This window comes from Pseudomonas sp. LB3P25 (assembly GCF_054897985.1).
The window spans coordinates 1,439,878-1,497,548 of sequence record NZ_CM142711.1; the positions used below are offsets into that span (position 1 = coordinate 1,439,878).

Genomic DNA, 57,671 nt, shown 5'->3' on the forward strand with positions numbered 1-57,671 from the left:
AACGTCACCGCGCCCATCAGCGCCAGAATCAGCCAGCCCACGATCAGTTAACCGAGATGGCGCAGTCGAAGGTTTCCACCGCCGGTACTTCCGGTGCCCAAGGTTGTGAGTAGGTCAGGCGCAAACGGCCCGTGCCCGTGGCGAAGGACTGGAAGCGCCAGGTGGAGATGCCGGCGCTGCCGACGATCCCCGCATCTTCCGGGTTGCTGTAAACCTCGGGGCTGAGCGCGCGCAATACGCCACCGGCGGAATCCTGGATGGCCCAGCGGTAACCCGTGGTCGGGTTGCTTGGCAGGGTCAGGATCAGGTTTTGCCCGCTGTGCAGTTTTACCGGGCATTTGCTTTGTTTTTCCACGGTCACGTTCTGTTTCGGTTGCGTGGCGCACGCGGCCAGCAGGGAGAGGGCGAGGGGGACAAACAGGCGAGTGGGGGACATAGGGTCAGTGGCTCCGGCGTTCACGACGAACGGCGAGCATAACTGAAGATGAGACAAAGTGTGACAGTGCTGTCCATGGAGGAGCGTTTTGAAGGCGCAAGTTGGCTACAGCTAGCCAACTTGCCCCGTGATGAATGAAGCGAAGAGACGTTACTGTGCTTTTCTTGTACTACTTTGAGTGAGGTCGAAACTCCCCAAGATATCGATTTCGCGATCATCGACTTTGTTTTTTAGGATGGCGTGGAACGACATTGCGAAGTGCTGTTTCTGGTGGTCAAAGTTAACCGTGCACTCGCCTTTAGTAATAGTCGCGTCAATGCGCGTATCGTCCTTATAGTCGAAGAATAGCACTTCGTGAATACCGGCGGGGTAGACATGATTTCCGTTGGCTACATCCGGTTTCATGACGAAATAAATAATTCGAGAGTTATCAGGCTCTTCGTGGTTTTCAGTTCCTGAAAAATGATAGTAGCCGTGGAGATCTTTAAAGATCTGGAGAAAGCCTGGCTTATAAAAATCAGCTTCGAGACTGATTTTCGCAGTAATGTCGCCTGTCACGCTCGTAATAACAGTCATTTTAAGTCCTTTTAGATTTAGTCTTTGCATCGCTAGAATTAGTTGATGCTCAGAGCGAATAATAATTGAAGGAGTTTAAAATAAAACCTGTCAGAGTTGACAGGTTGTTATGCTGATTGGCGATTGGTTTTTGTATTTTTAATTCTATATAAGCGGAGTCTGCCAAGCGAATTGCCCGGCAGTTCCTTTGTTTCGTTAAAACAATATCTTCGCCACATCCGCAAAGCGCTTGGCAAAGTGCACGGTAATCCCTTCCTTCAGATAATCCGGCAGTTCTTCAAAGCTACCGCGGTTAGGCTCCGGCAGGATCAACTCGAAAATCTTCTGCCGCCGTGCCGCAATCACTTTCTCGCGCACGCCGCCAATCGGCAGTACATGCCCGGTCAACGTCAGTTCGCCGGTCATGGCCACGCCTTTTTTCGGCGGCTGGTTGCGCGCAAGCGAGAGCAGGGCGCTGGCCATGGTCACGCCGGCGCTCGGGCCGTCTTTCGGGGTGGCGCCTTCCGGTACGTGCAAGTGTACGAAAGCTTCGTCGAAGAACTTCGGATCACCACCGAACGACTTCAGGTTGGAGCTGACGTAGCTGTAGGCAATTTCCGCCGACTCTTTCATCACATCGCCCAATTGCCCGGTGAGTTTGAAGCCACGATTCAGGGTGTGAATGCGCGTGGCTTCGATCGGCAAAGTCGCGCCGCCCATGCTGGTCCAGGCCAGCCCGGTGATGACGCCGGTACCGGACAGCACTTGCTCGTTGCGGAAGACTGGATGGCCGAGTGAGGATTCGAGGTCTTTCGGGCCGAGCTTGATCACCGCTTTCGGCTCATCGATCAGCTTCACAACGGCTTTGCGCACCAGTTTGCCCAGTTGTTTTTCCAATTGCCGCACGCCGGCTTCACGGGCGTATCCGTCGATCAACGCTTTGAGGGCGCTGTCGCTGATACTCAGGCTGCCTTTGGACACGCCGGCCTTTTCCAGCTGCTTCGGCCACAGGTGACGTTTGGCGATGGCGATTTTTTCTTCGGTGATGTAACCCGACAGGCGAATAATTTCCATCCGGTCCAGCAACGGGCCGGGGATCGAATCCAGGGTGTTGGCGGTGCAGATGAACAGCACTTTCGACAGGTCCAGACGCAAGTCCAGGTAGTGGTCGAGGAATTCGACGTTCTGTTCCGGGTCGAGGGTTTCCAGCAGTGCCGAGGCCGGGTCGCCCTGGTAGCTCTGACCCATCTTGTCGATCTCGTCGAGCATGATCACCGGGTTCATCACTTCGACGTCTTTCAACGCATGCACGAGTTTGCCCGGCTGCGCGCCGATGTAGGTGCGGCGGTGGCCCTTGATCTCGGCTTCGTCGCGCATGCCACCGAGGCTGAAGCGGTAGAACGGCCGGCCGAGGGATTCGGCGATGGATTTGCCGACGCTGGTTTTACCTACGCCCGGCGGGCCGACTAGCAGCACAATGGAGCCGCTGATTTCGCCTTTGTAGGCACCGACCGCGAGGAACTCGAGGATGCGGTCCTTGATGTCGTCGAGGCCGGCATGGTGTTTGTCCAACACCTTGCGCGCGTGCTTGAGGTCGAGTTTGTCCTCGCCGTACACGCCCCACGGCACCGAGGTCGCCCAGTCGAGGTAGTTGCGGGTGACCGCGTACTCTGGCGAACCAGTCTCGAGGATCGACAGCTTGTTCATTTCCTCTTCGACGCGTTTTTGCGCCTGAGCGGGCAGAACCTTGCCTTCCAGGCGTTGTTCGAACTGTTCGATGTCAGCGCTGCGGTCGTCCTTGGTCAAGCCCAGCTCTTGCTGGATGACCTTGAGTTGTTCCTTGAGGAAGAACTCGCGCTGATGCTCGCCGATCTTGCGGTTAACTTCGGCGGAAATCTCTTTTTGAAGACGCGCGACTTCGACTTCCTTGCGCAGCATCGGCAGGACTTTTTCCATGCGTTTGAGCATCGGTACGCAGTCGAGCACTTCTTGCAGCTCGCTGCCGGTGGCCGAGGTCAGTGCGGCGGCGAAGTCGGTCAGCGGCGACGGATCGTTGGGGCTGAAGCGGTTGAGGTAGTTCTTCAGCTCTTCGCTGTACAGCGGGTTGAGCGGCAGCAGTTCCTTGATCGCGTTGATCAGCGCCATGCCGTAGGCCTTGACCTCGTCGGTCGGCTCGGTGGGCTGGTGCGGGTATTCGACTTCCACGAGGTACGGCGGGCGATGGTGTTTGAGCCAGGTGCGGATGCGCACGCGAGTCAGGCCTTGGGCGACGAATTGCAGTTTGCCGTTTTCGCGACTGGCGTGATGCACTTTGACCAGGGTGCCGTAGAGCGGCAGGGCCGAGGTGTCGAAATGACGCGGGTCTTCCTGGGGCGTGTCCATGTAGAACAGGGCCAGGGAGTGGTGATCGGATTTGCTCACCAGGTCGAGGGTTTCAGCCCAGGGTTCTTCATTGACGATGACCGGCAGCACTTGGGCCGGGAAGAACGGGCGGTTGTGGATCGGGATGATGTAGACCTTGTCCGGCAGGTTCTGGCCGGGCAGGGCGAGGCCTTTGCCGGTGGAGTGGTGTTCGGCGTTCTCTGGGTCGGCGTATTCGCTCGGGTCTTCGGGGAATTCTTGCTGGTCGCTCATGGGGCACCTGCGCAATGGGGTATGGGTCTTAGATGGGGCAGGTGGGGGGTGGTTTCAATGGCTCGGGATATTTCTGGGTGAGTGTTCAGGGTTTGGACAGGTGCTTTTGACTTGGCGGCCTTTGGGCCGACCATGTTGGTGGTTGACTGGGTACATATCCGTTTCTGCGGTAACGGCCACTTAGGGTTTCGCCCTTACGGCGACTCACTTTTTTTGACAAACGCCTCAAAAAAAGTAAGCAAAAAAAACGCTCGCCCCGAGCGTCCGGCCCCTCGCTTAGGCTCGGCGTTCCTTCGTTCCGGCATTCATCTGGGGGCATCGCCTCCGGTTGGCTTCGCTTCAACCTCCTCTCGATGTGTGCGGCTTCGCCGCACGGCGCTGCGCGCCTACCCCCCAGATGAACGCCTCCACTCAGCCTCCCGAAGGGGCGGGTGGATCAAGATCACAAGCTGCAGGCGAGCTAACGCTCGGCCTGATGAGTGGTGAGAAGCGGAAGGTGTACGCCGATTCATTGTAGGAGCGAGCGATGCGGCGACCCGACTTGCCCGCGATGGCGGCCTGACAGCCGACCAATCTCTTGCAGATGTACACCAAACCCCTGTGGGAGCTGGCTTGCCTGCGATGGCGGCCTGAAAGCCGACCAGTATTTTGCTGATGTACACGATCTACTGTGGGAGTGAGCCTGCTCGCGATGGCGATTGTTCATTCAACATTGATGTCGACAGACACACCGCTATCGCGAGCAAGCTCAGCTCCTACAGGGGATTAGCGGTGTGGCGCAGGTTTTGGTGTGTTGATGTTATCCAGCATCCGGTTCACCGCCAGTTCGGCCAGCATGACGATCTGCTGGATCGCCATCACCGTGTTCCGATGCGGGCCTTCCAGAAACCCCGCAAAATCACTGGCCATCACACTGGCCTGGGCCAACGATTCACAGGTATGGGCCAGCAGGTCTTCATCCGCGATATCCGGCGCCACCATATACATCGTGCTCGGCTTGCGGGTAGCGGGGGATTTGAGGGCGCAGGGATTGAGGTAGTGATTCAACGCACGTTCGGCGGCGTCGTTGAGTTTTTTGGAATCGAGGGATTCGTAGGGGGAAACGTCGTCGGTTTCCGGAGGATTCGGGGTTTCTTTGATCATGGTGAAGCTCCATTCGAAGAAAGGGAGTTCGCCACGACTGCGACCAAGCAGTTGGGTGGCAAACCGTACGCAGGTTGGTCGACCAGGGAATGGAACCCGGCAGGGCCGAAGCCCTCCCACGCACAGCTCGCCATGAAGCAAGCACGAAAAGTGCGCCATTCTAAACCTGGGCGACCAAACCCGGTCGCTGAATTTGCAGCGACGGGCAAAGCCTATCTCCCGACCTTCTGACGCGACAACCTATAGAACCTGTCGGAATCCTCCTCCAGAACAGCGACGGCTGTAGGACGTTGGCAAAAAAATTCAGACCTGACGCGAACCAATGTGGGAGCGAGCCGGCTCCGGGCGGCGTTCCGACGAATGCTGTTTAACATTCAACATTGATGGTGACTGACACACCGCTATCGCGAGCAAGCTCAGCTCCTACAGGGGATCAGTGGTGTGTCGGGCATTGCATTCAAAAATCATCACCCCAAAAAAAGGCGACCCCCTCACAGGAGTCGCCTTTCCTTTAACCGCCGCTAAAACTTACTCGGACAGTTTGTACGCAATCACGTAGTCACCTTGCTTGGTGCCCAGCGAACCATGACCGCCCGCAACGACCAGCACGTATTGCTTGCCGTCTTTACCGGTGTAGGTCATCGGCGTGGTTTGCGCGCCTGCTGGCAGGCGGCCTTCCCACAGTTGCTTGCCGTTTTTCACGTCATAGGCGCGCAGGTACTGGTCAAGGGTGCCACTCAGGAAGGCGACGCCACCGGCGGTGGTGAATGTGCCGCCCAGGCTTGGAACACCCATGCTCAACGGGATCGGAACCGGCGAGCTGTCGCGCACGGTGCCGTTTTTGTGTTTCCAGATGATTTTGCTGGTGGTCAGGTCGACCGCTGTCACGTAACCCCAGGCCGGTGCCTGGCACGGCAGGCCCAGTGGCGAGAGCAAGGGTTCGAGGATGACGCCGTATGGCGCGCCTTTGTTCGGCTGCACGCCTTCGGTTTCGCTTTTACGCGGGCCTTGGGCGGCGATTTCGGCGGCCGGGATCATTTTCGACTTGAACGCCATGTAGTCCGGGTTCATGAAAGCAATCTGACGCACCGGGTCAACCGAGATGCCGCCCCAGTCGAACACGCCGAAGTTGCCTGGATAAACGATCGAACCTTGCAGCGATGGCGGCGTGAACGGGCCGTCGTAGCGCATGGATTTGAAGTCGATCCGGCAGATCAGTTGGTCGAACGGGGTGACGCCCCACATGTCGCGTTCTTTCAGCGGCGGCGGCATCAGGTTCAGGTCGGATTTCGGCTGGGTTGGCGAAGTGTGATCACCTTCGACAGCGCCTTGTGGCACCGGCACTTCGTTGATCGGCACGATCGCCTGGCCAGTGCTGCGGTCCAGCACGTAGATGCTGCCTTGTTTGGTGGACGCGAGTACCGCTGGCTTCACGCCGTCTGCGGTTTTCAGGTCCATCAGGGTTGGCTGGCCGCCGACGTCCATGTCCCACAGGTCATGGTGGGTGAACTGGAAGTGCCAGCGCACTTTACCGGTGGCGATGTCGAGGGCGGTCAGGCCGGCGGCGTGCAATTCCGATTCAGGGGTGCGTGCACCACCGAACTGGTCCGGGGTCTGGTTGCCCATCGGCAGGTAAAGCATGCCGAGTTTTTCGTCGACCGCGAACATGGACCACATGTTCGGCGAGTTGCGGGTGTAGACCTTGCCTTCGGCAAGCGGTGTGGTGTCGTCCGGGTTGCCGCTGTCCCAGTTCCACACCAGTTTGCCGGTGTGCACGTCGAACGCGCGGATCACGCCGCTTGGCTCGTCGGTGGAAACGTTGTCGGTGACGTGGCCGCCAATCACGACCAGGTCTTTAGTGACCGCAGGAGGCGAGGTGGAGTAGTAACCGCCGGCGTTGAAGCCGCCGATGTTGGCGGTCAGATCGATCTGGCCACCGTTACCGAAGTCTTCGCACATTTTGCCGGTGTCGGCATTCAGGGCGATCAGACGGGTGTCGGCCGTCGGCAGGAGGATTCGGCGTGGGCAAGCGCTGGTGACAGGCGCGCTGGCGGTGCCCGTCGGGCTTTGCTCGGACGCGTAAGCGGCGTCATCGTGATACGACACGCCACGGCAGGTCATGTGCGCCCAACCCTTGAAGTTCGCCGCGTTTTGCGTGGAGAGCTTCGGATCGAAACGCCAGAGTTCCTTGCCAGTGTCCGGGTCCAGCGCGATCACCTGGCTGTGCGGCGTGCAGACGTAGAGCATGCCGTTGACTTTCAGCGGTGTGTTTTCGGCGGTGGTTTCACCCGGGTCGTTCGGCCCTGGCAGGTCGCCAGTGCGATAGGTCCAGGCCGGCACCAGTTTGTTTGCGTTTTGCGGGGTGATCTGCGCCAGTGGCGAGTAACGATCGCCATGGGCGCTGCGGCCGTAGGAGTTCCAGTCACCGTCCGGCATGGCTGGGGCAGTGTTGGTCATGCCCGGCACGCTGTCGCGGTCCAGTTGGCCTTTGATTTCACCGGGGTTGGTGAACAGGCTGGCCAGCGCGGCGATACCAGCGATGACCACGGCAGCGCTCAGCACACCAGTGCCGACCGGGTTGAACTCACCGCTACGCAACGGGCGACGAAACCACGGCAGCAGCATGACGATACCGAGGGTAAAAAGCAGTGCCAGACGTGGCACCAGTTGCCACCAGTCCAGACCGACTTCCCACAGTGCCCAGACTGTACTGGCAAACAGCACCACCGCGTACAGGCTCAGCGCCGCATAACGGTCGGCAATCAGCAGCACGCCGGTCAGCGCCAGGCCGATACCGGCCAGCAGGTAATACAGCGAGCCGCCGAGCATGCTCAGCTTGATCCCCCCGGCCAGCATGGCCAGGCCCATTAGCAGAAGCAGGATGCCGAGCAGGCTCGGCAGCAGACGGCTTCGACTCAAAGCACCATCAGTGCTCATAGTGTGGTTCTCCGTAACGTTTTAAGTAGTCCCGCGCAAGTTCACTGTAGATGATGATCTGGCGTGGGCATGGTTCAGTTGAAAGTGTTCGGTTGATGCAATCCATTGTGGGAGCGAGCCTGCTCGCGAAAGCGTCAGGCAACATTGATGTTGGCTGTGATGGCCTCTTCGCGAGCAGGCTCGCTCCCACAGGTTTTGCGTAAGTTTCAGAAGGACGATTGCACTTTGATCCCGCCAATCAGCGCGTCATCGACCTGGTCCACGCCACCGGGGTGGCGGATGTATTGCAGGTTCGGGCGCACGGTCAGCCAGTTCGTGACGTGCACGCCGTAATAGAGTTCGGCGCTGTATTCGGTGTCCTGCGGGGGCAGGAAGGACGGGTCGTCGTAGTCGAAGACCGCGCGGGCCTGATTGGTCGCCTCGGCGTTCTTGCGGTAGGCCGGGTTGACGTGGACGCGAGCCAGGGCGAAACCGATGTCGTCCTTGGTGCGTGCATCGAACAAGCCTTTGTAGACGACGCCAGCCTGGACATAGTTGTCGATGGCGTTGGTCTTCTTGTCATGCATCGTACCGTTGGCGAACACGCTCAGGCCGCGGGAGTTGTCGCTGGCGCGGCTTGTGATCTGCTGCTGCACACCGAGCCACACGCCGTGTTTGCTCGACGCGCTGCGGTAAGCCTCGCCACTCAGGGCGGCCGGCTGACCGTTGCTGTCCTTGTAAGCGTCGGTGGCGTTGGCACTGCTGTAGTAATAGCCGGCGCGGTATTCACCCGGCAGGCCGTTGAGCTTCGGCGACCACACCAATTCCACCGGCAGGATCGCGCCCTGGGTGCCGCTACCGCTGAGCTTGAAACCGTTGTCGCGATCGAGGTTCGACGGGTTCTGCTCATACGCTCCGACCTGCGCGTACAGCTCCGGTGTCAGGTGATATTTGACCCGCATCGCCCACTGGCTGACCGGCCAGTTGTACCAGATGCCACCGACCCAGTTGCCGACCTGAGAACCGCAGAACGCCAGGTTCTGGAAGTCGCAGGGGAAGCTGTTGAAGTCTTCGCCTTCGCCAAAACGACCGACTTTGATGTCGAGCTTCTGATCGAAGAATTTCTGCTGATACCACATCTGCGTCAGGCGCCAGGTCTGCCCGCGCCCCCAGACTTCCTGAGCCGAGGTGAAACCGCCGACCCGTGGGTCGTTGATCCGGTCGTTGCTGATGTTGTTGCCGTTGCGCTCGGTGAGGGTCAGCTGAAATTCGGCGTCGTCCCAGCCCAGAATCTTCTGCAAGTCCAGGTGCGTGCCGAGGCCAAACTGGTCGCTGTAGCGAGCGGTGCGGTCATGGTCGTAGCCACCGTGCAGATTGCTGCCCATTTCGCCGGTGTAATCGACTTTGAAGTCGTAGCCTTTTTCCGAAAGTTCGGTGCGCGTGCCGTTCCAGTCGCCGAGCATCCACGGCGAGTCGCTATCGAACGCCGGAGCGGCCTGGGTGCAAGTGGCGAGGCCCAACGCGGAGAATCCGCCGAACAGGTTCAGGGCTTTTCGACGAGCAATAGCGTTGCAGACAGCGCTGTCTCGCGGAGGTTGAAAATAAGGCATAGGGGAAGTAATTCTGGTCTTTTTCTGGGAGATGAACTGAAAACAAAAGGTATGAAACGGGCAGCGGAAGCGTTTCAGCATGGCGGGCGTAAGGATAAGGTCCTGTTACAAATAGAGAAAGGTCTTTTGCTGACATGCATCCTTTCGGATTTGGTAATAGTCCGTGGGAAAAGATCGCAGCCTCGTTTCACTCGACAGCTCCTACAGGTGAACGCATTCCAATGTAGGAGCTGTCGAGTGAAACGAGGCTGCGATCTTTTGCGTTTCACCTACATTTAACTGACAGCACACAGATCGCTTCCCCCCAACGAAGCCCTCGGCTAAGGTGCGCGGCTTCCCATTCTTTCACCGCTCGAAGGCCCGGCATGACCGAACAGAACAACAACCCGCTGCACGGCGTGACGCTGGAGCAAATCCTCAACGCGCTGGTTGAACATTACGAATGGTCGGGGCTGGCCGAGCGCATCGATATCCGCTGCTTCAAGAGTGACCCGAGCATCAAGTCGAGCCTGACATTCCTGCGCAAAACCCCGTGGGCACGGGAGAAGGTCGAGCGCCTGTACGTGAAGTTGATGCGCACCAAGCGCCCGGTCTGAATATGGCCAACCCACCGACGCCAGGTTCTGCCGCGAGGCGTCGTTTTGTCGCCGTGGCTGCGGTGCTTGGCTGGACGGGACTGAGCATTCAGCTGTACCTGATTTTCTACTCACGCTGGACGCTGGCGGCCAGCCTGCTCGGTGGGCTGGTCAGCTTCTTCAGCTATTTCACCGTGCTGAGTAATACGCTGGTGGCGACCGTGCTGACGTGTGAGCTGACGTCCCGCGAGTCGGCGGCGCGACGCTGGTTTTTGCAGCCGTGGGTGAGCAGCGGCATTGCCGTGAGCATCGCCGTGGTCGGCCTGGGGTACAACGTGTTGTTGCGCCATTTATGGCATCCGCAAGGCTGGCAATGGCTGGCCGATGAGCTGATGCATGACGTCATGCCACTGCTGTTTCTGGCTTATTGGTGGTGCTGTGTGCCGAAAGGCACGTTACGACTGCGGCATATCGCTGCGTGGGTGATCTATCCAGTGGTGTACTTCGCGTATGCGTTGTGGCGCGGGCATCTGCTGGCGGTTTATCCCTATCCTTTCATTGATGTCGAGAAGCTGGGTTATCCACAGGTGTTTGTGAATGCCGGGGGGTTATTGGTGGGGTTTGTACTGATTGCGCTTGTGTTTATCGGGCTGGATCGGTGGCTCGCGGGTCGAAAGTGAACACTTGTGGCGAGGGGACTTGTCCCCGTTGGGCTGCGAAGCAGGCCCAAAATTTCGGCAGCTGTCGAAGATTTTGGGAGCGCTTCGCACTCCAACGGGGACAAGTCCCCTCGCCACAAGAGCCCCCTCGCCACAAGAGCCCCCTCGCCACAGGAAACCTGGCAGGCACAAAAGTCGTGGTCATTCCTCGTCGCTGTCATCCGCCCGCCAGTAACCCACGGCTTTGACGAACTGCTCGTTCAAACCATGTTCATCGAGCAGCACCCGGCGTATCTGCCGCGACACTTTGCTCTCGGTCGCCACCCACGCGTACAAATTACCGCTGGGAACTTGCAGCTGTTTCACAGTCGTCAGCAAGTTGTCCTTGCCGCCCTCGCGCAATACCCAGATCACATTCACCTGCGCGGCGCTTTCCAGGCGTTGCTGTTCCGCGCCGTTCTCCACTTCCACGATCACCAATGCCCGGCGATTGGCCGCCAGGCCTTCCAGCCGCCGAGCGATCGCGGGCAGGGCGGTTTCGTCGCCGATCAGCAGGTAACTGTCGAAGACGTCCGGCACGACCATTGAGCCCCGTGGCCCGCCGATGTGCAGAAACTGGCCGGGTTTGGCCTGCTCGGCCCAGGTCGCGGCAGGGCCGTCGCCGTGCAGCACGAAGTCGATGTCCAGTTCCAGCGTGTCGAGGTCATAGCGGCGCGGCGTGTAGTCGCGCATCGCCGGCATCGGCCCGTTGTCTTTACCAGCACCGAGCACCAGGGTTTCCAGGGCGGCTTGTTCCGCCGCGTTTTGTGGGAACAGCAGTTTGATGTGGTCGTCCGTACCGAGACTGACAAAGCCCGCCAACTCCGGTCCACCCAACGTGATGCGGCGCATGCGTGGCGTGAGGTCGACCACCCGCAACACTTCCAGACGACGGCGTTTGATCTCGTGGCTGACACGGTGAATGGTTTGCACGATCACTTCAGTCATTCGGCTTGCTCCTGAACGGGTTGAACGACAGGGCCATCGACGATGGCTTTGGCGGTGTTGTTAAGCAGGTCGCGCACCCGCAGGATTTCGTCCGGGCTCCAGCGGCCGTGATGCATCTGCAAGGCATGACGCAAGTTGTGCACCGCTTCGTGGATCTCGGCCGGGCGGTCTTGACCACGCAATGAGCGTTTGCTGACTTCAATGCGCATCCGCACGCCGTCCAGTGCGATTGCCTGATCGCTTAACGACAGTCGTCCGGCGTCGGTGATGGCGTAGCGTTTTTTTCCGCCCTCGGCGTCGCCCAGGATCATCTCGCTTTCTTCAAGGAAGGTCAGGGTCGGGTAGATCACGCCGGGGCTGGGGCTGTAGGCGCCGTCGAACATGCTTTCGATCTGGCGGATGAGGTCATAGCCGTGGCAAGGCTGTTCGGCGATCAGCGCCAACAACAGCAGTTTCAGATCTCCGGGGGCGAAGACTCGTGGTCCGCGTCCACCACGTTCGCGGCCGGGGCCGGGGCGTTTCTCGAAGCCGTCGCGGCCGTCGCTGTGTTCTCGGTGAGAATGATGGTCTCTCATTTTGCCTCTTCTCTCGTTGTGTTTAGATACAACTTAAGATATATCTTTACGAAAAGGCAAGAGGGCAGGACGAACGGTCGGGAGGGCAGCGGTCTTGCCTGCACCTGCGTCAGCGCCATAGAAATAACGATCAAGTTCTAATTTTTATCGCTGGTCTTTTAGGGGGGGGTGAGTAGTATTGGTCTTACGGAAGTTATATTGCTTAGTTCATCTGTGTGCTTTTTATATTAAATCTGTGTGTAGTATTTATCTGACGGCCAAACAGTTGAATTATTGTTTTTTTAACTTTTTTCGTCATCTTCATGCGTCGTTGTTACTACATGTTCTTCGGAACTTACGTACTTACTTTCTCAAGCGATTGGCCGATCATTCTCCGGTGTCGAAAGTTAAGTCAAATCGCCATGATCTCGTACAGGGTGTTGGCTTTTTCAGACTTTTCTCGGCCCAATCCTTTTAAAAGACAGGTACTCAACATGTTCAAGAAGTTTGCAATCGCCGTTCCGATGACCCTCCTGGCACTGAGCGCTTCGGTGGCGTTCGCTGCGGAAGAAGCGCGCACGTCCATCAACATCAGCGCCACCATTCCTAGCAAGGTGTTCCACGCTCAACCGCGGAACCCGGACTTTGGTAAAGATGAAAGAATGGCCTACGTCCTGGGTGCTGGCACGTTGACGCCGGTGCGTGCGACTTATGACGTGCAACACACCAACGGTTCAGTAGGTGCCTACGTCGAAGGCGGCCCGCAACCGCTGTCCAACGGTATCAACACCATTGCGCTGACTTACTCCTTCAATGGCAAAACCCTGACAGGTGCTTCGCAAGAAGTGGTAGGGGATTCCGAGTCCAACGGCGGCATGCAGGCTGACCTGGTCATCGCTGCGGCCAAACCGGCCGATGGTCAGAATGGTCTGTACACCGCCACTCCGGTAGTGATTTTCGATGCCATCCCTCGCATCCCCGAGTAATACGGTTATGAATTAAGGCCTGCCCTTATTTGATGACGCTTACCGGTCGATGGGCAACTTCTGCCTGTCGATCGGGTTTCAACGTATTTATCTTCAGAGTATTTCGTTCATGTTCCCGATGACGCCCATCGCGACGGCGCTTGCCCTTCTTTTCTGTGCAACCGCCTTGGCCGCACCTACGGAAAACGGCACTACACCTCGAAGTCTGCTGGCGCAGGCCAAGGGCTTGCCGACCGAGTTCGAAGAGCACTTCTTTGATGTGCCGCTGGCAGTACGCGCGGAACTTGACCAACAGTTTCTCGGTGAGGCGATGGTCGTACTTACCCGCGATGATCGCATCACCCTCGTTGACTTCACCGATGTCAGCGACAGCACGTTCAAGCCCAGCGAACGCGACATCTGGTCGAGCTATCTGAAACAAGGCGTGGCCCTCGGCGGCTGCCAGGCCAAATGCCCTGAACAACTGCTGGCGGTGCACTACAGCCTGGAAAACTCGCTGGTGTCGATCCTCACGGAAAACGCCGAGCGTGACGATCAAGTGCAGCGTTACTACTCATTGCCCGAAGGCGGCAGCACTGGATTGATCGTGCGCAACCAGCTGAACCTCAATGGCGGTCAGAACCAGGACCTCGGCGGGCGATATGGTCTGGAAGCCAGCAGCAGCCTGGGTAACTGGACCCAAGCGGTCAATATGCAGCTGTCCCGACTGGGCGGCATGGATAACAAGCTCTATCACGCCGTGAATGAGCTTTATACCCAGCGCGAACTGGAAGGCAATTTTCTGCGGCTGGGCTATTTCACCCCCACCTCCGAAGGGCTCACCCGCCAGCCGCGCACCTTTGGCACCAGCCCCGACACCGCGCTGGGCGTCATGTATGGCAGCTCCGACAGCCTGGCCATCAATAATCCCAAGCCGGCGGTGTATCCGATCTATGTCACGGCCAATCGGTTGGGTTCGGTGGAAATCTATCGCGACGGTCTGCTGATCAACACCCAGGCCGTCCCCGCCGGGCTGCAAACCCTCGATACACGTCCGCTGCCGGGCGGTATCTATGAAGTGGAAGTACGCCTGATCGAGGACGGTCAGATCACGTCCAGCACCCTGGAGCTGGTCTACAAGCCGAACAACTGGCGCAACCATGACGAGCGCTGGCGTTACAACCTGTTCGCCGGCCGTGAATCCAAATTGCTCAGCAATTGGGAAGAGCAGGCCGATGGCGACATGACCGCTGGCGCGGCGTTCAACTTCCTGCTGCACCCGCGAGTGATCCTTGGCCTGAGTGGCCGGCAAGTGCGCGACAGCCTGCAATACGGCACGTCCATTGACTGGGCAATCGTCAACAACGCCAGCCTCTATGCCAACGTTTACCAAACCGAAAACTACGGCACTGGCATGGATGTGCAGGGGCTGTATTCCTACGGCAGTGGCAGCATCGTCGCCAGCCATAACCGCAGCTGGCTCGACACGACCCGGCTCTACGACACGCTGCCGGACGGCACGCGGGTACGGCAGCGCAACGTTTTTGTCGGCCAGACCAGCAACTCTTCGTTGTCATTGAATCACCGGCTCACCAGCAAAAGCTCGATCAATGCCCGGGTATCCCACAGTGAAGGCAACACCGAAGGCACGGGCGTGGACCTCGGGTGGACGCAGCGCACCCAACTGTTTGGCAGCGATGCCAACTGGCGGCTGTCACTGTTCGACCGGCCGGGCAGTTTCAGTTCAGGGGACGACCGCAATCGTGGCATCGACCTGAGCATCAACGTTGCCTTGGGTGGTCCCGGTGAGCAGATCTCCGGCAGTATTGGTACCCGCACTGCGCGCGACGGCGGTCGGGATAACAACGCGTCGATTACCTACCGCAAAGACCTGCAGGATCACCTGCTGCAAAGCGTTTCTGCGACCGCGATCACCGACACCTACGGTGTCGGGTTGAACGCGATGGCGACGATGCAATCGGACCTGGCCAATGGCGACGGTTTTATCCAGCGTTCGTCCTTCAACAACGACTTCACCGGTGGCCTGAACCTGGACAGCACCGTGGCCGTCGGCGGGCAGAAAATGGTTATGACCAGCCAGTACCACCGCAACGGTGCCGGCATGATCATCGACGTGGAATCGGACGTCGAGGACATCGCCCTGCGTGCCGACGATTTGAGCGGCGGCAGTGCGGTCCTCAAACCGGGGCGCAACTTCGTGCCGATCACCGCCTATAAAAGCAGCTCCGTCAGTTTCGACTTCGAGGGCAACGATGTGCCCGCCGCGACCATTCAACCGGCACGTTCCAGCTATCACCTGAACAAGGGCGGCGTGGAGTATCGCCAAATCAAGGTCATGAGAACCCTCACCGTCCTCGGTCGCCTGATTGACCCCCAAGGCAACCCGCTCAAGGGCCACCACATCATCAACCACGCCAGTCGTGGAGTGAGTGAAGTGGACGGCTTCTTCTCCATGGAAATGAACGCCGGTTCACCGACCCTGGAAGTGCGTCACGGTAATCAGTTGCTGTGTCAGTTCCGCCTCGACCCGAGCAGTGGGCGCACTGAAAACAACGTGCTGATGATCGGCGATTTGCGCTGCACGCCGGACACGTTGGCGGATGCAGCTTTCATCAATCGGACGGCGGGTTGATAGCCGCAGAACGTGATTAATCAACGAGGTAAGGGACGATGAAACGTCTGTTGGCATTATTTGGTTTTTGTTTGTTCACCCAGACTGCTCACGCCACACCGAGCATCAATATCGGCACTGTGTACGACTATCTGGACGGGGACAAAAGTACCTACCTGAAACGGGTTTTCAATGGCGGCGACAGCACCGCGTTTGTGAAGGTCAACATTCTCGAGATCCTCTATGACGCCGACGGCAAATCACAGGAAGTACCCCTCAAGACCCAGGGCGATGGCAGCGCCCGTGACGGCTTGATGGCCAGCCCGGCGCGGCTGATCGTGCCGGCCAATGGCATGCAGGGCACGCGATTGCTGTTCATGGGCGAGCGCGACAAAGAGCGCTATTTTCGCGTGCGTTTCGTCCCGGTGGTGCCCGAGAAAGAAGACGAGTTCGCCGTCTCCAGCGAAGAGCGTGAGGACTACAAGAAAACCCTCTCCGCCGGGGTCAACGTACTGGCCGGTTACGGCGCGGTGTTTTTCGTGCGACCCAAAGACGCACGTTTCGACAGCGCGATCGAAAACACCGGGGGCACTTATCGAATTCGCAACAATGGCAACACTGTCGTGGTGATCGATGAGTTCAAGGACTGCTCGGTTAAAAACGAACAGGACTGCCAGCCCACGACCAAACATCACATCCTCGCGGGCCGTACCTTTCAGTTCGAGAAACAGGCCGGTCGCGAATACCGTTTCACCCTGGTTGAAGGTGAAAAAAGCAAAAAACTGGACGTGAAGGGTTAACCCCGGGTGATGACTATGTTCAAAAAACTGACCTTCGTGTTTGTCTCGGCCATTGCCGTGTGGACCTCCACGCCGGTTTTTGCTGCCCGGGAGGAACACCGTTTCGATGTGTTCGTGACGATTCCGACCTTGGCGTTTTATGTGATTCCCGCAGACCCCGGCTGGATTCATCGCGAGCAGCAACTGCCGTGGAATCTGACAGCGTCGACGTTGGGCGGCTTGCGCAAGTATTTCGACGTCAAGAACGAGGCCGGTTCGATCGAAGCCCGGCTTGAAGGTCGACCGTATCTGTCCAACGGTACTGAGGCCCATGACATTGGTTTGCGGGTGATGTTCAACGGCAAATTGTTGAGCGAGCAGGAGAACAGCGAAGTGGTTTCCCTGACTGACGCAGCTGTAGGCAAACGCGTCTTGCTGGAAATCGTCCCGATGCCACCTGTCGATGGGGTGTACAAGCCCGGCAATTACTTTGGCAGCGTCAACATGATCTTCAACGCGGTGATGCCGGGTGCTTGATACCGATTTTATGAGGCTAAAGTGATGAACCGTTTTCAGCCATTCCAACGATGTGCAGGTGTGATTGTTTTGTTCTCGGTGTGGCTGTCATCGGCCTGTGCTGAGGAGGTATCGATTCAAGCCTCGTTCAAACCGGATTCGGCGAACCCGCAACGCAATAAATTCAAGAACGACACGCCGCCCAGTGGTTATTGTGCGGCGCGTCCCCAGGACTGCCTGGACAACGAAATGTTCAGTCTGCGGGTGCCGATCCAGTTCGACTCCAGTGGGCCGATCGCTGCCAATCATGAGGATCCACGCAAGGGCGCGATGATAAAAGTACCCGCCCAGTGGCGGGAATTGACGGTTCTCCATGAAACAACCGGCGAACCGGAAACCGTAAAGGTTCGCATCGCCGGTATCGGCTCCCAATTCGTGACCGAAGACGTCATCAGTCTGGTGGGCGGAGGAACCGACTATCGCGTCGCCCACAATCAATTGTGGGGCAGCAGTTGGGTGTACGCCCCCTCTCCCTGTCTTTACAGCGGCGTGGGTTTATTCGGCTCGTATTACTACGCTTTTTTCTGGAAGACCCCGATTGAAGGGGCGTGTGAGAAACAGGCCAAGTTCGATGTGCCTTGGCTGCACTATCAGTACGTTGATTTTGCCTATGAATTGGTAACCCCCAACCCATTAGGTATGTCCTCGGGAAAGTACGTTGGAAATCTGACCTACACGCTCGGCCCCGGGATGGACTTCGACATGGGCGACATCATGCAGCCCAGTAGTTCGATCCTGACCTTGAACTTCGAACTGGACGTCCAGCACACCCTCAAGGTCGATGTGCCGCCAGGTGGCAATCGCGTTGAATTGGTGCCCCAGGGTGGTTGGCAATCCTGGCTGACTCAAGGCCGAAAACCGACACGCCTGTTCCGCGACCAGACCTTCAATATTTCCGCCAGCTCACGCTTCAAAATGCAGCTGGAATGCCAATACGTCCAAGGCAATACCTGCTCGCTGAGTGACCCTCTGTCCGGTCACTTTGTGCCGCTGAACGTCAGCGTGAGCCTGCCCCATGGTTTGACAGACGCGGGTGGGCAAGCGGTCAATCGCCGCCCGTTACGGCTTGACGGCAGCGGCACGCAGTTGTTCCTGCCGGGGTTTTATGTGGACCGAAAACCGGGAACGCTGCATTTCGAAATACCCGCAAATGAAGTGGCGGAGATGATTCGACCCGGACAACAGCGGCAGTATTCGGGCAGCGCGACAGTGATCTGGGATTCGGAAGTTTAGTGGCTTCGCGCAAGCTGGGGCGCGTCACGATGTGGGGCCATGTGGCCAAGTTACCGATTTTAAAAGGCTAAGGGATGAACCATTTTCAGACGTTCCAACGAGCAGGTGTGATTGTTCTGTTGTCGGTATGGCTGTCATCGGCCTGGGCTGAGGAAGTATCGATTCAAGCCTCGTTCAAACCGGACTCGGCGAACCCGCAACGCAATAAATTCATCAATGACACGCCGCTCAGTGGTTATTGCGAGTACTACCCTCAGATGTGCAATGACAATGAAATGTTCAGTCTGCGGGTGCCGATCCAGTTCGATTCCAATGGGCCGATCACCGCCAACCACGGGGATCCACGCAAGGGTGCAATGATAAAGGTCCCGGCAATGTGGCGGGAGTTGACAGTCTTTCATGAAACCACCGGTGAGCCTGAGACAGTGAAGGTGCGTATCGCAGGTTTAGGATCTAACTACGAGACTGACGACGTAATCGAACTGGTGGGCGGTGCCGAAAATCATGGGGTCGCCCACCAACAGCTGTGGGGCAGCCGCTGGGTGAACGCACCTGCTCCCTGTCTTTACAGCGGTTTTGGGTTTTACGGAGCGCGTGCCTATGCTTTTTTCTGGAAGACCCCGACAGAAGGTTCGTGTGAAAAGCAGGCCAAGTTCGATGTGCCGTGGCTGCGCTATCAGTATCTGGATTTTGCCTATGAGCTGGTGACGCCTAACCCGTTGGGCATGTCCGCCGGAAAATACTTTGGAAATCTGACCTACAGCCTTGGGCCAGGAGCGGACTTCGACATGGGCGATATCATGCAGCCCAGTAGTTCGGCCCTGACACTGAATTTCACGCTGGATGTTCAGCACACCCTCAAAGTCGACATACCCCCGGGAGGCAATCGCGTTGAGCTGGTCCCGCAAGGCGGCTGGCAATCCTGGCTGACCCACGGGCGCAAACCAACGCGCCTGTTCCGCGACCAGACCTTCAATATTTCCGCCAGTTCGCGTTTTAAAATGCAGCTGGAATGCCAATACGTCCAAGGCAATACCTGCTCGCTGGGTGACCCCCTGTCTGGTCACTTTGTGCCGCTGAACGTCAGCGTGAGCCTGCCCCATGGTTTGACGGACGCTGGCGGGCAACCGGTCAATCGCCGGCAGTTACGGCTTGATGGCAGCGGGACGGAGCTGTTCCAGCCGGGGTTTTATGTGGATCGCAAACCCGGAACGCTGCACTTCGAGATTCTCGCAACTGAAGTTGCAGAGATGATTCGTCCCGGACAACAAAGGCAGTACTCAGGCAGCGTGACAGTGATCTGGGATTCGGAAGTGGGCTGAAAAAAGGTCCCTGAAGGTGTTTGATGATCACCTTCAGGGGACGCTCATCTGCTCAATTTACTGCCCGGCTCTTTGCAGAGCTGCCCGGGACAACATTCTGCTCAATTGTTTTTCCTCGTAGCCGATGTCGTTGAGCAAAGCGTTATAGCGCTCCTCAGTCATTCGTTCATCGGCGAGCGCGATACTTTCCGCAACGCCCAGTTGCCTGCCGAGGTCTTGTAATCGTTGTTTGAGCGCCCGTCGCTGGGCCAACTGCAATCCCTTTGAGTCGGCCCATGCTCGTTGAGCGTCCCGGAGTTCATCGAGCACGCCGGTCTTGAACTCATACTGTCGGGCATTGCGTCGAAACTCGGACGGGTAAGTGTCACGCAGGTATTTCTCCCAGAAGGGTTGCTCGATCATAGCGTTGATCAGCCCGTCGCCTTCCTCCATTGACAGCACGGTGTCAAAGGCCTGCTCGAGCATGTCGTCGCTCACTCCGGCCGTGGGTCGATACAGCATCCTTTGTGACTGCCACGGCAAATCGAGGCGCTGAGCAAGGCCGGTTTCATACGCCAGATGCACCTCAACCTCATCGGGGTTGCCGGAGCGGGCAGCAATATCGGCACTGGCGATATCGTCCACTCGCTTCAGGCGGGCGGCGCCTTTTGCCAGGGTCACCAGCTTTTTCTCAATGATTTCGGGTGACGTTGACAGCGCATACGCCTCGCTGGTGAGTACCTTGATTCCCATGTTGTTGAACGCTTGTGTACCGGCGTCTTCACAGGTGGTGGGTGCCGTGGCGATGTCGAACAACTCCTTGCGCAAGTCGCTGTCCAGGTCCATGGCCTCGATCATTCGCCATACCCGACTGCTGAGCAGTTCGCGCACTGTACCGCCGGCCCGGAAATCGGCAGAGTGAGTCAGGCTTTCGATCACGCTGAAGAACGCAGTGGAATCGGGTTCGGCCATCAAATCGATCCACGCTTCATGCCTGAAAGTGCCGAGCCCTGTCGCGGCGTTACTCCACCATTGGGAGTCGCTGGTCATTGGCCATTGCGCGATGGTGTTCAGAGCGGCGTCGGAGACAGGCTGACTGGGACTCAGGCCCACCGACCTTCTGTAGCCTTCGAAGGCGATACGGTTAGCGTCCGAAAGCTGCGCTGGCGTCAGGCGCGTGCGAGCCACCAGACGTGCCTCATCGGAGCCCGGTGTGACGGCAGGAATTTCACTAAGCGGGTTGTCCAGCAAGTCCAGGTAAAAGCCCCGGGGCCGATGTTTTTTGAAGAGCCCCTCGGGCCAGGTGGTGGCGCCGGTGTTGCCCAGACTCAGAATGCTCAGCTTAGGCATGCGCCCCACGTCCGGCAGCATTCCCAATTGCGGGTTGTCATCAAGGCGCAGCGTTTCCATACGGGTCAGATGCCTCAGTTGCTCGACAGCGGAAGGTGTCAACCTGATCTGATTGTTCATCAGACGCAGCGTTCGAAGAAAATGCATCTTGCCGATGTCTTCCGGTAGCTGGGCCAGCCGGCAGCCTCGTGCACTCAATTGTCGTAGATGAGGAAAGTTCTTCAACAGACCGCCGGGGGCTGTTGAAAAGGTCCCTCGGTCGAGGTTCAGGGTACTGACCTGATCCAGGTAGTACTTGATGTCGGGCAGCTTTTTCCACCAGCGCTCCAGATCGTAACGACTGAACTCCGTCGACAAGTCCAGTGCATAACCCGTTTCAACGGAGGTGCTGCGTTCGCCGAAGATGGTCGATTTTCGTTCGAAACATTCGATCAGGCGGTCGGCGATGTGCTGCCCGCCTTCATCCCTGAAAGAATAGGTGCCAGGACCCCAGCCGTCGTTTTTTTGAACCCGCCATTTATTGAGTGTCTCCTTCAGGTTGTACAAATCGCGGTCAAGTCGACGGATCGTCTTAATCGCCTCGTCGTGCGACTCACCAAGGGATCGAACAAACGTATTGACCTCCCGTTCGGACAAATGGGGATACAGATCCTGCACGCGTTCTTCCAGGGTCGTTGCCGATTTTGAGATCACGGGGCCCCGAAGAAGGGCGACTGTTTGTGGGTCTGCAACCGGGCGAATCGGTGGTTCAAGCAACGCTGTCCGACGCTCGGCGGGTGCCTCGGTTTTTGCCATCACCCATTGTTTAAACTGCCGACCCTGGCCTGTCCGGTAGCCCAGTTTTCTTCGTTTTTCCGCTGGCAAGGCGTAGAGGACCGAGTCGTAGAAGTCGCCTCCTTCATGCAAGGTATGGTCAGTGCCGTCGCGTACCTCGTATTTTGCATGTTCATCTCTGATCAGCAGCCGAACGGTCGTTGCCTTGTCACTGCCGACGCTGCAACGCAACGGCCCGTCAAAGGTGCCGTCACGCACTTCGATGCGTAAATCGTTGAACGTATCGGCGTGGATTCTAAGGGCGTTCAGCACCAGATTTTCGGTTTCGGGAGTCAGGAAGGCATCTTCATACAACCCCTCATAGGCATGGCTGGCGCGAGCCTCGAATGCCGCCTCCCGGGCCTGACTTTTCAAGTCCAATGGCACGCGTTGTTCCTGGGTCATGCGCTCCAGGTCAGCGCGGCTGGCATGGCCTAACAGTTTTTCCGCTGCACTGCGTGGGAGCGTGGGAGCGCTCTGTACCAGCTGTCGAAGCTGCGGGTCATCTGACCTTTCGCTGGACTGGTACTGCTGATTGAAAATATCCACTTTCAGGGCGTCTGCTTCATCAGCCAACAGATTGCGCAGTGCTTGCCGCTGCTCACCTTTGGGTACTCGCCGACCGAACAGGGCCCTGAGTTCTTCCTCGTCAAGAAACGCAAGGATGCTCTCTGGAAACCTGCCGCTCATAACGTGGGAGAGATCGGTGGAGAGTGTCTGACCGGTGGTCGCGTCGGGGTTTCCATACTGGCGAAAGCTTCCGGTCTGACTGGAATCCGCATACACCTTCAGCGCCTTGTCGGCAGGCCAGCCCTCGAGCGAGGTCGGGAGGTTTTCGAACCAATAGGAGGACGGGGCAAGCGGCTGCCCGGTGCGGATCTGCTCGCCGGCCTGTGCGACCTCCTTCTGAATTTTGAAACGTTTGAGGCTATCGTCCAGCAACGGCGGTGGCGGCGCATTGTCCATGTGCATCTTGCGCAGGGCGTTGTCCTCGGTGCCACTGATCGTACGGATCTGTTCGAGTTCGGTGTCGCTCAAGTCCGCCACGCTATGACCCAGACGACGCATCAAGGTCGAGCCTTCCCACTCGCGCGGGTTCTCGGCTTCGTGGGTCCAGGCGCCCCTGCCATTGTGTTTCAACTCGGGTCGATAGGCATCGGCGCGGCGTGGATGCTTGACGCGGTAGTTGCCCGTGAGCGGGTCCTGTTGCACGGCGTAGTGTTTGTTCTCCAGCGCCAGGATGTTCTGGCCTTCGTGGGTGTGCAGGCCTTGTTCATCGGGAAGGGAAGTGGCTGGCAACTTGAGGTTCGGCTGTTCGTAGGGTTTGAGGTCGGGGTGCCACAGGCGCTGTTGGCCATTGGGCAGTTGCACCGGTTTCATGCCTTCGATCAAGGGGGAGAGTTTCAAACGAGCGAGTTTGCCAATCTCTGCGCCCGCGGCGAAGGCCGCCAACTGGATGATGTCGGTCACCACCCCCATGACATGCTCGGCGGCTTCGATCCACTGCCCCTCGGCAAGGTCGACGATAGAGGTGATGACGTCGCTGGTGATCTGATACGCGGTGTACACCATCATCAATTCGCCCAGACCGGGTACGAACGGGGTGACGATCATCAGGGCCACGTTGAAGATGTCCGAGACGATTTTTTTGAAGTTGTCCCACCAGGCCCAACGGGCGTTGCTGTCCGTATCGGCGGTAGATACAGCAATGTGTCTGGCGTCATTGAGTATCTTGTTGAGCTTTTGCTGGTAGAGATGGGTCCAGACATCGCCCGTGATCAGTACAAAGTTAAATCGCACCTTGGGATTGACCACGGGCTCCTCCCGCCACACCGGGCGTTGGTCCAACGCTTCTTTTTCATGCTGCGTGACCTCGAACAGGCGTTGCTGGAGTTCGGCGAAAAAGTGGCCGCGCTGTGGTTGGGCGACGAACTGGCTGAAGTATTGGCGATAGGTCATTTGTGACGATTCGATGAAGTCGTTGTCGCGCAGTTGGCGAGTCAGCTCATTCATGAAGGCTTCGACTGAGGGGTATTCTTTCAGCGGGTGCTCGGGGTCCTGGGGAACGTAGGCGATCACTTGGGCAGCATTGTTGGTTCGATCGAGATTAGGCGAAATCAGCACGATGCCGGTCAACGGCGTGTCCAGGAGGGACATCTCGCCGAACTGCACAATCTTGCCTTTGAACCTGAGGTTGCGCTGGCCATCCAGCATGGCCAGCACCAGGTCGCGGGTGTCCCGCGCGATGTCGCCGGTTATGACCGCCAAATGTGTTGCTGCTTTGAACGCGGCCTTCTGACTTTCAACCACGTTGTATTGCAGCCAAGTCTTCGCAACCGGATTGTCGGGCAGCAAAAAGCTTTCAAGGTGTTGGGTATAACGCGCGCCAATGTCCAGTTCGCGACACAGGGTCTGGAACTGGGCGATGGACATTTTTCGTTTGATCGGCTTGATATCGAACAGCCCTCGCTCGTCGGGCTGGCTGATGAAGTCGGAGTCCGCTTCGCAGGCTTCGGATCGGGCGAAGTTATGCAGCGCCGCATCAAGCAGTGAAACCGTACGGGTCACGAAGCCCTTGGAAATATTGATGGCATACCAAGGCCGTTCTTTGGGAAGGTAAAGATGTAAGTAAGTGGTTTTTACATCGTCGTCGACGCCGTATTGTTCTTTCAGTGCGGCGCTCAACAAGGGTTCGGCGAATGTATAAATGTCTTGTAACTCATCAAGCACTAAATCAACTTTGTTTTGTGATGCCCAAAGTTTCAGGTTGGCGTCTTGTAATAAGTTGTGACTGAAGTTTGAGGCCGTGGTGATCCATTGCGCCGGGCCTGTCCGCGCGGTGTTGAGTTCCTGGATTCTCTTCACTGAAGCATTTTTGAACGTGTGAGGAATCCGACTTTTTATAAAGTCGTAATGGCGGCCTTTATTGTCGGGTGTACGTCCTTGTAAATCAGGCATTGTTTTAATAAACCTTGAACATGGAAGGAAGTCACCAGCCTATCCTCCATCGCCCAAAGTAAAAGTCTGAATTACTGCTGTTAAGTAAGGGGGCGTACTTGCAAAGCATTGGAATTATCAATGCCGAAAATAATTATTTACCACCTCCCTTGATGGCGCGGGCTCATCAGCGCCGCGCTACTTCGACAGGCAGACACTGCGTGTTACTTCCCGGTTGCAGATACGGCGTGAGAATCGGCGCCATGCCCTTGAGCACTTGCACTGGCAAGGCCGAAGTGAACTTGAAGGCCTCGGCCGTGCGCCCGGGCACGAACGCGGTCAGGGTGCCGAAATGGGTATCGCCTATGTAGAACACGAAGGTCGCCGTCCGGTTGATCGATTTCGAACTCAGAATCCGTCCACCCGAACCAATCGCTTCAATACGGTTGTCGCCGGTCCCGGTTTTACCGCCCATGGCCAACGGTTTGCCATCCGGCGTGATGAAACTGCCGGAAACACGTTTGGCCGTGCCGGCATCGACCACCTGCGACAAGGCTTCGCGCATGGCCGTGGCGACCTCGGAAGGCATCACCCGTTTACCGACATCCGGGTCATTGATCAGCTTGGTTTCATAGGGCGTGTTCGCCGCGAAGTGCAGGCTGTCGATGCGTAGAGTCGGCATCCGCACACCGTCGTTGAGGATGGTGCCGATCAGCTCCGCCAATGCCGCTGGGCGGTCGCCGGAACTGCCGATGGCGGTGGCCAGCGACGGAACGAGGTGGTCGAACGGATAACCGACTTTCTGCCAGCGCTGGTGAATGTCGAGGAACGCTTCGATCTCCAGCATGGTGCGAATGCGGCTGTCGCGGGCGCCCTTGTGACGGCTTTTGAACAGCCAGCTGTAGACTTCCTGGCGTTCGAACTGGCTGGCTTTGACGATCTGGCTGAACTTGGCGTCGGGGTTGTTCAGCAGGTAACCCATCAACCACAAATCGAGCGGGTGGACCTTGGCGATGAAACCCTGGTCCGGCAAGTCGTAGGCGCCAGGGCCGTAGTTTTCGTAGAGCCGTTGGAGGCGTTCGTCGGTCAGTTTCTCGGTGAGCTTGGCGCCTTTGAGGTGCGAGCGCACGAAGGTATTGAAGCTTTCCTGACTGGCCTGTGGCAACAGATAACGATGCACCGCAGCCATGCGAATCGGTGTCGGGCGCATGCTGTCGAGGAAGGTCTCGAGTCGCGCCTGGGTGTCTTTGTTCTTGTACTTCTTCCAGAACTTCAGCAGGAACGACGTGCCTTCGCGGTCGGCAAACGAGGCCAGGTATTCCTGACGCCGAGGGTCGCGGTCGTCCTTGAGCAATTCGGCGCTGCTATTGGGGCCGGAATACGTGGTGTAACGCACCAGGTCACGCATTAGCCGAATGAAAGGCAGGTTGATCGACTCACGTATCGCATCGCGCAGGGTCGGCATGCGGCCGTTGTCTTCGTTGCGAAAGTTATGGAACACGTGCAGCCCGCCACCAGTGAAAAAGGCTTCACCGGGGCTGGCGGAGTATTTGCGGTCCAGCGCGGCGCCCAGCATGGCCGGCAGGTTGCGGTCTTTATTCTGGATCAGGTAATCGACGGCCCAGCGGCTCAGACGGTCCTGGTCCGGGACGTCGACTTTCTTCAGTTCCGGGACGGTCATCGTTGCGTATTTATCGTGCAGCTCGGCCATGATCTGCAAATAGGTGGTCAGCACGCGCATCTTGGCGGTGGAGCCCAGTTCCAGCTTGCTGCCTTCATTGATATCGAACGGTTGGTCGGTGCTATCGGTCTGCACCCGCACCCGCGAGCCGTCCGGGGTCAGTTCGAACAGCGTGAAGCTGTAGCGCACTTGAGTGGTACTGGTGGGGGTCAGCAGGCGTTCGCCCATCAAGCCGATCTGCGCCGCAAACACAGGGTCGGCCAGATGCTTGAGGTACTCGGTGGCCTTGGTTTGCAGCTCGCCTTGCAGGGTGCTGGTGGCGGAGAGATCAAGGCGGTCGAGGTCGTACAACGGACGGTTGAGCAACCCGCCCAGACGGCTGCGTGCCACGCTGATGCCCTTGTTGGTTTCGATCGGCTGAATAGTTGGCTGTGTTTGCCAGTCGCGATAGGTCACTGTGCTGGCCAATGCCGCGGCCGCGAGTGGCGCATCGATCACGCTATTGAGTGCCAGCAGGCGAATGTGGCTGTCGGTGAGGTCGGCCAGTTCCTCATGACCCTTGGTCAAGTAGTGAGAAGGGCGGCGCTGGGCAATCATCAAAGACAGCATCTCACGCAGGGCCAAACCTTTTTCCGACATGCTTTTCGGATCTGTCGCGTTGCTGGCCAGCTGTTCGTTGGCCGCGTTGAAGTCGGCGCCGTACCAGACGCGCAAACCTTCGGCCATGCCATGCACTTCACCGTGGCCCGGTACTGCCGACAGGGGCACGCTGTTGAGGTAGTCGCGAATCACGTTCTGCCGGGCTTCGAGGGTCTCCGGCCCGGCCTGATAGGCGCGCACGCTGGCGGAAATCATCTGGCGGATTTTTTCCGCGCCGGACACGGTCAGGCCATCGGGCGAATGCCGGTACTTCTCAAGTTGCGTTGCCAGGGTACTGCCGCCCGCCGACTGGCCCGGCAGGTGCATCAGTTTGGCGACCTGGGACCACGCCGCCATGCCGAACCGCGGCCAATCCACCGCGGGGTTGGCCCGGGGCTGACGGGGGTCGAGCAAGAAGCGGTTTTCGATGAACAGCAAACTGTTGACCACCACGGGAGGGATCGCCGCAAAGCTTGAATACAGTTGTTGTGGGTATTTGTACTGGTAGAGCGGTGCCGCACGGCAATCAGTGATCGACAGTCCAGCCTGTATTTTCTCTGCATAGGGCACGAAAAAGCCCTTGTCGGTGTAGTCCATCAGCTTTTGGGAAAACCGGGTCTGTGACGCCACAACGTAGTCGCGTTTGATCAGACGCGGCAGGAATTCATCCAGAGAGCTGTAGCCCAGACGCAGGTCGAAAGGGCCTGCGCCCGGATAACGAATGGCATCGCTGGGACCGGGTTTCAGCTCGTAGCTCAGGGTTTCGGCGAATTGGCTGATTTCCCGGGATTGAAACTTCGACGTGCGCATTTCCTTGGCCGCGGCCAGCCCCACGACAATCAGAATTATCAGCAACAACAACCAGAAAGCCCCCCAGCCGTGCCGGGAACGACGAGGTTTTTCAGGTAAAGGCGCTTCATCCACACGTTCAGTCGGAACCACATCTTCACTCGAATCGGTTTGCCATAAAGCGCCCATAGTCGACTGATCCATTCACGCAGATTGAGAGGACTTGTCTGAAGCTTAGTCGGTGGTTGGCGTTGGTGAAAAAATTGTGGATACACAAATCTTGAATTCTCATCGTCAAGCACCTGTGGAAAGGAGCTTTTGTGGCGAGGGGATTGGTGAGGGGATTTATGTGGCGAGGGGATTTATCCCCGTTGGAGTGCGAAGCGCTCCCCTGTGTCCTTTCAGTCACATCGCATCCACAGGTTTTACGGCTGCTGCGCAACCGAACGGGGATAAATCCCCTCGCCACATAATTCCCTTCACCACATAAATTCCCTTCACCACATAAATCCCCTCACCACAGGGAGTTCGGTAGCCACAGAAGGGGAGTGACGTTACAACCAGCAGACATCCCAGAGGGGGTAATCGCCGATTTTGTCTACGAGCCCTGCTCTCAAGGGGTTGGTAACAATGTAACGAGCGAACGGTAGAAGCTCTTCGCCATCACGAATGGTTCGATCGTGATAGCCGGTTTGCCACAAAGAGCCACTTCGGCCGGTCGTTTTGTTCACTGCCTGGGCGCATCGGGCTTTGGTAGCACCAATGACATTCCCTAAATTGTCGTCTTGCAATTGCATCAGCCAATGAAAGTGATCAGGCATAACCACCCAAGCGATTGAATTCACCAGCCCGGAGTCGTGAGTCCGTCGCATTTCTGCGACAAGCAGGCGGCCCAAGCGCCAATCAGAAAATAGGGGGTGGCGATTGCGGATAACCGCGGTGATGAGATAAGCGCGACCGGTTTCGGAATGTCGGCCGAAGCGCAGGCGATGAGAGTTAGGTTGAGTAGGCAATCCATTGCTTCCTTACGTGATCGTCAAGTGACGCTTTCAGGCTAGTACGCAGTGGTCTTTATCGAAGCTAAGACTTTTGAGTGAAATTTCTGATTCCTTTGCAGGACTCATCGAAGTGGGCAGAGCCTTTGTGGAGAGAGGGCTTTTGTGGCGAGGGGATTTATCCCCGTTGGAGTGCGAAGCGCTCCCCTGTGTCCTTTCAGTCACATCGCATCCACAGGTTTTACGGCTGCTGCGCAACCGAACGGGGCGATGCGGCGTTCCGATAAATCCCCTCGCCACAACAGCTCTTCTCACCACAGAGAGGCACTTAGGTCTGGAATGCTTGAGTTAGAGCCATCTGGGGGGAATAAGGCCTAGGCAGGACCATGACGACGCACCATTGCTGTGCAATACTCCGCGCCGTTTAATTGGTGAATAATCCTACAAAAGCCAGGTAATGCCCCTCCGTAAACCGGACTTTTCCCGAGAGTTCTCGCTGAATGTTGTGGTTTATAGAGTGAAAAGCCCTGTAGGAAGCTTTTTATACTGCACGCCCCGCTGATCTTGCAGGTTTTGTCCTACAAGACGGGTTTGCCCACGAAGCAGACTCGGTTTCTCTGAAGCATTGGCTTACTGGTCAGCGCTTCAACACTCGGTGGTCATATCCAATAACAAGACGAGGTTGTACCCCTATGCCAGGCAATCACCTGCCCAATGGCGAGACCGCTCAAGGCGGCCCGCTCAAACGCGAACTCGGCGAACGGCATATTCGCTTGATGGCGCTCGGCGCCTGTATCGGCGTCGGCCTGTTCCTCGGTTCGGCCAAGGCCATCGAGATGGCTGGCCCGGCCATCATGCTGTCCTACATCATTGGCGGTCTGGCGATCCTGGTGATCATGCGCGCCCTCGGTGAGATGGCGGTGCACAACCCGGTTGCAGGCTCCTTCAGCCGTTATGCTCAAGACTACCTCGGCCCATTGGCGGGCTTCCTGACCGGCTGGAACTACTGGTTCCTGTGGCTGGTGACCTGCGTTGCGGAAATCACCGCGGTGGCGGTGTACATGGGCGTCTGGTTCCCCGATGTGCCGCGCTGGATCTGGGCGCTGTCTGCGTTGATCAGCATGGGCACCATCAACCTGATCGCGGTGAAAGCCTTCGGTGAGTTCGAATTCTGGTTCGCCCTGATCAAGATCGTCACCATCATCGCGATGGTGGTCGGCGGCATCGGCGTGATCGCGTTCGGCTTCGGCAACGACGGCGTGGCGCTGGGGGTTTCCAATCTCTGGGCTCACGGGGGCTTCATGCCCAACGGCGTGCAAGGCGTGCTGATGTCGCTGCAAATGGTGATGTTCGCTTACCTCGGTGTCGAGATGATCGGCCTGACCGCCGGTGAAGCGAAGAACCCGCAGAAGACCATTCCCAATGCGATCGGCTCGGTGTTCTGGCGGATTCTGCTGTTCTACGTCGGCGCGCTGTTCGTGATCCTGTCGATCTACCCATGGAACGAAATCGGCACTCAGGGCAGCCCGTTCGTGATGACCTTCGAGCGTCTGGGCATCAAGACCGCCGCCGGCATCATCAACTTCGTGGTGATCACCGCTGCGCTGTCGTCCTGCAACGGCGGCATCTTCAGCACCGGTCGCATGCTCTACAGCCTGGCGCAGAACGGTCAGGCTCCGGCCGGCTTCGCCAAGACCTCGAACAATGGCGTGCCGCGTCGCGCCTTGCTGCTGTCGATCGGTGCCTTGTTGCTGGGCGTGCTGCTCAACTACCTGGTGCCTGAAAAAGTGTTCGTCTGGGTGACGGCAATTGCCACCTTCGGCGCGATCTGGACCTGGGTGATGATCCTGCTGGCCCAGCTCAAGTTCCGCAAAGGCCTGAGCGCCAGCGAACGCGCCGGCCTGAAATACAAGATGTGGCTGTACCCGGTCAGCTCGTATCTGGCACTGGCGTTTTTGGTGCTGGTGGTCGGCCTGATGGCGTACTTCCCGGACACCCGCGTGGCACTGTATGTAGGCCCGGCGTTCCTGGTCCTGCTGACGGTGTTGTTCTACGTGTTCAAGCTGCAACCGACCAATGTGTCGCAGGGTGCGGTGCGTTCGGCTTCGTAAGGCGTAACACCTGAAATGAAAAAGCCCCGGTCCATTGGCCGTAATGCTGTTCACTTAAGCATTTGAGTCCTAGCTGGGCTTATCCGAAAATCCGATGCCAGACCTCTGGCATCGGATTTTTTATGTCTGTTCAACAGGACCTGCTCGACCTCGGCGACCTTTTCAACTTCTGCGACCTGAGCACCTTTACCCAAAACATCCCCATTGAGTGGGTAGCCTCTGCGCTGGATCTTTCCAGTCAGGCCACCATTCGCCGACGTCGCTTGCCTGCTGACCAGGTGCTTTGGCTGGTGCTCGGCATGGCGCTGTTTCGTGACGAACCCGTTCACGAGGTGGCCAGACGCTTGAACATTTGCGCCCAAGGCCTGGCCTCCGACCACCTGTTGGCCCGTAGCGGTGTAACCGAAGCTCGAAAGCGGCTCGGCGCCGATCCTGTTGAGTGGTTGTTCCGCAAGACGGGTACCCAATGGGGTGCAGAGCGCTATAGCGGTGACGCCTGGCACGATCTGCAGGTGTTCGCGGTAGACGGTGCGCTCTTGCGCACTGCGGATACGCCCGAGCTTCGGGATCACTTCGGCTCGGGAAATACTTCGACCGACCGCCAGACACCGTTTCCCATGATGCGTCTTGTGGCGTTGATGAATGTACGCTCGCACTTGATTCTGGATGCGCAATTGAGTCCCTACCGGCGCAGTGAAATGCGCTTGGCCGATGAGTTCCTGCAACAGATCCCCAACCACTCGGTGACGCTGTTCGATAAAGGGTTCTGGGGGGCTGAAATGCTGTCGAGCCTGAGCAAAGCCGGGATCAACCGTCATTGGTTGATCCCGGCCAAAAAAGGCATGGTCTGTGAGGAAGTGGCCCGTTACGGCCAGCACGACCGTTTGGTGCGCATGAAAGTCTCGCCGCAGGCTAGAAAGCGCATTCCGACTCTTCCAACGCACTGGGAAGCCCGCGAAGTCAGCTATGAAATTCAAGGCAAGCTAAAAACCGTCATGACGTCGTTGCCGGCCGATACCTACAACACCAAGGCGGTTGCCAGGCTTTATCAGGAGCGCTGGGAAATTGAATTGGGCTTCAGGGACATCAAGAGCTCGATGCAACAGAACGCAGTGACCTTGCGCAGCAAAAAAGTCGATCTGGTCTATCAGGAGGTATGGGGACTCTTGCTGGCTTACAACGTAATTCGTCGGGAAGCCAGTCAGGCGGCGGTGGCGTTTGGTCGAGCGCCATCGGACATCCGTTTCAAACCGGCCTGCCAGTACATCGCAGTCCAACTGATCGTCATGGCAGCGGCTAACCCGGTTTCAGCGACCGGGAGACGATTGGCAGAGTTGAGGGCAGGTATCGGAGGATTGTTTCTGGACCACCGCCCCAGGCCTTCGAGGCCAAGGACGGTGAAGATCTCAAAGACCCGGTTTCCAGTGGACCGTAAGGCTGCTCCGCTTAAGTGAACAGCATTACGGTCCATTGGCCGGGGCTTTTTATGTGCGCCCAGCATGGGCGCAATCTTGTGGGTGAAAGTCCCGCCGTAAGCTGACCACAGCGAACGAAGTGAAGCGCAACTGCATGAGGGCGACCGAGTGTGGGGAGGAAGCGTGGATCGAAGCCATGAGCCGATGTACAAGAACCGGATAGAAGGCGAAGCCGATCAGGGCGAGCGGGCATAAAACCGCGAAGCTCTTGTGGTCAAGGATCAGGTTGCGTAAATCCGGCGGTTGTGTGGTGAAGGATTGCGTTCTTACCTGGGGAGATCTCGCCTTGTGCCTGAAAGGGCGACGGTGCAAGCCGGAGCGAGAAGTCAGCAGAGGCCGTAGTAGTCTTTTTTTTTTTTTTGACGAAGGGCCGAACGAGAGAAAGCGTTATAGGCCATGTTGATGCGAACGACCGGAAGTCAGATGCCTGCCAAACGCGGGGCGGATGTGAGGACGCGAGCGGTGAAACCGTGAGAAGCCCCATCAGCGACGAGGTCAATCGCCCGCAAGATGAATCCGACAACGCAGGGCAAGGGCTGCTGGATCGGGCCTTTGCGAGAGAAAACCTGAAGCGGGCATGGAAGCGGGTCAAGGCCAACAAGGGAGCAGCGGGCGTCGATGGTCTGGATATTGAACAGACCGCCGAACATCTACTGAGCCAGTGGGCGGCGATTCGCGAACAGCTTCTTTCAGGCGTCTACCGGCCCAGCCCGGTACGACGTGTGGTCATCCCCAAACCTGACGGCGGTCAGCGCGAGTTGGGAATTCCAACGGTCACCGATCGCTTGATCCAACAAGCGTTGCTGCAAGTCTTGCAACCAGAACTCGATCCGACTTTCAGTGAACACAGCTACGGCTTTCGCCCGGGACGTTGCGCGCAGGATGCTGTTTTGGCGGCTCAGCGCCATGTGTCTTCAGGGCGAAGAGTGGTGGTGGATGTTGATCTGGAGAAGTTCTTCGACCGGGTCGATCACGATATTTTGATTGATCGTTTACGCAAGCGGATTGCGGATCGGGCGGTTATCCGGCTGATTCGGGCGTATCTGGATGCGGGAACGCAGATCAATGGCGTAGTCGAGAAAAGCCGCTGCGGGGCGCCGCAAGGCGGCCCGCTGTCGCCGTTGCTGGCGAACGTGCTGCTGGACGAAGTGGATCGGGAACTTGAACGTCGAGGTCATTGCTTCGTGCGCTATGCCGACGATGCGAATGTGTATGTTCGCAGCAAGAAGGCCGGGCAGCGAGTGATGGCCTTGCTCAAGCGTCTGTATGAAAAGCTGCACTTGAGCGTCAACGAGAGCAAGAGTGCGGTGGCGAGTGTATTTGGTCGCAAGTTTCTGGGGTACGCGTTCTGGGCTTCTCCACAAGGCGTCAAAAGGACAGTAGCGGTCAAAGCGCGTCAGCGCTTCAAACAGTGCATCCGCTGGTTTACCCGGCGCTCAGGTGGCCGCAGCTTGCAACAAGTTGTCGACCGATTAAGGCCCTACATGCTTGGCTGGAAGGGATATTTCGGCTTGTCGCAAACTCCCAGAATCTGGCGAGAGTTAGATGAATGGATACGACACCGACTACGAGCAATCCAGCTCAAGCAATGGCGGCGTAGTTCAACGATCTATCGAGAGCTGCGCAGGTTGGGTGCAAGTGAGGCTACTGCTCGCAAAGTGGCGGGAAGCTCTCGCTGCTGGTGGCGCAATAGCGCTCTTGAACTCAACCGAGTGCTCGATATAGCGTGGTTCGACAGAACGGGTTTACCGCGTCTCTCCTGACCTCAATCTCTCGAACCGCCCGGTGCGGACCCGCATGCCGGGTGGTGTGGCAGGGGAACGGCCTATGAAGGCCGTCCCCTATGCCGATTGGCTGGCAATCATGTGTCGAGCGAGCTTTTGTGGCGAGGGGATTTATCCCCGTTCGGCTGCGCAGCAGTCGTAAAACCATAGCACTCGGTATACCTGACACATCGCGCCTGCTGGTTTTGGGGCGGCTGCGCCACCCAACGGGGATAAATCCCCTCGCCACATGGTAACTATGCCGATATCAAGCGGCTGCGACCTGGACCGGGCGATTCAACCGCTTGTTGAAATCCAGCCACGCCCCCAGCAACGCCATCACCCCGGCACCCACCAACGCTGTAAAAACCTGCATGGCAAACGCATCGTCGGTCAGGGCGTTGAGCATGTCCGCCAAGGGCGCCAACAGCACGCCGAGGCAGAAAACTTCCAGTGAGTAGCGCCCCATGCGGCAGCATTGCTGCGCCAGCCAGTTTTGCGTCCAGCCGTTGCCGGGCAAGAGCCTGGCGGTGACATAAGCCAGCGCCAGGAAGTGCAGCAGACGGACCGGCGACAGATCGGTCTTGCTGATCGGGTACAACAAGTTGCTCAGGCTGGCTGGCATCACGGCATCGTGTATTTCGGGCCAGCGCCAGGAGACTGTAATCACGCCGGTCACCACCACGTACACCGCCGCGCTGACAAACAAGGGCTGGCGCAACAGGGGGCGAGTGTCGGGCAACCGTGGCCGCTGCCCGTGAATCGCCGCAAAGCCACCGAGGACAAACAGCAGTTGCCAGGTGACGGGGTTGAAGTACCACACACCGTCCTTGATTGCCGCAAGGTTCCAGCCAAACCGCGGTGCCAGCAAGTACACCGCCAATGACACCGCTACGACCGCCCACGGCTTGCGCACCAGCAACGGCAGGACCAGTGGCAAGCCCGCCAGCAGCACGATGTACAGCGGCAGCGGGTCCATCAGGTTCGGCTTGAAGCGCAGCAGCAACTCATCCGTCAACGCTTGCTGGGGGGTGGTGATGAAGTGATGCAGGCCCATTTCCTCCACCAGATCGCGGGTTTCCACATGACTGTTGGCGAAGAACACGATGCCCATCAGCATGGCCAGCAGGAAAATATGGGCCACGTAGAGCACCCAGGCGCGCCGCAGAATCTTCACGCAGGCGATCAGGTAACCATCGCGCGCAAGGATTTTGCCGTAGGCCAGCACCGCCGCATAACCGGCCAGAAACACAAAAATCTCCGCCGCATCGCTGAAGCCGACATTGCGCACCGTGAATTGGGCGAGGGGGTTTTGCGGCACGTGATCCCAGAAGATGAAGATCAGTGCCAGGCCGCGAAAAAAGTCGATTCGGTGATCGCGCTCAAACGTCATGACGGCGGGCTCGTGAACGGGTGTTGAGGTAAGGAGTAGCCAACGGCGCCAAAGGTTGCGCGCCACACATCGGCGGCGCACAGGGTGGTGTGATTCGCAGGTAATTGCAAAACCGGGATATTACGGGATGTCTCCAGGCAGGGCGGTGGCCCTACCGCTGGTCACAAAGAACCGCTGGTCTGAAAGACACGCTAACCTGTGATTTCTGACAGCAGTCAGGTTCAAAGTTTTATGACGTGAAACAGGAGGGTCACCATGAAAGTTTTATGGAAAGGATTTTCCAGCTACACGGTGGTCGGGGTCGCCAACACGCTGATCCACTGGCAAATCTTTTTCCTGTTGAGCGTGGGGGCCGGCTTCAGTCAGGCTGTCAGCAACCTGGCTGCCTTCTGCTTTGCCGCCTCGTTTTCCTTCTACATGAACGCGCTGTATACCTTCGATACCAAGGCGTCGGTCGGCGGCTATCTTCTATTCTTGGGAACCATGGGGGCGCTGAGTCTGGGCGTCGGCCATGCGGGAGACGTGTGGAGACTTCACGGTCTGCTGACGGTAGCTATTTTTTCGGCATTGAGCCTGGTGCTTGGCTTTCTGTTTTCAAAGTACGTGGTCTTTCGAGAGCGTAACGCATGAAAGTCTCGTTGATCGTTCCGGTATTCAATGAAGAACAGGCGATCAGCCTGTTTTATCAGGCAGTGCGTCGTGAGTTGAGGCTTGACCAGGCAGAGGTCGAAATCGTGTTCATCAACGATGGCAGTTCCGACCGGACGGCTGAGGAGGTCAAGGCCCTGGCGCAGGCTGATGAACAGGTATTGCTGATCAACTTCTCGCGTAACTTCGGCAAGGAACCGGCGTTGTTCGCCGGCCTGGAATATGCCACCGGCGATGCGGTGATTCCCATGGATGTCGATTTGCAGGACCCGATCAGCGTCATCCCGCGGTTGATTGGCGAATGGCAAAAAGGCGCGGATGTGGTGCTCGCCAAACGCCGGGATCGCGCCGCCGATAGTTACCTGAAACGCCACAGCGCGTCGCTGTTCTACCGTGTGCTGAACCGTATCGCGTACACCCGCATCGAAGAAAACGTCGGCGATTTCCGGCTGATGGACCGCAAGGTGGTCAACGTGATTCGCGCACTTCCCGAGCACCAGTTGTTCATGAAGGGTGTGCTGTCGTGGGCCGGGTTCACCACCGTGGTGGTGGAATACGAGCGAGCCGAGCGAGTGGCGGGCACCAGCAAGTTCAATGGCTGGAAGCTCTGGAACCTGGCGCTGGAAGGCGTGACCTCGTTCAGTACGGTGCCGTTGCGCTTGTGGACTTACGTCGGTGGCGGTATTTCGATCTTCGCGGTGCTCTACGCTGTGTACATGGTGCTGGACAAGATTTTCTTCGGTAACAGCGTCCCCGGTTACCCATCGTTGATGACCGCGATTCTGTTTCTCGGCGGCGTACAGCTGATCGGCATCGGCATCCTCGGTGAGTACATCGGCCGCATCTACATCGAAGCCAAACATCGGCCGCGCTATATCGTCAAAGACGTCGTCGGCGGCAAAGACCGGCTCGGGTTTTAGCATGGGCAGGTTCAGCGACTTTTTCAGCAAGGAACTCGGGCGCCGGCAGGTCTGGCTGTTTTTTCTGTTGGCGACCATTGTGTATGTGGTGCCGCTGATCCTCGCGGACTATCCGTATATCGATGACAACTGGCGATCCCTGTCGGCGGGTACGGCGTGGGCGGGGCAGGGGCGGCTGTTCACCGAGCTGTTCTACAACCTGCTGACCTTCAGCAATGCCGCGCCGAACATCTTTCCGTTGCCGCTGTTGATCGCCACGCTGGCCATGGCCGCGGCGTTGACCAGCCTGACGTTTCATTACTACCCGCAACCGACGATTGCTTGCTGCCTGGTGCTGTTGCCGCTCTGGTACAACCCCTTCTTTCTGCAAAACCTGTCCTATCAATACGACGGCCCTGCCATGGCGTTGAGCCTGGTGGCGGTCATCTACGCCATCACGTTTCATCACCCTTCGCGCATTCTGCAGTGGCTGGTGCCTTCCTTCCTGGTTGCCTTGGCGATAGGGCTGTATCAAGTGACCTTCAATGTGTTTCTCGGGTTGTGTTGCCTGGAGCTACTCAGGAGCGCCAATGAGAAACTGGCCTGGCCGAAGTGGTGCGAGTTGATCGGCTGGAAAATCGTTCAGGCTTTTCTGGGCTGCCTGATTTACGCCGTCAGTGCTTATCCGTTCACGCAACAGAATCGCACTCTGCTGCTGAACTGGACCGCGGAGCCGTTGCTGCAATTGCACGTCAACATCGTCAGAGTGCTGGAAAAAGTCGTGCTGCTGTTTCACGGCGGATTTGCCTGGGTGTTCGCCGCACTGTTGCTGTGTGCCATTGCCGGCGCGGTTCGCCTGGGGCTTAACGTCGTGGCGCGTCAGGACAGCACAGCGAACAAAATGCTGATCGGCCTGATCTGTCTGTTGGCATTACCGGTAGTAACCTTACTGGTGTCGGGTATGGCGCTGTTTTTCCGGGACTTCAATGAAGGGGCCAGGACACTGATGGGCTTCGCGGTCCTGTTGGTGCTGTTGTTCTATTTGAGCCATCTGGCGCTGGCACGAATCCACGAGCGGCTGCCGCTGTTGTTGATGGTTCCATTGTTGGCGATGCTGTCGCTGTCGTACGCCTATGGGCGGGTGCTGACCGTGCAGAAAACCTTCGCGTCCAGCGCGCTATTGAGTCTTGAGCACGACATCGCGTCGAATCGACAGTTGTTGGAGGCCAAGCGCATTTACATGTCAGTGACCTATTCCGATCACTGGCTGCTGGGGGCGGCGGGCTCGTTCAAGCAGATGCCGGTGCTGCACTATCTGCTGAACATCGATTTTTTCATGCTGGCCGAGAACCTGCCGAAAGTGGGCATCACCAACGTGGTGGCGGAGCAGGAGCGACGTAACGCGACCAGGGTGGGTTATCAGGGTTATCCACCGGTGGTGGAGAACCCGTACTACCGGATTTATCTGCTGGGCGATTACGGTTTTATTGTCATGAAAGAGCCGACCCCGATTAAGGCGCTTCACTGGTGAAGCGCGATGACAGGGGCCGTCGGGTTCAGGCCGCTACGACCTCGTTCGGCTCAAAACTGTCCGCCCGCGCCATTTGCCACATCCGCGAGTAAAACTCGCCATTCACGTCACCGGTCAGCAACTCCCCCGGTTTTAAAAACACATGCAACTGCGAGAACAATTTGATTTCGGTCGCCGACATGCGCCGTACCAAATGCTTGGCCGACAATTGCGAAGGATGTTCCAACCCGGCAGCGGCAAGCATTTCGGCCAGGGCCTTGAGGGTGTTGCGGTGGAAGTTGAAGACGCGTTGGGCCTTGTCCGGAACCACCAGTGCGCGTTGGCGCAAGGTGTCCTGGGTGGCGACACCGGTCGGGCATTTGTTGGTGTGGCAGCTTTGCGACTGGATGCAGCCGATGGCGAACATGAAGCCGCGTGCCGAGTTGGCCCAGTCGGCGCCGATGGCCAGGACGCTGGCAATGTCGAAGGCGCTGACGATCTTGCCGCTGGCGCCGAGTTTGATTTTGTCCCGCAGGTTCAGGCCGACGAGCGTGTTGTGCACGAACAGCAAGCCTTCGCGCATCGGCACGCCGATATGGTCGGTGAACTCCACGGGCGCGGCGCCGGTACCGCCTTCCTTGCCATCAACCACGATGAAGTCCGGGAGGATGCCGGTTTCCAGCATGGCCTTGGCGATGCCCATGAATTCCCACGGGTGGCCCAGGCAGAACTTGAAGCCCACCGGTTTGCCGCCGGACAGTTCGCGCAACTGCGCGATGAAGTGCATCAGTTCGATCGGCGTGGAAAACGCGCTGTGCCGCGACGGCGAAATGCAATCTTCGCCCATCAGGATGCCACGGGTTTCGGCGATTTCCTGGGTGACTTTGTGCTTGGGCAGAATCCCACCGTGGCCGGGTTTGGCGCCTTGGCTCATCTTGATTTCGATCATCCGCACTTGCGGCGTCTGCGCTTGTGCCGCGAAGCGTTCAGGGTCGAAGCGCCCGTCAGCGGTGCGGCAGCCGAAGTAGCCGCTGCCGAGTTCCCAGGTCAGGTCGCCGCCGTTTTCCCGGTGATAGGCGCTGATGCTGCCTTCGCCGGTGTCGTGGGCGAAGTTGCCGAGCTTCGCGCCCTGGTTCAACGCGCGAATGGCGTTGGCGCTGAGGGAGCCGAAGCTCATGGCCGAGATGTTGAACACCGACGCCGAGTACGGCTGCGTGCACTGCGGGCCGCCGACCGTTACCCGGAAACTGCTCGGGTCGCTCAACGGCGCCGGGCGCATGGAGTGGCCGATGAATTCGAAGCCCGACTGATACACATCGATCAACGTACCGAAGGGTTTGTCGGCGCTTTCGTTCTTGGCCCGTGAATAGACCAGCGAACGCTGGGCCCGGGAGAAGGGCAGGGCGTCGCTGTCGGATTCGAGCAGGTACTGGCGGATTTCCGGGCGAATACCCTCTACCAGATAGCGGATGTTGCCGAGGATCGGGTAATTACGGCGCACCGCGTGAGGGTTTTGCAGCAGATCGAACAGGCCTACGAGGCTGAGAATGCCGGTGACGGCGGTGATCGGCCAGAGCCAGTCGTGCTCCAGGAAGGGCAGACTGGCGAGGGTAAACATCACACAGACGGCAAAGAAGGCGTAGCGGCTCAGGAGTGACAGGCTCATACGGTTTCCTTGGGTTCGGACTTGGTTGTATTCAACACGGTGGAGCGTCTGGACAAAAAACACTGTGGGAGCGAGCCTGCTCGCGAAGGCGGTGGTTCAGTCGACTTCGATGCTGAATGATAGATCGCTTTCGCGAGCAGGCTCGCTCCCACATACAAGCACCTCAGCGGTGTGTCAGGCATTTTGGGCCTGGAGAAAAATTGAAAACAGCTCGGACTGGGATTTGATCCCCAGTTTGCTGTACATGTGTTTCTTATGGACTTTCACGGTTTCGACAGAGATTTCCAGCTTACGGGCGATTTCTTTACTGGAGCAGCCGCTGAGCATCAAGCGCCCGACATCCAGCTCCCGAGCGGTCAATTGTGCGCCTTTGAGTTGTTGCACCGACGCTTCCAGCTGCACGCGCCAGTCGGTTTGCGGCAGTGCCGGCGCGAGGGCCACGACCTCGTTGATTTCGTAGGGCAGGCGCTGGCGCAACAGGCCGAGCACCCAGGGCTGGATCAGCGACAGCAAGGCGATCTGCTGGCCGCTGAAACGTTGCTTGCTGCCCAGTGACAGGCACAGCGTACGGTCGCCTTCGAGCTGACAATTGAACTGGATTTCATCGGCCACCACATTCAGACGAAAGTAGCGCTGGTAATACTCGGTCAGCTCGAAATGCTCCGGCGCCACTTCCGACAGGCGATAGAGCCCGGTGCGCGACTGCTCGCGACAGGCGATGTAGAACGGATCGAGCAGGTACAAACCGCGCAGATAGTCCTGGAACAACTGATCGGGACTGCCGTCGGCGCCCGGGCATTCGGCGAACACTTGCGGGTGCTGATCGGCGCTGAAAAGCAACGCCACCCAGCTGTCGAAGGTCACGTACTGATCCAGCAACCGTACCAGCTGCGTCCAGAAATTGGGCTTGTCCAGGGCGTCGATCAGTTGCCCGACCGAGCGGTGCCACGCGATGTCGTCTAACGAAAGTGTCATGCCTCTACCCCTATCGGGTTACCCCAGCGGCGTGATTTCCCGGCCGGTGGCTTGCTGCGCATACTGGCGCACAGACACCGACCGGGCAATCTTTCTGCCAGCCTGGTTAAGAACAAGGAATACCCATGAAAGTCGAACTCGCCCAGTTGGCGGGCCGTGACAACGACACGGCTTACAACCTCGAACGCGCTCTGAAGGCGATGGCTGCCTGTGCTGCCGATACGCAGCTGATTGTGTTTCCCGAAACCCACCTGATGGGCTTCCCGTCGCTTGAGGCATTGGCCGAAACCGCCGAACCGCTGGACGGTCCGACCGTCAGCGCGGTGCTGGCTGCGGCCCGTGAACACAATATCGCCGTGGTGATCGGTATGGCCGAGAACGACAACGGCCGCTTCTACAACACCACGCTGCTGATCACCCCTGAAGGTATCGCGCTGAAATACCGCAAGACGCACCTCTGGGCGTCGGATCGCGGTGTGTTCGAGGCCGGCGACCGTTACGCCACGTGCGAGTGGAACGGTGTGCGGGTTGGTCTGCTGATTTGCTACGACATCGAATTCCCGGAAACCGCCCGTGCCCTGGCGCAATTGGGTGCCGAACTGCTGATTGTCACCAACGGCAACATGGACCCTTACGGCCCGACTCACCGCACCGCGATCATGGCCCGCGCTCAGGAAAACCAGGCGTTTGCGCTGATGGTCAACCGGGTAGAAGAGGGCGATGGCGGGTTGGTGTTTGCGGGCGGCAGTGCGCTGGTGGATCCGCTGGGCACGCTGTTGTTCGAGGCCGGGCGTGAGGACGGGCAGTTTGCGGTGGAACTGGACCTGAATCAGCTGACGGCGGCGCGGCAGGATTATCGGTATCTGGATGATCAGCGGCTGCGGTTGCCGGGGGAGATTGTTGAGCATGCCAATGGGCTTCGGGAATTGATTATTCCGGGGCGTTAGACGTTGCGTGGGGTGTCAGTTGGAGCCGCCCCTCACCCTAACCCTCTCCCGGAGGGAGAGGGGACTGACCGAGGTGATGCAAAGCTCTACATCGACCTGAATAACCGAGTCGAACACAGGATTTGAAGCACATGGAGATCTGCCCCCTTTCCCCCTCTCCCCCTGGGGAGAGGGTTGGGGTGAGGGGTGGCTTTTGAAGTAGACGTAAATTTTTGCCGAACTCGGCTCTGCCATAAATCTAATAAATTCGGAGTAGTCGCTCATGGCTCGTTTGCAACGCACCCTGTCATTGGGTTCGGTGGTGCTGTTCGGCATTGCCTACATGACGCCGATCATCGTGCTCGGCACCTTTGGCATCCTCGCTCAATCCACCGCCGGCATGGTCCCGGCCGCGTACCTGGCGGCGCTGGTGGCGATGTTTTTCACCGCCATGAGTTACGGCCGAATGGCCTCGGCGTTCCCCGTCGCTGGCTCGGCCTATAGCTATGTACGCAAGGCGATCAGCCCGAAACTCGGTTTCATCGCCGGTTGGGCCGTGCTGCTCGACTACCTGTTCCTGCCGATGGCGATCTGGCTGATCGGCGCGGCCTACCTCAACTCAGCGTTCCCGGCCGTGCCGCAGTGGATCTGGGTGCTGGCGTTCATCGGCATCACCAGTGCGATCAACATCGTCGGTCTGAAACTGGCCAACGGCATCAACGCGTTACTGATGCTGGTGCAGTTCCTGGTGCTGATCGCCTTCGTTGCGCTGTGCGTCCATTACGTCGGTGGCGATGCGAGCACGCCGTTGTGGTCGGTCAAACCATTCTTCAACGGTGACATGCAGATGCCGCTGATCATGAGCGGTGCAGCCATCGCCTGTTACTCGTTTCTGGGGTTCGACGCGGTCAGCACCCTGACCGAAGAAACCCGCGACCCGCGCCGCACCATCCCGCGAGCGATCATGCTGATTACCCTGATCGGCGGGTTGATCTTCGTCAGTGTGTCGTACTTCGTGCAGATCGCGCATCCGTCGTTTCAGTTCGACAGCGTCGACTCGGCGGCCTATGAAATTGCCCGCAACATTGGTGGCGACCTGTTCGTGTCGATCTTCCTGATCGGTCTGATCGTCGGCCAGTTCGCGTCGGGTCTGTCGGCTCAGGCCAGCGGCTCGCGGCTGTTATTCGCCATGGGCCGCGATGGCGTGCTGCCAAAATCGTTCTTCGGCACCTTGCATGAACGCTTTGGCACGCCGGTCAACAGCATCCTGCTGTGCGCCGTGGTCGCTTTGCTGGCGCTGAAACTGGACGTCACCACCTCAACCTCGTTCATCAACTTCGGCGCGTTCCTGGCGTTCAGCCTGGTGAACCTGTCGGTGATCTTTCACTACTGGATCGGCGGTGAGAACAAAGGGCTGCGTGAATTCGTGTTGTTCCTGCTGTTCCCGTTTATCGGTCTGGCGGCGGATTTGTGGCTGATGGTCAGCCTCGATCACCTGGCGATCTATCTGGGCTTGAGCTGGCTGGCGATTGGCGTGGTGTACCTGGCGGTGTTGACCGGCGGCTTCCGTCGCCAGCCACCGGAGATGGATTTCCAGGAGGCCACATAATTGCCTGACGGGTGAGAAAACTGTGGGAGCGAGCCATGTGGCGAGGGGATTTATCCCCGTTGGGCTGCGGAGCAGCCCCGGCATTTCAAAGTTAAACCGCGTTTACGACTGCTTCGCAGTCGAACGGGGATAAATCCCCTCGCCACACAGGCTCGCTCCCACATTTTGAATTGTGTTCAAGCGGCTGATTTTGTTTGGTGCACCGGTAGCTCAACCCTGAAGGTGGTCCCCACGCCAACTTCACTGCGCACCGTAATATCCCCCCGGTGTTTTTTCACGATGCCATAGGACAGGGACAACCCTAGCCCTGTCCCTTGGCCCACCGGTTTGGTGGTGAAGAACGGGTCGAAGATTTTTTGCAGGCAGTCCGGCGCAATGCCGGCGCCGGTGTCTGCGACCTCGATCCACACCGTTTCGGCTTCAAGCCCGGTGCGCAAGGTGATGGTGCCACGCTCCGGGCCGATGGCCTGAGAGGCATTGACGATCAGGTTCATGATCACCTGATTGATTTGCGACGGCAGGCATTCGATGTCGGGCAGGTCCTGATATTCCTTGAGCACATCGGCCTTGTACTTGAGTTCGTTGGCGACAATGTTCAAGGTCGATTCGATGCCCTGTTGCAGATTGGCCCACTGCCATTCCTGATTGGAGTCCACCCGGGAGAAGTCCTTCAGGTCCTTGACGATCTGCCCGACCCGGTTGATGCCGTCCTTGGATTCCCTGATCAGCAGTGGAATGTCCTCGCGCAGGAACTCCAGCTCGACCCGTTCGCGCAGTTGGTGCAAACGCTCGATGAGCTCGCTGGAGCCGATCGCCTCTTCCGCATCGCGATAGGCGTCGAGCATTTCCTGCAGTTGTTTGAAGTAGCCATCCAGGGTGCCGAGGTTGGAGGAAATGAAGCCGATGGGGTTGTTGATTTCATGGGCGACGCCGGCCGCGAGTTGCCCCAATGAGGCGAGTTTCTCCGATTGCACCAACTGACTTTCAAGTTGTTTGCGCTCGTCGATTTCCCGCTGCAACTCAACGCTGGCGTCTGTGAGCTGCCGGGTTCGGTGTTCGACCATCTGCCCCAAATGGTCCATCTGCACGCTGGCCCGTTCGGTCATGTCCCATTTGGTCAACAGGGTGTTGGCCATCTGCTGGACTTCAATGTTGTCGAACGGCTTTTTCAGAATCAGCAGTCGATCATGGGCCTGCAATCGATCGAGCAGTTCATCCCAGGAATAGTCGGAATAGGCGGTGCACACCACCACTTGCAGGTGCGGGTCGGCCTGCCACAAATGTTCGATGGTCTGCGCACCGTCCCAGCCCTCGGGCATGCGCATGTCGACGAAGGCCAGGGCGTAGGGGCGGTTTTCCTGCAAGGCTTCGTTCAGTTTGCCCAGGCCTTCCTGGCCGCCATAGGCCGAGTCCAGCTCGAACAGCGCACCGGTTGATTTCACTTCGCTGCCAAACAGCGCGGCCTCCATCTCGTCCAGTTCGACGGTCTGTTCCGGCATGGGCATGAGAATCTTGCGGAAGTCCACGTGAATGGACGGGGTGTCATCGATCAGCAGAATGCGTCGGTTCGAAAGCTCGCTCATGCTTCCTCCCTTACGGTTTTCAGCGGGATCTGCAACGTGAACAGCGCGCCTTTGCCCGGTCCGTCGCTATGGGCGGTGAGGTGGCCGTTCATTTCGATGGCGGCCAGCGCGCAGCTGTGCAGGCCGAAGCCATGGCCTTCCTTGCGGGTGGTAAACCCGTGGGCAAAGATGCGCGTCATGTTTTCCTCGGCGATGCCTTCGCCGTCGTCCTTGACGCTGACTTGCAGGATCTTGTCTTCGACGACTTTCACCCCCAGGGTCATTTGCCGCTGGCGGTTGCTGAGGTCGGACATGGCGTATTTGGCGTTGCTGATCAAGTTGATCAGAATCAGCAACAACCGGTGCTTGTCGCCCATGACCTGCGGTACATCGCTGTACTCCTTGACCACCGTGACGTGGTGTCGGGTCAGGGCGCCGGAGTTCATGCGCAGAGCGTCTTCCAGCAATTCGCTGATGTGCAGCGGTTCCATCAGGCTGTTGGCGCCCGCGTAGGACTGCTGGGTGGCGACGATGTCCTTGATGTGGTCCACGCTTTTGGTCAGCTGGGCCAGTTCTTCGGTCATGCCTTGTTGTTCCAGGGCTATCGCGTCCACCAGTTGATTCAGGTAACCCGGTAGCAATTTGCCTTTCGCGTCCTCGGTCAGAAAGGTGCCGAGGTCACCTTGATGGTCGTTGATCAGCTGCATGGCCTTGCCCAGGCCCAGCGCCTTGCTGCCGCGCAGTTTGCGGGTCACCAGGTCGGCCGAAATGTTCACGCTGTTGAGCACGTTGCCGACGTTGTGCAGCACATTGGTGGCGATCTCGGCCATGCCGGCCTGGCGCGCTGTGTCGAGCAGTTCGCTCTGGGTATCCTTGAGTTCGCGGGTGCGCTCTTCAACGCGCAGTTCGAGGTCCTCATTGGCGGTTTTCAGGGCTTTGTTGACGCGATTGATCACGGTGAAACTGCGCATCAGGTGAATCGCCAGGTACACCAGCAACAACACCAGCAGCACCGAAAACAACAGCATGTAGAAGTGATAGCGCTGGTCGACCGCATCGGTCCGCTGCTGATCGGTGTTCAGCAGGTTGGTAATGTCGTCCAGGCGTTCGGCCACGGGAACGTCTTCGATGTTTTCCAGTAACCGATTGACCACCGGCTGCTCACGCAGGATCAGTGAAATGTGGTTGCTCAGAATATCGATCGGACTGTGGAACTGTTCAGGTAGACGCTGTTTGTTCACCCCCAGTTTGTTCAGCCCGAGCAGGATGTCGGCGGCCCTGTCTTCGGAAGTGACCTGGGCGAACTCCAGGCTGCTGAGCAGTAAGTCATACGTGTCGGTGGCAATGTTCTGAAGTTGCAGTTGGTCCTCATCCACCAACCGGGACAGCTGTTCCTGAATGTCGTCCTCGGCGGTGGGCAGGAACGCCAGTGAGTTGCGCAGCACGGCGTTGTGAGACTTGAACTGCTCCACCAAGCGGGTCTTTTCCAGAATGGCGGTCAGGTACGCCTCATGGCTGGCGCGCCAGATGGGCGAGTCGTTGCGGCCATGGTTCGACTCCATGGTGTCGAACCGCTCCCACAGGTTCGTTATCTCGGTCAGTGGTGAGACCAACGGATCATAGTTATGACTGATGGCGATCCTGGCCTTGAGGATCTCGGTTTCCCATTGTGCATTCAGTTGCTTGATCCGGCCGATCAAGTCCCGGGATTCGGTGTAGGTCGTCGTCTGGTTCGAGCTGGATTTGAGGTACAGGAACAGCAGCACTGAAGCCAGCATCAGAGCCACTACGCCGAGCAACGCCAGGTTGCGGCGGTTAGACATTTTCATAAGGGCTTGCCCCCCCATTCACCGGTCAGGGTCTTGAGGAATTTGATGATCAGCGTCTTGTCGTCGGCAGAGGGAATACGACCGAGCTGGAACTTGAACATCACATCCACCGCTTCTTCGAGGGTTTTGGCCGAGCCGTCGTGAAAGTACGGCGCGGTCACGGCGACGTTGCGCAGGCTCGGGACCTTGAACACGTTGCGGTCCTCTTCGTCTTTGGTGACCAGATAGCGGCCCAGGTCGGCTTCGGTGGGGTTGCCCCGAGTTTTGAAGTAGTCGCCCATGACCCCGAACTTCTGGAACATGTTGCCGCCGATGTTGACGCCCTGATGGCAGGCGATGCAGCCGTAGTCCTTGAAGCGTTGGTAGCCGTATTTCTCATCGAGGGTGAGAATGTCGGTATCGCCTTGCAGGTATTGGTCGAAACGCGAGTTGGCGCTGATCAGCGTGCGTTCATAGGTGGCCAGGGCATTCTGCACATTGTTCATGGTCACGCCGTCCGGGTAGGCGTTGGCGAACGAGGTCTGATAAGCCGGATCGGCGGTCAGCATCTGCACCACATGCTCCCAGTTACTGCCCATTTCACTGGGGCTTTGCACCACACCGTGGATCTGGGCTTCCAGGGTGTCGGCGCGGCCGTTCCAGAATTGCCGGAAGTTCAGGCTGGCGTTGAACACGCTGGGCGTATTGATCGTCAACGGAAGGCCGGCGAAACCGATGGAAAACGCCTTGTTGTCGGCGCCGCCGTTTTCCAGTCGATGGCAACTGGCGCAGGACAGTGAGCTGTCGACCGACAAGCGCGGTTCATTGAACAACTGGCGCCCGAGTTCGACCTGCAGCGGATTCTGCCGGGGCACTGCCGGCAGTGGTTTGAGCGGTTCATTCAGCGGCGCGGCACCGGCGCTCAGGCAGAGTCCGAACAACGGCGCCAATAGCAGACGGGGAAAGGAAGGCGACATCTGATAATTCCTTGGCGTAGGGCCTGTGTGTCGTTGCGCATCGTTCACGTGGCTGCGGATGAAGAGGGCTTCACCGACCCCAGATACCGGACGAAGGCGTCCGGCTCCACGGCTTTGCTGAAATAGAAACCCTGGCCTTCCTCGCATTGATGGGCCTTGAGGAAATCCAGTTGTTCGAGGGTTTCCACCCCTTCGGCAATGATGGTCAGCTTGAGGCTCCGGCCCAGGCTGATGATGGCGCTGACCAGCGCGGCGTCGTTGCTGTCGCTGCTTAAACCGCGAATGAACGACTGGTCGATTTTCAGCACGTCGATGGGAAAACGCCGCAAGTAGCTCAGGCTGGAATAACCGGTTCCGAAGTCATCGATGGCCAGTCGCACGCCCATGGCTTTGAGCCGGGTCAGGGCGGTCACCGTGGTTTCGACGTTCTGCATCAACACGCCTTCGGTGATTTCCAGCTCCAGCAAGGCCGGTTCCAGACCTGTTTGTTTGAGGGTCTGTTCGATACCGTCGACAAAGTCCCGCTGACGGAAATCGATGGCCGACATATTCACCGACATACAGATCTTCGGCAGCCCCGCAGCCTGCCAGGCGCAGGCTTGTCGGCACGCCTCGGCCAGCACCCATTTGCTCAACGGCACGATCAAACCGCTGTCTTCGGCCACACTGATGAAGTCCGAGGGGTAGACCAGGCCGTGCCCCGGTTTTTGCCAGCGAATCAACGCCTCGGCCCCGACCACCTGGCCACTGCCCAGGTCCAGTTTGGGCTGGTAATGCAGGACAAATTCGTTGCGCTCCAGCGCCAGGCGAATGCCGCTCTCGATGCTTTGCTGATCCCGGGCGCGCTGGTTCATCTCGTCGATGAAAAAACTGAAATCGTTCGGGCCGCTTTCCTTGACGTTGCGCATCGCGGTTTCGGCTTTCTTGATCAGCGCGATGGCATCGAAGCCGTCGTCCGGGTAAATGCTGATGCCCAGGCTGGCCGTCACGCTCAGGTCGTGGCCGGCAATGTGTTGGGGCGCGCGAATGGCGTTCAAGAGTTTTTCAGCGATGCCCTTGGTTTGCTGGGGGTGGCGGACATCGGCGAGGATCACCACGAATTCGTCGGAACCGTAGCGGAACACCGAATCGGACTCGCGCACCGTCGCCACCAGATTGCGGCCGACTTGCTTGAGCATTTCGTCCCCGGCCGGATGGCCCAGGGCGTTGTTGATGCGCTTGAAGCGATCGAGGCCCAGAAACATCACGGCCAGTTGCTTGTCATGGCGCCGGGACAGAGCCAGGGACTGGTTCAACCGGTCACCGAGCAACGTGCTGTTGGGCAGCTCGGTCAGTACGTCGTATTGCAACAGGTGCGACACCTTGAGCAATTCGTGGACCCGCGCCTCGATGGTTTTCTCCAGGCTCAGGACCTTCATTGCCGCGTCCTGTGCCATCTGCCATTTCCAGGTCAGGGCACTGGCCATCTGGCGGATTTCCAGGCTGTCGAAGGGTTTTTTCAGCACCAGCAACTGGTCGCCGAACTCCAGCCGTTCGGCCATGTCTTCCCAGGTGTAATCGGAAAAGGCCGTGCACAACGCGATTTGCAGGTGAGGATCGGCCTTCCACAGTTGTTCGATGGTTTCCAGGCCGTCCCAGCCCGGTGGCATGCGCATGTCGGTGAACGCCATGGCATAGGGGCGACCTTCGGCCAGTGCGCGCGTGACCAGTTCGAGGGCTTCCCGGCCCTGGTAGGCCGAGTCGAGCTGGAACGTCAGCCGATCAAGCTGCACGGTGCCGAACAGGGCTTCTTCAGCACCGGCCAGGGTCTGTTCACCTCCGGGCTCTTCACCTTCGATCTCAGGGCCAAGAATCTTGCGAAAATCCTCATGAATCGAGGGCGTGTCGTCGATGATCAGGATGCGCCGGTTGGTTCGCACGAAAGGCGTTTTCATCCTTTGTCCTCCGTGGAGTGTGGCGGGTTGTCCAGAATCGGCCCCATGTCGTGGTTCGGGGGCACGATGCTGCCGGCCTTCAGCAGCTCGGCGGCCTGCTGGCTGCTGACCGCTTTGCTGAAGAAGTAACCCTGGGCGTTCATCGGTGAACCGGTGGCCATCAGCGAGCTGCGCTGCTCCTGGGTTTCGACGCCCTCGGCAATGATGCCGATCCCGACTTCACGGGCGAAGTTGATGATGGCGCGCAGGGTGTTCGCGCTGGCCGGATCGCGGGCGGCGGTGTCGATGAAGGCCTGAGCGAGTTTCAGGTGATTGACCTGGTAGGTCTTGAGGTAGTCGAACGAGGAGTATTCGGTGCCGAAGTCGTCGATGGCGATCTTCACCCCCAGCTCACGCAGGCGCGGCAGCACATCGTTGTGGGTCCATTTGGTCTGGGCCAGCGTCGCTTCAGTGACGTCGAAGCGTAGGTCCCAGGGGCAGAGTTCCCAGCGCGCGGTGGTGCGCAGCACGTCATAGATCAGTTCGGGACCACTCTTGAGTTGGGCCAGGGACAGCTTGATCGCAATCACCGGCGGCGCCATGCCTTCGTTGCGCCATTGGCGCATTTGCTGGCAGGCGCGATCCAGCACCCAGTGACCGAGCGCGACGATGGTTCCGGTCTTTTCCGCGGCGGGCAGGAACGCCGAGGCTTCCAGTAAACCGCGCTCAGGGTGGTTCCAGCTGACCTGAGCTTCCATGCCGAGGATTTTGCCGCTGCTCAGGTCCACTTCCGGCCAGTAATGCAGTTCGAGTTCTTCGTGTTCGATGGCCGCTCTCAAGTCGCTGGCGATGGTCATGCGTTCGACCACCTCCTGATTGATCTCCTCGGAGTGGAAGTGGTACTGGTTGCGGCCCTTTTCCTTGGAGCGATACAGCGCCATGTCGGCTTGGGTCAGCAGACCGTCGGCGCTGGTGCTTTCCGGGGTGCAGCTGCTGATGCCGATACTCACCGAGACCCGCACATCATTGCCGGCCAGGGAGTAGGGCAGCACCAGCGTGTCGCGGATCTTGGCGGCCAAGGCCGCGGATTGGGTCGGGTCGCCGACGTCCAGCTGCAAGATCGCGAACTCGTCACCGCCGAGGCGGGCGACCACATCGTTTTCGCGCACACAGGCCTTGATCCGGCGGGAAACCTCTTGCAGCAACAGGTCGCCTACCGGATGGCCGAGGGTATCGTTGATGCGTTTGAAGTGATCCAGGTCCAGGTAAAACATGGCGAACGGTGCTGCCCCCCGACGAGCAGCGGCGAATGCCTGGTGCAATCGCTCGATCAGCGTCGCACGGTTGGCCAGCCCGGTCAGCCCGTCGGTGCGGGCCAGCAGGGCGATTTTCTCTTCGGCCAGTTTGCGTTCAGTGATGTCGATGATGATGCCTTCGACTTCCAGCAAACGGCCCTCATCGTCGCGCACCGGGATGTAGCGGTTTTCCACCCAGCGCCAGGCACCGTCGCCGGTGCGCATCCGAAATTCGATGGAAGCGCCCGCCGCATGGCGGTCCAGCACCCGGGCCATGGCGGTGTCGACCTTGGTTTGATCATCGGGGTGGATCAGTTCCTGGGCCCAGTTGGCCGAGGCCACGAGGTTCGCTGCGATGTGACCGTACTTGGTGATGTTGTGCGAGATGTACATCAGCGGAAACCACGGCTCGCCCCGCAGCCGATACAGAATGGTCGGGCTGTTCTGCACAATGATGTTGGCATCGGACAGCTCGCGGGTGCGCTCCTCGACCGCTTGTTCCAGCAGCGACATTTTCAGCGCCGCGTCTTCGGTCATTTGCCACTTGGCCGTCAGTGCGCTGGCCATCTGGCGGATTTCGATGGCATCGAAGGGTTTTTTCAGAATCAGCAGGCGATCGCCCAGTTCCAGGCGTTCGTCGATGTCTTCCCAGGAATAGTCGGAATAAGCGGTGCAGAGCGCCACTTGCAGCTTGGGATCGACCTGCCACAGCCGTTCGATGGTTTCCAGCCCGTCCCAGCCCGGCGGCATGCGCATGTCGATGAAGGCCATCGCGTAGGGCATGTCGTTGGCCAGCGCCGTCTCGACCTTGTCCAGGGCTTCGAGGCCCTGAAACGCCGAGTCGAGCACGAAGCTTTGCAGCGACAGCGCCGCAGGGGTGCCGAACAGGGCATTTTCGGCGCTGATCAGGCTGTCGTCATCGATCGATGGCGGACTGAGGATCTTGGCGAAGTCCGCATGAATCGAGGCGGTGTCGTCGACGATAAGAATCCGCCGGTTGGTCCGTGCCAGCAGCGTATTTATCGACATACGCCAGTACCGGCAGCAGTTTGATGCGGTGTACTCATATGGGGGCTTCCTTTCCCTGATCACCTGGCCGAACGTACAGATTATGGATCCGAGTCAGCTGAGCATAGACGTCTGTCCAGTACTTCGCGCAACTCAATCAGCTGAATCATTTCCGTTGGCGGGCTAAAAATCATCTAGCCTGTAGGTCAGGCTCCGGCAATAGGGGATGTTTGCCGGGTCCTGTCATAACGATGTAACCGTTTCAATTGAGGTGACGCCATGGAAGAGCAACTCCCCACGACTTTGAACGATAAACCCAAGGTGCTGCTGGTCGATGACGAAGAGTCAATCCTCAACAGCCTGCGTCGCCTGTTACGCGGCCAGCCCTACGAGGTGCTGCTGGCCACCAGCGGTGCCCAGGCGCTGGAGGTCATGGCGCAACAGTCCATCGACCTGGTGATGACCGACGCACGCATGCCCAACATGGACGGCGCCACGCTGCTGGCCCGCATCCATCAGCTTTATCCGACGACCACCCGGATTCTGCTCACCGGCTACGCGGACATGCCGACGATTATCAAAGCCATCAACGAAGGGAAGATTCACCGCTACATCAGCAAACCCTGGAATGACGAGGAAATGCTCCTGACCTTGCGTCAGGCCTTGGATCATCAACATTCCGAGCGCGAACGCCAGCGCCTGGAGCAGTTGACCCGGCTGCAGAACCACCAATTGAAGTCGCTCAACGCCACCCTGGAAAAGCACGTCGCCGCCCGCACCGCAGAACTCCAGCAGACCGCCGACATGCTCGACCTGGCCTACGAAGAGCTCAAGCACAGCTATGTCACCGGCACCGAGGTGTTCTCGCTGCTGGCCAACCTGCGCCTGCCGCCGGCCAAACAGACCAACCGCCAGATCATCGAACTGGTGCGGGTCTACTGCAAACTTCATGGCCTGGACGAGGGCACCAATCGCGACCTGACTATGGCCGCGGCGCTCTACAACATCGGCAAGCTGAGCTGGACCGACAGCATGATGACCGCGCCCGCGGACCTGCTGCATCACAGCGATCGGGAGCGCTATCGCGGTTATCCAAAGCAGAGCGAATCGCTGTTGATGACGCTCGAGCCGATGAAGGATGCCGCTCGTCTGATTCTTCACCATCAGGAGCGCTGGGACGGCAGCGGCTTCCCCGACCGGCTCAAGGGCGAGGCGATTCCGTTCGGTTCGCGGCTGCTGAAACTGGCGGTGGATTTCATCGAGTTGCAGCGCGGGCTGATCCTTGAGCGGCAGATGAACAGCGATGAAGCGCTGGTCTACATCCGCAGCTATGCCGGGCGAATCTACGATCCCGAGATGGTGGAGGATTTCATACAGGTGTGTGCCGCGTACTTGAGCGACATCTCGCTGGTCGATCCGTCGATCAAGGTGCTGACCACGCGGGAAGTGGCGGCGGGCATGATCCTGGCGCGCAACCTCAATGCCGACAACGGCATGCTGCTGCTCAATGCCGGCAAGGTGTTGAATGGGCCGCTGGTGGAGAAGTTGATCGCCTTCGAAGCCATGGAAGGCGCGAAATACAGCATTTTTGTGAAGGTGCCGGAAGAAGTTGCGATTCTCGAGGCCAGTGAGGTCTAGGCGCTGTACTAGTCCAATGTGGGAGCGAGCCTGCTCGCGATGAAGACAATGCGGTTTTTCAGGTACACCGCATCATCGTTCATCGCGAGCAGGCTCGCTCCCACAGAGGGCTTGGTAGATGCTTTTTTCGGCGTGACGACGCACCGAGACTCATGTGATCCTTGCGCTTTTTCCCCAAGGCCAATCCTGATCCATGACCCTTTCATCCGCTGCTTCGCCCCGCCTCATCCGCATCGCCGCCGCCCTGTTGATCGGTCCCGATGGCCGAACTTTGCTGGTCCGCAAGCGCGGCACCGAGGCGTTCATGCAGCCGGGGGGCAAGATCGAAGCCCATGAGCAACCGGTCCATGCGCTGGCCCGTGAACTGGAGGAAGAATTGGGCCTGGTCATCGATCCGGTACACGCCACTTATCTCGGGCAATTCTCGGCACCGGCCGCCAACGAGCCGGGTTTTGTCGTCCAGGCCGAACTCTTTCAGCTGACTATCGGTTCAGACGTATCGCCTGCGGCGGAGATTGAAGAGGTGCGCTGGATCGACCCGGCCACCGACGGCAATGTCACGCTGGCGCCATTGACACGGGACCTGATCCTGCCGTTTTATCGAGCCTCGCTCACCGAAACTGCCTGATTATTCCCGGACAAAGGACTGCCCATGATCCCGATTCAAGATTTGCTGATTTTCGCCGCTGCCGCATTGCTGATGGTGCTGACGCCGGGGCCGAACATGATCTACCTGATCTCCCGTTCGATCTGCCAAGGGCGTAAGGCTGGCGTGACCTCGTTGCTCGGTGTGGTCGCGGGGTTTTTCGTGCACCTGTTCGCGGCCGCTGCCGGTTTGACCGCCGTGTTTCTGGCGGTGCCGATGGCCTACGAAGTGCTGAAGTGGGCCGGTGCGCTGTACCTGTTGTGGCTAGCCTTTCAGGCAGTCAAACCGGGTGCGCGTTCCCCCTTCGAGGCGCAGCAATTGCCGCCGGACTCGTCGCGCAAACTGATCACCATGGGTTTTCTCACCAGCGCACTGAACCCGAAGATCGCCGTGTTTTATTTGTCGGTGTTTCCGCAATTCATCACCCCTGAGCATGGCTCGGTGTTCACTCAAAGCATCACGCTGGGTTTGACTCAGATCAGCGTCAGTTTCAGCGTCAATCTGCTGATCGCGCTGTTCGCCGCGGGCATCGCCTCCTGGTTCGTCAACAATCCGACCTGGCTGGCGGTGCAGCGCTATTTCATGGGGTTCGTACTGTCGGCACTGGCAGTGAGACTGATGCTTGAACAACGACGGATGGCTTGACCATGTGGATTGAACGGCTTGATGCCAGTCATGCCCTGGATTATCGGGCGCTGATGCTCGAAGCCTATGACCTGCATCCCCAGGCGTTTACCTCCAGCGTGCGCGAACGCGCCGTGATGCCGCTGAGTTGGTGGGAATCACGCCTGACCAGCAAGCTGGACGTGGTGTTCGGCGCGTTCGAAGGCGGTGAGTTGGCGGGCATCGTCGGCCTGGCCTTCGAACCTAGGGAAAAGGCCCGGCACAAGGCGACATTGTTTGGCATGTACGTGTCGGGCAAGGTCCGGCAACGCGGGCTCGGTTATCACTTGGTGCAGGCCGCCCTGACTGAAGCGCAGAACCATAAAGGTCTGAGGCTGATCCAGCTGACCGTCACCGCCGGCAATGACGCCGCGCTCAAGCTGTACCAGCGTTGTGGCTTCATCCAGTTCGGTCTCGAACCGCTGGCGGTGCGGGTAGGCGAGGACTACTTCGACAAGATCCACATGTGGCGAGAGCTCACCGCATAGTCTTTGCCCGGCGGGCTATTGTGGCGAGGGAGCTTGCTCCCGCTGGGCTGCGAAGCGGCCCCAAAACCTGCCACCTGATTCCCTCAGGTACACCGTATTCGCGGGATTTACGACTGCTGCGCCCGGGCGCGGATCGGCCGGCGGGAGCAAGCTCCCTCGCCACAGGGATCGCATTATCTGGGTGGTTGATCAGCGCACCGCGCTGACGCCGTCGAGTGTCGAAAACGACGTGTCCTTGGCCGTCAGCAAAAAGTCGCGCATGTACGGCGCATCCAGCATGTCGGCACGAATCCCCGCATACAGCGTCGCAAACAAACCTTTCTCGCCCAGCCGCTTGGCCTTCACATAACCCCGTGAGCTGTATTCATGCAGCGCCCAATGGGGCATGCCGCACACGCCGCGACCGCTGGCCACCAATTGCATCATCATCACCGTCAGTTCCGACGTTCGGACCTGAGCCGGTTCGACATCGGCTGGTTCCAGGAAACGGGTGAAGATGTCCAGCCGATCACGCTCCACCGGGTAGGTGATCAGCGTTTCCGTGAGCAAATCCTCCGGGACGATGTAAGCCTTGCTCGCCAAACGGTGCTGGTTGGCCACCGCGAGCATCGCTTCGTAGGTGAACAACGGCACGTAAGTGATCCCGGCCAGTTCCAGCGGATCGGAGGTCACTACCAAATCCAGATCGCCACGGGCCAGCGCCGGCAGCGGGGCGAATGAGAACCCTGAGGCCAGGTCCAGTTCGACTTCCGGCCAGGCATCGCGGAACTGGTCGATGGTCGGCATCAGCCACTGGAAGCAACTGTGACACTCGATCGCCATGTGCAAACGCCCGGCCGTGCCACCGGCCAGCCGCGCGATATCGCGCTCGGCGCCGCGCAGCAATGGCAGGGTGGCGTCGGCCAGTTGCAACAGACGCAAACCGGCACTGGTGAAGCGCACCGGTTTGGTCTTGCGCACGAACAGCGGCATGCCCATGCGCTCCTCCAGTTCCTTGAACTGGTGGGACAGGGCCGACTGCGTCAGGTGCAAGCGGTCGGCGGCATCGACCAGGCTATCGGCTTCGCGCAAGGCGTGCAGGGTCTTCAGGTGACGGATTTCAAGCACTGGGGGCTCCATGAGGAAAACTTGTGATCAACACGAAAAGGTTGAGTTTGTCTCATGTTGGGTTGGCTGTCGACAATAGCGCCATGTTTTACAGCCTCTTTATAGGGAGAAACTCACCATGGCTCTGGCACACACACTTGGTTTTCCGCGCATCGGCGCTGACCGTGAACTGAAAAAAGCCCTCGAATCCTACTGGAAGGGCGATCTGGATCAGGACGCGCTGAAAAGCGTCGGCCGCCAATTGCGCGCCACCCATTGGCAATTGCAGAAAGACGCCGGCATCGACCTGCTGCCCGTGGGCGACTTCGCCTGGTATGACCAGGTCCTGACCCATTCCCTGACCTTCGGTGTGATCCCCGAGCGTTTCGACAGCGCCAAGGACTCGCGCGGCCTGCCGACCCTCGACACCCTGTTCGCCATGGCCCGTGGCGCCACGGCTGCCTGCTGCGGCGGCGAACACAGCAAAGCACAATACGCCCAGGAACTGACCAAGTGGTTCGACACCAACTACCACTACCTGGTCCCGGAATTCACCGCTGACCAGCAGTTCAAACTGAGCTGGGAACAGTTGTTCGACGAAGTCGACGAGGCCAAGGCGCTGGGCCACAACGTCAAACCGGTGATCATCGGTCCGCTGACTTACCTGTGGCTGGGCAAGGCCAAAGGCAACGACTTCGACAAGCTCGACCTGCTGGAACGCCTGCTGCCGATCTACGGCGAAATCCTCGGTCGCCTCGCCGCTCAAGGCGTGGAATGGGTGCAGATCGACGAGCCGATCCTGACTCTCGACCTGCCACAGGCCTGGAAAAACGCTTTCGAACGCGCCTATCAC

42 protein-coding genes and 1 pseudogene (2 of these 43 only partly in view) are annotated in these 57,671 nt (G+C 58.6%); 21 read left to right on the forward strand and 22 right to left on the reverse strand.

Translation table 11 applies throughout. The annotated features are described in order from the left end of the window. The 7 genes from ACYZTW_RS06295 to ACYZTW_RS06325 all read right to left on the reverse strand — a co-directional run. A protein-coding gene (locus ACYZTW_RS06295) for a lysoplasmalogenase (RefSeq protein ID WP_462004176.1) crosses the window boundary here: on the reverse strand, positions 1-41 show its 5' portion. Its footprint begins 592 nt before the window's first position; 41 of the gene's 633 nt are visible here — the first part of the coding sequence; the start codon lies at positions 39-41; the stop codon falls past the left edge of the window. 2 nt (positions 42-43) lie between these two features. Beyond that, positions 44-436: a protease inhibitor I42 family protein gene (locus ACYZTW_RS06300; RefSeq protein WP_462004177.1), complete on the reverse strand. Its 393-nt coding sequence runs from the start codon at positions 434-436 to the stop codon at positions 44-46. A gap of 150 nt (positions 437-586) precedes the next feature. Then, positions 587-1,012 (reverse strand): hypothetical protein, encoded by a 426-nt coding sequence (locus tag ACYZTW_RS06305; protein WP_462004178.1) that lies wholly within the window; start codon positions 1,010-1,012, stop codon positions 587-589. A 195-nt stretch (positions 1,013-1,207) separates the two neighbouring features. Next, a complete protein-coding gene (gene lon, locus ACYZTW_RS06310) occupies positions 1,208-3,625 on the reverse strand; it encodes an endopeptidase La (RefSeq protein WP_462004179.1) in 2,418 nt (805 codons plus the stop codon). 765 nt (positions 3,626-4,390) lie between these two features. Continuing rightward, the gene (locus tag ACYZTW_RS06315) at positions 4,391-4,768 is read right to left on the reverse strand and encodes a DUF6124 family protein (RefSeq protein ID WP_462004180.1); all 378 of its coding nucleotides are present in this window, start codon (positions 4,766-4,768) and stop codon (positions 4,391-4,393) included. A gap of 528 nt (positions 4,769-5,296) precedes the next feature. Further along, positions 5,297-7,705, reverse strand: coding sequence for a glucose/quinate/shikimate family membrane-bound PQQ-dependent dehydrogenase (locus ACYZTW_RS06320; RefSeq protein WP_462004181.1), 2,409 nt, complete (start codon positions 7,703-7,705; stop codon positions 5,297-5,299). Positions 7,706-7,911: 206 nt separating this feature from the next. Further along, a complete protein-coding gene (locus ACYZTW_RS06325; protein WP_462004182.1) occupies positions 7,912-9,294 on the reverse strand; it encodes a carbohydrate porin in 1,383 nt (460 codons plus the stop codon). Positions 9,295-9,659: 365 nt separating this feature from the next. Between ACYZTW_RS06325 and ACYZTW_RS06330 the strand changes: the two genes are divergently transcribed. Both ACYZTW_RS06330 and ACYZTW_RS06335 read left to right on the forward strand, forming a co-directional pair. After that, complete coding sequence (locus ACYZTW_RS06330; protein ID WP_007944895.1) at positions 9,660-9,890, forward strand: VF530 family protein; 231 nt, start codon at positions 9,660-9,662, stop codon at positions 9,888-9,890. A 2-nt stretch (positions 9,891-9,892) separates the two neighbouring features. Next, a complete protein-coding gene (locus ACYZTW_RS06335) occupies positions 9,893-10,549 on the forward strand; it encodes a Pr6Pr family membrane protein (RefSeq protein WP_462004183.1) in 657 nt (218 codons plus the stop codon). A 180-nt stretch (positions 10,550-10,729) separates the two neighbouring features. Here the strand turns inward: ACYZTW_RS06335 and ACYZTW_RS06340 are convergent, their stop codons facing one another. Together ACYZTW_RS06340 and ACYZTW_RS06345 are read right to left on the reverse strand one after the other, a co-directional pair. Beyond that, positions 10,730-11,515, reverse strand: coding sequence for a siderophore-interacting protein (locus ACYZTW_RS06340; protein WP_462004184.1), 786 nt, complete (start codon positions 11,513-11,515; stop codon positions 10,730-10,732). After that, the gene (locus ACYZTW_RS06345) at positions 11,512-12,090 is read right to left on the reverse strand and encodes a PadR family transcriptional regulator (protein WP_462004185.1); all 579 of its coding nucleotides are present in this window, start codon (positions 12,088-12,090) and stop codon (positions 11,512-11,514) included. Before ACYZTW_RS06345 ends, ACYZTW_RS06340 begins: the two co-directional genes overlap by 4 nt. 473 nt (positions 12,091-12,563) lie before the next feature. Between ACYZTW_RS06345 and ACYZTW_RS06350 the strand changes: the two genes are divergently transcribed. The 6 genes from ACYZTW_RS06350 to ACYZTW_RS06375 all read left to right on the forward strand — a co-directional run bounded on the left by ACYZTW_RS06350 (position 12,564) and on the right by ACYZTW_RS06375 (position 19,576). Next, a complete protein-coding gene (locus ACYZTW_RS06350) occupies positions 12,564-13,055 on the forward strand; it encodes a CS1 type fimbrial major subunit (protein ID WP_462004186.1) in 492 nt (163 codons plus the stop codon). 109 nt (positions 13,056-13,164) lie between these two features. Further along, a complete protein-coding gene (locus ACYZTW_RS06355) occupies positions 13,165-15,687 on the forward strand; it encodes a CS1-pili formation C-terminal domain-containing protein (protein WP_462004187.1) in 2,523 nt (840 codons plus the stop codon). A 38-nt stretch (positions 15,688-15,725) separates the two neighbouring features. Next, a complete protein-coding gene (locus tag ACYZTW_RS06360; protein ID WP_462004188.1) occupies positions 15,726-16,466 on the forward strand; it encodes a molecular chaperone in 741 nt (246 codons plus the stop codon). Between the two features lie 15 nt (positions 16,467-16,481). After that, on the forward strand, positions 16,482-16,982 hold the full coding sequence (locus tag ACYZTW_RS06365; RefSeq protein ID WP_462004189.1) for a CS1 type fimbrial major subunit: 501 nt from the start codon (positions 16,482-16,484) through the stop codon (positions 16,980-16,982). Positions 16,983-17,006: 24 nt separating this feature from the next. Beyond that, on the forward strand, positions 17,007-18,254 hold the full coding sequence (locus tag ACYZTW_RS06370; protein WP_462004190.1) for a hypothetical protein: 1,248 nt from the start codon (positions 17,007-17,009) through the stop codon (positions 18,252-18,254). 74 nt (positions 18,255-18,328) lie between these two features. Then, positions 18,329-19,576, forward strand: coding sequence for a hypothetical protein (locus ACYZTW_RS06375; protein ID WP_462004191.1), 1,248 nt, complete (start codon positions 18,329-18,331; stop codon positions 19,574-19,576). A 57-nt stretch (positions 19,577-19,633) separates the two neighbouring features. Here ACYZTW_RS06375 and ACYZTW_RS06380 read toward each other — a convergent pair whose 3' ends face one another. From ACYZTW_RS06380 to ACYZTW_RS06390, 3 genes are all read right to left on the reverse strand, one after another. Next, positions 19,634-24,448, reverse strand: a complete 4,815-nt coding sequence (locus ACYZTW_RS06380; protein ID WP_462004192.1) for an NEL-type E3 ubiquitin ligase domain-containing protein — start codon at positions 24,446-24,448, stop codon at positions 19,634-19,636. Positions 24,449-24,842: 394 nt separating this feature from the next. Then, positions 24,843-27,953 (reverse strand): transglycosylase domain-containing protein, encoded by a 3,111-nt coding sequence (locus ACYZTW_RS06385; RefSeq protein ID WP_462004193.1) that lies wholly within the window; start codon positions 27,951-27,953, stop codon positions 24,843-24,845. 365 nt (positions 27,954-28,318) lie between these two features. Beyond that, complete coding sequence (locus tag ACYZTW_RS06390; protein WP_462004194.1) at positions 28,319-28,777, reverse strand: REP-associated tyrosine transposase; 459 nt, start codon at positions 28,775-28,777, stop codon at positions 28,319-28,321. Between the two features lie 674 nt (positions 28,778-29,451). Between ACYZTW_RS06390 and ACYZTW_RS06395 the strand changes: the two genes are divergently transcribed. The 3 genes from ACYZTW_RS06395 to ltrA all read left to right on the forward strand — a co-directional run bounded on the left by ACYZTW_RS06395 (position 29,452) and on the right by ltrA (position 34,108). Further along, positions 29,452-30,870: an amino acid permease gene (locus tag ACYZTW_RS06395; protein ID WP_462004195.1), complete on the forward strand. Its 1,419-nt coding sequence runs from the start codon at positions 29,452-29,454 to the stop codon at positions 30,868-30,870. A 122-nt stretch (positions 30,871-30,992) separates the two neighbouring features. Further along, entirely contained in the window at positions 30,993-32,324 is a 1,332-nt protein-coding gene (locus tag ACYZTW_RS06400; protein WP_462000820.1) for an IS4 family transposase, read from the forward strand. A gap of 491 nt (positions 32,325-32,815) precedes the next feature. Next, positions 32,816-34,108: a group II intron reverse transcriptase/maturase gene (ltrA, locus tag ACYZTW_RS06405; protein WP_462001131.1), complete on the forward strand. Its 1,293-nt coding sequence runs from the start codon at positions 32,816-32,818 to the stop codon at positions 34,106-34,108. 268 nt (positions 34,109-34,376) lie between these two features. Here the strand turns inward: ltrA and ACYZTW_RS06410 are convergent, their stop codons facing one another. Then, the gene (locus tag ACYZTW_RS06410) at positions 34,377-35,501 is read right to left on the reverse strand and encodes an OpgC family protein (protein ID WP_462004196.1); all 1,125 of its coding nucleotides are present in this window, start codon (positions 35,499-35,501) and stop codon (positions 34,377-34,379) included. Positions 35,502-35,756: 255 nt separating this feature from the next. On the opposite strand from ACYZTW_RS06410, the gene ACYZTW_RS06415 reads away from it, so the two are divergent. Genes ACYZTW_RS06415 through ACYZTW_RS06425 form a run of 3 tightly spaced genes read left to right on the forward strand, consistent with a single transcriptional unit; the run spans position 35,757 to position 38,579 of the window. After that, the gene (locus tag ACYZTW_RS06415) at positions 35,757-36,131 is read left to right on the forward strand and encodes a GtrA family protein (protein ID WP_462004197.1); all 375 of its coding nucleotides are present in this window, start codon (positions 35,757-35,759) and stop codon (positions 36,129-36,131) included. After that, positions 36,128-37,069 carry a glycosyltransferase family 2 protein gene (locus ACYZTW_RS06420; protein WP_462004198.1) on the forward strand — a complete coding sequence of 314 codons (942 nt, stop codon included), beginning with the start codon at positions 36,128-36,130 and terminating at the stop codon, positions 37,067-37,069. The genes ACYZTW_RS06415 and ACYZTW_RS06420 overlap by 4 nt, the downstream gene beginning before the upstream one ends. A gap of 1 nt (position 37,070) precedes the next feature. Then, on the forward strand, positions 37,071-38,579 hold the full coding sequence (locus ACYZTW_RS06425; RefSeq protein WP_462004199.1) for a glucosyltransferase domain-containing protein: 1,509 nt from the start codon (positions 37,071-37,073) through the stop codon (positions 38,577-38,579). A gap of 25 nt (positions 38,580-38,604) precedes the next feature. On the opposite strand, the gene ACYZTW_RS06430 is transcribed toward ACYZTW_RS06425, so the two are convergent. Then, positions 38,605-40,224, reverse strand: a complete 1,620-nt coding sequence (locus ACYZTW_RS06430; RefSeq protein ID WP_462004200.1) for an FMN-binding glutamate synthase family protein — start codon at positions 40,222-40,224, stop codon at positions 38,605-38,607. A 174-nt stretch (positions 40,225-40,398) separates the two neighbouring features. Then, positions 40,399-41,199 (reverse strand): helix-turn-helix transcriptional regulator, encoded by an 801-nt coding sequence (locus tag ACYZTW_RS06435; protein ID WP_462004201.1) that lies wholly within the window; start codon positions 41,197-41,199, stop codon positions 40,399-40,401. A gap of 125 nt (positions 41,200-41,324) precedes the next feature. On the opposite strand from ACYZTW_RS06435, the gene ACYZTW_RS06440 reads away from it, so the two are divergent. Both ACYZTW_RS06440 and ACYZTW_RS06445 read left to right on the forward strand, forming a co-directional pair. Further along, entirely contained in the window at positions 41,325-42,146 is an 822-nt protein-coding gene (locus ACYZTW_RS06440; protein ID WP_462004202.1) for a carbon-nitrogen hydrolase family protein, read from the forward strand. 262 nt (positions 42,147-42,408) lie between these two features. Next, positions 42,409-43,734: an APC family permease gene (locus tag ACYZTW_RS06445; RefSeq protein ID WP_056742037.1), complete on the forward strand. Its 1,326-nt coding sequence runs from the start codon at positions 42,409-42,411 to the stop codon at positions 43,732-43,734. Positions 43,735-43,910: 176 nt separating this feature from the next. Here ACYZTW_RS06445 and ACYZTW_RS06450 read toward each other — a convergent pair whose 3' ends face one another. The 6 genes and pseudogenes from ACYZTW_RS06450 to ACYZTW_RS06475 all read right to left on the reverse strand — a co-directional run bounded on the left by ACYZTW_RS06450 (position 43,911) and on the right by ACYZTW_RS06475 (position 52,318). Beyond that, positions 43,911-44,579, reverse strand: coding sequence for an ATP-binding protein (locus ACYZTW_RS06450; RefSeq protein WP_462005709.1), 669 nt, complete (start codon positions 44,577-44,579; stop codon positions 43,911-43,913). A gap of 57 nt (positions 44,580-44,636) precedes the next feature. Beyond that, positions 44,637-44,723, reverse strand: a pseudogene (locus tag ACYZTW_RS06455) (hypothetical protein); the annotation flags it as partial. A 590-nt stretch (positions 44,724-45,313) separates the two neighbouring features. Beyond that, entirely contained in the window at positions 45,314-47,125 is a 1,812-nt protein-coding gene (locus ACYZTW_RS06460; protein ID WP_462004203.1) for a DAHL domain-containing protein, read from the reverse strand. After that, positions 47,122-48,081 (reverse strand): cytochrome-c peroxidase, encoded by a 960-nt coding sequence (locus ACYZTW_RS06465; RefSeq protein ID WP_462004204.1) that lies wholly within the window; start codon positions 48,079-48,081, stop codon positions 47,122-47,124. Before ACYZTW_RS06465 ends, ACYZTW_RS06460 begins: the two co-directional genes overlap by 4 nt. A gap of 44 nt (positions 48,082-48,125) precedes the next feature. Further along, the gene (locus tag ACYZTW_RS06470) at positions 48,126-50,015 is read right to left on the reverse strand and encodes a putative bifunctional diguanylate cyclase/phosphodiesterase (RefSeq protein ID WP_462004205.1); all 1,890 of its coding nucleotides are present in this window, start codon (positions 50,013-50,015) and stop codon (positions 48,126-48,128) included. Continuing rightward, positions 50,012-52,318 (reverse strand): EAL domain-containing protein, encoded by a 2,307-nt coding sequence (locus ACYZTW_RS06475; RefSeq protein ID WP_462004206.1) that lies wholly within the window; start codon positions 52,316-52,318, stop codon positions 50,012-50,014. The genes ACYZTW_RS06470 and ACYZTW_RS06475 overlap by 4 nt, the downstream gene beginning before the upstream one ends. 258 nt (positions 52,319-52,576) lie before the next feature. Between ACYZTW_RS06475 and ACYZTW_RS06480 the strand changes: the two genes are divergently transcribed. The 4 genes from ACYZTW_RS06480 to ACYZTW_RS06495 all read left to right on the forward strand — a co-directional run bounded on the left by ACYZTW_RS06480 (position 52,577) and on the right by ACYZTW_RS06495 (position 55,732). After that, positions 52,577-53,935 (forward strand): HD domain-containing phosphohydrolase, encoded by a 1,359-nt coding sequence (locus ACYZTW_RS06480; protein WP_462004207.1) that lies wholly within the window; start codon positions 52,577-52,579, stop codon positions 53,933-53,935. Between the two features lie 193 nt (positions 53,936-54,128). Next, on the forward strand, positions 54,129-54,563 hold the full coding sequence (locus ACYZTW_RS06485; protein ID WP_462004208.1) for an NUDIX hydrolase: 435 nt from the start codon (positions 54,129-54,131) through the stop codon (positions 54,561-54,563). Positions 54,564-54,587: 24 nt separating this feature from the next. Continuing rightward, positions 54,588-55,226, forward strand: coding sequence for a LysE family translocator (locus ACYZTW_RS06490; RefSeq protein WP_462004209.1), 639 nt, complete (start codon positions 54,588-54,590; stop codon positions 55,224-55,226). A 2-nt stretch (positions 55,227-55,228) separates the two neighbouring features. Further along, entirely contained in the window at positions 55,229-55,732 is a 504-nt protein-coding gene (locus tag ACYZTW_RS06495) for a GNAT family N-acetyltransferase (RefSeq protein WP_462004210.1), read from the forward strand. Positions 55,733-55,921: 189 nt separating this feature from the next. Here the strand turns inward: ACYZTW_RS06495 and metR are convergent, their stop codons facing one another. Further along, complete coding sequence (gene metR / locus ACYZTW_RS06500) at positions 55,922-56,839, reverse strand: transcriptional regulator MetR (RefSeq protein WP_054613654.1); 918 nt, start codon at positions 56,837-56,839, stop codon at positions 55,922-55,924. A gap of 118 nt (positions 56,840-56,957) precedes the next feature. Here metR and metE point away from each other — a divergent pair, with 118 nt between their 5' ends. Beyond that, positions 56,958-57,671, forward strand: partial view of a 5-methyltetrahydropteroyltriglutamate--homocysteine S-methyltransferase gene (gene metE / locus ACYZTW_RS06505; RefSeq protein WP_462004211.1) — the 5' portion only. The gene runs 1,599 nt beyond the window's last position; only the first 714 of its 2,313 coding nucleotides appear in the window; its start codon is at positions 56,958-56,960; the stop codon falls past the right edge of the window.

Bases quoted from the DNA above. Each gene is read 5' to 3' on its own strand.
- ACYZTW_RS06300 (WP_462004177.1), bottom strand. From the start codon at position 436: ATGTCCCCCACTCGCCTGTTTGTCCCCCTCGCCCTCTCCCTGCTGGCC.
- ACYZTW_RS06305 (WP_462004178.1), bottom strand. From the start codon at position 1,012: ATGACTGTTATTACGAGCGTGACAGGCGACATTACTGCGAAAATCAGT.
- lon (WP_462004179.1), bottom strand. From the start codon at position 3,625: ATGAGCGACCAGCAAGAATTCCCCGAAGACCCGAGCGAATACGCCGAC.
- ACYZTW_RS06315 (WP_462004180.1), bottom strand. From the start codon at position 4,768: ATGATCAAAGAAACCCCGAATCCTCCGGAAACCGACGACGTTTCCCCC.
- ACYZTW_RS06320 (WP_462004181.1), bottom strand. From the start codon at position 7,705: ATGAGCACTGATGGTGCTTTGAGTCGAAGCCGTCTGCTGCCGAGCCTG.
- ACYZTW_RS06325 (WP_462004182.1), bottom strand. From the start codon at position 9,294: ATGCCTTATTTTCAACCTCCGCGAGACAGCGCTGTCTGCAACGCTATT.
- ACYZTW_RS06330 (WP_007944895.1), top strand. From the start codon at position 9,660: ATGACCGAACAGAACAACAACCCGCTGCACGGCGTGACGCTGGAGCAA.
- ACYZTW_RS06335 (WP_462004183.1), top strand. From the start codon at position 9,893: ATGGCCAACCCACCGACGCCAGGTTCTGCCGCGAGGCGTCGTTTTGTC.
- ACYZTW_RS06340 (WP_462004184.1), bottom strand. From the start codon at position 11,515: ATGACTGAAGTGATCGTGCAAACCATTCACCGTGTCAGCCACGAGATC.
- ACYZTW_RS06345 (WP_462004185.1), bottom strand. From the start codon at position 12,090: ATGAGAGACCATCATTCTCACCGAGAACACAGCGACGGCCGCGACGGC.
- ACYZTW_RS06350 (WP_462004186.1), top strand. From the start codon at position 12,564: ATGTTCAAGAAGTTTGCAATCGCCGTTCCGATGACCCTCCTGGCACTG.
- ACYZTW_RS06355 (WP_462004187.1), top strand. From the start codon at position 13,165: ATGTTCCCGATGACGCCCATCGCGACGGCGCTTGCCCTTCTTTTCTGT.
- ACYZTW_RS06360 (WP_462004188.1), top strand. From the start codon at position 15,726: ATGAAACGTCTGTTGGCATTATTTGGTTTTTGTTTGTTCACCCAGACT.
- ACYZTW_RS06365 (WP_462004189.1), top strand. From the start codon at position 16,482: ATGTTCAAAAAACTGACCTTCGTGTTTGTCTCGGCCATTGCCGTGTGG.
- ACYZTW_RS06370 (WP_462004190.1), top strand. From the start codon at position 17,007: ATGAACCGTTTTCAGCCATTCCAACGATGTGCAGGTGTGATTGTTTTG.
- ACYZTW_RS06375 (WP_462004191.1), top strand. From the start codon at position 18,329: ATGAACCATTTTCAGACGTTCCAACGAGCAGGTGTGATTGTTCTGTTG.
- ACYZTW_RS06385 (WP_462004193.1), bottom strand. From the start codon at position 27,953: ATGGGCGCTTTATGGCAAACCGATTCGAGTGAAGATGTGGTTCCGACT.
- ACYZTW_RS06395 (WP_462004195.1), top strand. From the start codon at position 29,452: ATGCCAGGCAATCACCTGCCCAATGGCGAGACCGCTCAAGGCGGCCCG.
- ACYZTW_RS06400 (WP_462000820.1), top strand. From the start codon at position 30,993: ATGTCTGTTCAACAGGACCTGCTCGACCTCGGCGACCTTTTCAACTTC.
- ACYZTW_RS06410 (WP_462004196.1), bottom strand. From the start codon at position 35,501: ATGACGTTTGAGCGCGATCACCGAATCGACTTTTTTCGCGGCCTGGCA.
- ACYZTW_RS06415 (WP_462004197.1), top strand. From the start codon at position 35,757: ATGAAAGTTTTATGGAAAGGATTTTCCAGCTACACGGTGGTCGGGGTC.
- ACYZTW_RS06420 (WP_462004198.1), top strand. From the start codon at position 36,128: ATGAAAGTCTCGTTGATCGTTCCGGTATTCAATGAAGAACAGGCGATC.
- ACYZTW_RS06425 (WP_462004199.1), top strand. From the start codon at position 37,071: ATGGGCAGGTTCAGCGACTTTTTCAGCAAGGAACTCGGGCGCCGGCAG.
- ACYZTW_RS06430 (WP_462004200.1), bottom strand. From the start codon at position 40,224: ATGAGCCTGTCACTCCTGAGCCGCTACGCCTTCTTTGCCGTCTGTGTG.
- ACYZTW_RS06435 (WP_462004201.1), bottom strand. From the start codon at position 41,199: ATGACACTTTCGTTAGACGACATCGCGTGGCACCGCTCGGTCGGGCAA.
- ACYZTW_RS06440 (WP_462004202.1), top strand. From the start codon at position 41,325: ATGAAAGTCGAACTCGCCCAGTTGGCGGGCCGTGACAACGACACGGCT.
- ACYZTW_RS06445 (WP_056742037.1), top strand. From the start codon at position 42,409: ATGGCTCGTTTGCAACGCACCCTGTCATTGGGTTCGGTGGTGCTGTTC.
- ACYZTW_RS06450 (WP_462005709.1), bottom strand. From the start codon at position 44,579: ATGCTCGACGCCTATCGCGATGCGGAAGAGGCGATCGGCTCCAGCGAG.
- ACYZTW_RS06460 (WP_462004203.1), bottom strand. From the start codon at position 47,125: ATGAAAATGTCTAACCGCCGCAACCTGGCGTTGCTCGGCGTAGTGGCT.
- ACYZTW_RS06465 (WP_462004204.1), bottom strand. From the start codon at position 48,081: ATGTCGCCTTCCTTTCCCCGTCTGCTATTGGCGCCGTTGTTCGGACTC.
- ACYZTW_RS06470 (WP_462004205.1), bottom strand. From the start codon at position 50,015: ATGAAAACGCCTTTCGTGCGAACCAACCGGCGCATCCTGATCATCGAC.
- ACYZTW_RS06475 (WP_462004206.1), bottom strand. From the start codon at position 52,318: ATGTCGATAAATACGCTGCTGGCACGGACCAACCGGCGGATTCTTATC.
- ACYZTW_RS06480 (WP_462004207.1), top strand. From the start codon at position 52,577: ATGGAAGAGCAACTCCCCACGACTTTGAACGATAAACCCAAGGTGCTG.
- ACYZTW_RS06485 (WP_462004208.1), top strand. From the start codon at position 54,129: ATGACCCTTTCATCCGCTGCTTCGCCCCGCCTCATCCGCATCGCCGCC.
- ACYZTW_RS06490 (WP_462004209.1), top strand. From the start codon at position 54,588: ATGATCCCGATTCAAGATTTGCTGATTTTCGCCGCTGCCGCATTGCTG.
- ACYZTW_RS06495 (WP_462004210.1), top strand. From the start codon at position 55,229: ATGTGGATTGAACGGCTTGATGCCAGTCATGCCCTGGATTATCGGGCG.